This window comes from Stenotrophomonas sp. NPDC077421, assembly GCF_049545505.1.
In the GTDB taxonomy this organism is placed as follows: Bacteria; Pseudomonadota; Gammaproteobacteria; order Xanthomonadales; family Xanthomonadaceae; genus Stenotrophomonas; species Stenotrophomonas nematodicola.
The window spans coordinates 1-57,671 of the sequence record NZ_JBMWDP010000006.1 but is presented as its reverse complement, the minus strand read 5'-3'; the positions used below and the strand labels follow the sequence as shown (position 1 = coordinate 57,671).

Sequence of the window (57,671 nt, the reverse complement as noted above, 5' to 3'; positions counted from 1 at the left end):
TCGGCTTCCAGGAGAACCGGATCGATGGCGCACCTGTCCAGGAAGCGGTGCTGCACGTCGACCTCGACCACCCGCGCGTGAACGCGATGCAGGGTGAGCCGGTGTTCCTGCCGCAGGGGGGGAACAGCCCCTATCTTGACCATATCGCAGGCGTGCTGCGCGGCATCCACGATGGCCATGCCTTTGGCGCACACATGTTTTCCATGCTCGATACGAACGGACTCATCCAGCCGGTCTCGCTTGATGTGACGATCGACACCGGTCATCGGGTGGGCATCAACGGCCTGCATGCGATCGACCGTGACCGCCTGGCCCAGCTGGACGGTTCCGCGCTCGCCGACCTCAACCGCGCCGGGTATCTGGAAGGCGCGTACCTGATGCTGGCGTCTCTGCACAACATGCGGCGCCTGATCGCCGAGAAGCAGCGCCGCCTGCGCACGCAGGATGCCGCCGTGGCGGCGGGCAGGAACTGACCCATGCATGACGGCGTTGCCATGCGCGTTCTCGACGGTCTTGCGCCGGAAGCGCTGCCGCTGTCGGCACTGGCTGCCGTCGGCGAGCCGGTCGTGCTGCGCGGCATCGCGCGCGACTGGGGGCTGGTGCAGGCCGGGCGGCGTTCCACACACGAGGCGCTGGCCTATCTGCGCGGTTTCGATGCGGGCGTGCCTGTGCCGTATTCGTTCGGCGGGCCGGAGATTGAAGGGCGTCCGTTCTACAACGAGGACTTCACGCGGTTGAACGTCGAGGTCCGGCGCGGCCTGCTGACGCAGGTGCTGGACGAAATTGCCGAGACCTTCGAAGACCCCAGGCCGCCTACCTACTATGTTGCCGCGCTGCTGATCGAGCGGGCGCTCCCCGGGTTCGCGCAGGCCAACGATGCCGGCCTGGCGGGGCAGGGCATCGAGGCATCGGCCAGCATCTGGATTGGCAACCGCGTAACGGCGTCGTGCCATTTCGACACCCCGGACAACCTGGCGTGCTGCGCAGTGGGCCGGCGCCGCTTCACGCTCTTTCCGCCGGATCAGATCGAGAACCTGTATCCCGGGCCACTGGAACCCACGCCGGGAGGCCAGGTGGTCAGCGTGGTGGATTTCGAGCGCCCGGATTTCGCGCGCCATCCCCGCTTCCGTGATGCCCTGGCAAGCGCGCGGACTGCCGAGCTGGAGCCGGGTGATGCCATCTTCATTCCGAGCATGTGGTGGCACCACGTGCGCAGTCTGGCGCCATTCAACGTGCTGGTGAATTACTGGTGGCGCAGCACACCCGGCTTTCTTTCCTCCCCGCTGCCGGCGCTCCAGCATGCGATGTGGGCGCTGCGCGATCTGCCTGCACGTGAAAAGCAGGCCTGGTCGACGATCTTCGACTACTACGTCTTCGGTCCGGGCGAGCGCGCAGGGCAGCACCTGCCTGAAGCGGCCAGGGGCGAGCTGGCACCGTTCGACGAGACGCAGGCACGGCGCACGCGCGCACAGCTGCTGGCTCGACTCAACCGCTGATGGGAGCATCGCATTGAACGTTGCGAACACACCACACGCACGGGTCCGCAAGGTCGTCATCGCCGGTGGCGGCACGGCCGGCTGGCTGGCCGGCTGTGCGCTGTCCCACCAGTTCCGCGACCAGCTGGACATCACCCTGGTGGAGTCCGAGCAGATCGGTACGGTGGGCGTTGGCGAGTCGACCGTGCCGCCCATCCGTGCGTTCCACCGCTTTCTGCAGATCGACGAGCAGGAATTCCTGCGCGCGGTGGCCGGCACGTTCAAGCTCTCGATCTCGTTTGAGAACTGGCGTCGACCAGGGGACCGTTTCATCCATCCCTTCGGCACGATCGGGCAGGGAACGTGGGCTGCGCCGTTCCACCATTTCTGGCTGGACAGCCTGCGCCGCGGCATGCCGTCGGAGCTGGGCGATTTCTGCCTGGAGAGCGTCGCCTCGCGCGGCGACCGGTTCTCGCTGGACACCCGGCCGCAACTCAACTATGCGTATCACTTCGACGCCAGCCTCTATGCGAAGTTTCTTCGACGCAGGGCCGAAGCGCAGGGCCTGCGGCGGGTCGAGGGCAAGATCCGCAACGTGCAGCAACATGCCGATGACGGCTCCGTTGCGGCACTGGTGCTGGAGGACGGGCAGATCATCGAGGGCGATCTGTTCATCGACTGCACCGGCTTCCGCGGCCTGTTGACCGAGCAGACCCTGCATACCGGCTACGAGGACTGGCACGACTGGCTGCCCAGTGACCGCGCGGTGGCGGTGCAGACCGGCTCGGTCTCGCCGCCGGTTCCGTACACCCGCGCCATCGCACACGAGGCCGGCTGGCGGTGGCATATCGCGCTTCAGCATCGGGTCGGCTGCGGCCTGGTGTTTTCCAGCCGCCACATGTCCGACGACGAAGCGCACGCCAAGCTGCTGCGTGACGTCGAGGGCCCGCCCCTGCGCGATCCCTGGCTGGTGCCATTCCGTAGCGGGCGGCGGCTGAAGGCGTGGAACAGGAACGTGGTGGCGCTTGGGCTTGCGAGTGGCTTCATCGAGCCGCTGGAATCGACCAGCATCCACCTGACCATCAGTGCCGTAGTGCGTCTGATCCAGTTGTTCCCGTTTGACGGCATCAGCCCGGCGCTGATGACGCTGTACAACGATGTCAGCCGCCAGGAGATGGAGCATGTGCGCGACTTCATCATCCTGCACTACCACGCAAACCAGCGCGACGAGCCGATGTGGAAGGCGTGCCGCGAGATGCCATTGCCCGAGTCGCTCGCCATCCGGCTGCGTGCCTGGCGCGAGCGGGCCCATGCGTGGCAGGACCCCGGCGAGCTGTTCCGGGTCGATTCCTGGACCAGTGTGCTGATGGGGCAGGGGATCCAGCCGGGTCCGCCGCACCCGCTGGCACGTGCCATCGATGACGCGGACCTGCGGACGTTGCTGGCGCGGATCCGCCAGCCGGTGCAGCAGGCGGTTGCGACGATGCCGTCGCAGGCCGCCTTCATCGAGCGCTACTGCAGGGCAGGAGAGGACGTATGGCCGCGGGCGCCAGCCCTGACGTAACGCGGCAGCATGCTGTTGTCTGAAAATGGTAGCGCTAACTTCAATAACGGGCGGGAGTGCAGTACATGGAACTGGTGGCCGGAATCGACGCAGGGACGCAGAGCCTGAAGATCGTGGTGTACGACCCTGCCGGGCGTCGACTCGTTGCCAGCACCAGCTCGCCGCTGGACCTCACGTCCGGCGCCGATGGCAGCCGGGAGCAGCACCCGGCCGATTGGGTCGCCGCACTTCATGCCTGCTTCCATGCGATCGAACCCAAGGTTCGCTCGCGCATCACCGCGTTGGCGGTGTCGGGCCAGCAGCACGGGTTCGTAGCGGTCGACGCGGCAGGCGAGGTGCTGGCACCGGCCAAGCTGTGGTGCGACACCAGCACGTCGGCCGAGTGCGTGCAGATCATGGACGCGGTGGGCGGTGCAGCGCGCAGCATCGCGCTGGCGGGCAACCCTGTCCTCACCGGGTACACCGCCTCCAAGCTGCCCTGGACCAGGACCCATCGGCCCGAGGCCTACGCGCGGCTTGCCACGATCCTGCTGCCGCATGACTACCTCAATTTCGTGTTGACCGGCGAGCGCTTCTGCGAGTACGGCGATGCGTCGGGCACGGGCTGGCTGGACGTGCGCACCCGCACCTGGTCGAGCCCTCTGCTGCGCGCGACCGATCCCGAGCGCGACCTTGCCGCGTGCCTGCCGCGCATCGCCGCGCCCGAGGAGATGCTGGACATCGACCCGGCCATCGCGGCGGCACTGGGGCTGCGTGCGACCGTGAAAGTGGCCGTGGGCGGTGGCGACAACATGATGGCGGCGATCGGCACCGGCTGCGTCGTGCCCGGTCGCCTGGCGATGAGCCTGGGCACCTCGGGCACCCTGTTCGCCTACTCGGACACGCCCGTGGTCGACCCGGACGGGAAATGGGCCGCGTTCTGCTCGTCCACCGGCGGCTGGCTGCCGCTGATCTGCACGATGAACTGCACGGTCGTCACCGAGCAGGTCGCCGATGCGTTCGGGTTCAGCACCCGGTATGCCGACGGGCACCTGCGGGCGACGTCGCCCGGTGCAGACGGCCTGGTGATGCTGCCGTTCCTCAATGGCGAGCGCACGCCGGACCTGCCGCTGGGAAAAGGGGTACTGGCGGGCCTGGACACGGCCAACATGACCCCGGCGCACTTCTACCGTGCGGCCGTCGAAGGGGCGACGTACAGCCTGAAGTACGGCTACGACGCCTTTGTCCGCGCGGGCATGCGGTTCGAACGCATCGTGCTGACCGGCGGCGGCAGCAACAGCGCGCAGTGGCGGCAACTGGTGGCCGATGTGTTCGGCCTTCCGGTGGACGTGCCGACCCAGTCCGAAGGCGCGGCATTCGGTGCGGCATTGCAGGCCCTGTGGGCGCTGGGTCACGCGCGTGGAGAGGGCGCGTCCATCGCCGAGATCGCAGACCGGCACGTAACGCTCGACCCGCTGCAGTCCGCACAGCCCGATCCGGCGCGCACGGACGCCTATGCCACGGCGTATGCCCGATTCCTGCGCCATCTCGACGCCATCATGCCGCTGTATCGCGGCTGATCTCCCTCTTTCGCGACACCTCCCACACCAACAGGAAGACCCACCATGAGCAATCAGCCTTTCATCGGCGCCACGGAATACTTCCCCGGCATCGGCCGCATCCCCTTTGAGGGCCGGGGCTCGGACAACCCCCTCGCATTCAAGGTCTATGACGCGGACCGGGTCATCGGTGGCAAGACCATGCAGGAGCACCTGCGCTTCGCGGCCTGCTACTGGCACACGTTCTGCAACGCGGGGCATGATCCGTTTGGTCCAGGCACCCGCCGGTTCCCGTGGGAGGCCGGCTCGCCGATGGCCACCGCCGAAGCGAAGGTGGACGCCGCGTTCGAATTCTTCACCAAGCTTGGCGTGCCGTACTGGTGCTTCCATGACATCGACCTGGCACCGGACGCCGACGATGTCGCCCAGTACGAGAAGAACCTCAAGCACATGGTCGGCCTGGCCAAGGCGCGCCAGGAGGCGACCGGCATCAAGCTGCTGTGGGGAACAGCCAACCTCTTCTCGCATCCGCGCTATATGAACGGTGCATCCACCAATCCGGATTTCGGCGTGGTGGCGCGTGCAGCCGTACAGGTGAAGGCGGCGCTGGAAGCGACGGTTGAACTGGGCGGCGAACACTACGTGTTCTGGGGTGGCCGGGAAGGCTACGCCTCGCTGGTGAACACGCAGATGAAGCGCGAGCTCGACCATCTCGCGCGCTTCCTCACGATGGCGCGGGACTACGGCCGCAGCATCGGGTTGAAAGGGAACTTCCTGATCGAGCCCAAGCCGATGGAGCCGATGAACCACCAGTACGACTTCGACAGTGCGACCGTGGCGGGCTTCCTGAAAGCGCATGGCCTGGACAAGGACTTCAAGCTCAACATCGAGGCCAATCACGCCACACTCTCCGGACACACCTTCGAACACGATCTGCAGGTCGCGTCCGACCACGGCTTGCTGGGCAGCATCGACGCCAACCGTGGCAACGGGCAGAACGGCTGGGACACGGACCAGTTCCCGACCGACCTGTACGACACCGTCGGCGCGATGCTGGTCGTGCTGCGGCAGGGCGGGCTGGAGGGGGGGCTGAACTTCGATGCCAAGCTGCGCAGGGAGTCGACCGACCTGGAAGATCTGTTCATCGCCCACATCGGTGGCATGGACGCGTTCGCGCGCGGGCTGGAAGTGGCGCACGCCCTGCTGCACGACTCGCCGTGGGAGCAGTGGCGCGCCGAGCGGTATGCCAGCTTCGACAGCGGCGCGGGCAGGGACTTCGAAAACGGCACGCTTGGCCTGACCGACCTGGCGGCGATGGCCATCAAGCTCGGTGAGCCCGCGCAGGTCAGCGGCAAGCAGGAGCGCTACGAGAACCTCCTCAACCAGTATCTGCTGCGCTGACATCACACCGGGAGGGGAAGGGCAATGAACCAGGCAATGCGGAGTGGCGAGAACACGCGCCTGATCGTAGTGATCAGCGTGGTGGCGACAATTGGCGGATTCCTGTTCGGGTTCGACAGTGGCGTGATCAATGGCACGCAGGACGGCCTGCACCAGACGTTCAGGTCTGGCGAGTGGATGCAGGGGTTCGAGATCGCCTCGATGCTGCTGGGCTGCGCCATTGGTGCCTTCAGCGCCGGCCGTCTGGCCGACCGCCTGGGACGCCGCAACGTGCTGATCATCGCGGCGGTGCTGTTCCTGCTGTCGGCAATCGGTGCGGGGGCCGCGTCCTCGTCGATCATGTTCATCATCGCGCGGGTGATGGGCGGTTTCGCGGTGGGCGCGGCCAGTGTGATCTCGCCGGCGTATATCGCCGAGGTTGCACCGGCGCGCTATCGGGGCCGCCTCGCCACGGTCCAGCAGATCGCCATCATCAGCGGGCTCACCGTTGCCTTCCTGTCCAACTACCTGCTGGCGGCCTCGGCGGGTGCCTCGACCGAGGCGCTGTGGGGCGGCCACGCGGCGTGGCGCTGGATGTTCTGGATGCAGGCCGTGCCGTCGCTGCTGTTCCTGGCGCTGCTGTTGACCATCCCGGAAAGCCCGCGCTACCTGGTGGTGAAGCGCCGCAAGGACGAGGCGCTGCAGGTGCTCACGCGGCTGTTTGGCGGTGCCCAGGCGCAGGCCAAGCTTGCCGAGATCGACGCCTCGCTGTCCACCGACCATCACCGCCCGCGGCTGTCGGACCTGCGCAGCCGGGCCACCGGCAGGGTCCGGCCGATCGTGCTGGTGGGCATTGGCCTGGCCATCTTCCAGCAGCTGGTCGGCATCAACGTGGTGTTCTATTACGGCGCCGTGCTCTGGCAGGCGGTGGGCTTCTCCGAAAACGACGCGTTGCTGATCAATGTGCTGTCCGGTTCGCTCAGCATCGGCGCCTGCATCGTCACCGTGCTGCTGATCGACCGCATCGGCCGCAAGCCGCTGCTGTGGATTGGCTCGGCCGGCATGGCGGTGTCCTTGGCGCTGCTGGTGGCGGCGTTCGCCAGCGGCTCGCTGGTTGATGCCCACCTGCAGCTGCCCGGGCGCATGGGCACGCTGGCGCTGGTGGCAGCCAATGCCTACGTGGTGTTTTTCAACGTCTCGTGGGGTCCGGTGATGTGGGTGATGCTGGGCGAGATGTTCCCCAACCAGATACGCGGGTCGGCGCTGGCGGTGGCCGGTGCGGCGCAATGGACCGCGAACTTCGCCGTCACGGTGACGTTCCCCATTCTGCTGGCCGCCATCGGGCTGGCCGCGACGTACAGCCTCTACCTGGCGTCCGCGATCATCTCGGTCTTCTTCGTGCTGCGGTACGTGCACGAAACCAAGGGCAAGGAACTGGAGCAGATGGAAGGATGAACGCGATGACGACGCAACGGTTTGCGCGGGCCTGCAATGGGCTGCTGCCAGGTGTGCTGATCCTGGCGCTGGCGGCCTGCGGGAGCGGTGACAAGGCGGTTGGAGCTGCAGCGGTCGACCCCGGGCCGTGGCCACAGGTCGCGTGGCCATTACCCGAGGATCCCGCGCTGGAATCGCGCATCTCCGACCTGATGGCCACCATGACGGTGGAGGAAAAGGTGGGACAGCTGGTGCAGGGCGACATCGCCAGCATCACCCCGGCTGACCTCCGCAACTACCGGCTCGGCTCGATCCTCGCGGGCGGCAATTCCGACCCCGGCGGCCATTACGACGCCTCGCCCGCCGAATGGCTGGCGCTGGCCGATGCGTTCTACGACGCCTCGATGGATACGTCACAGGGCGGCAAGGCCATTCCGGTGCTGTTCGGCATCGATGCGGTGCATGGGCAGAGCAACATCATCGGCGCGACCCTGTTTCCGCACAACATTGGCCTGGGCGCAACGCGCAACCCGGCGCTGCTGCGGCGGATCGGCGAGATCACCGCGCTGGAAACCCGTGCGACCGGCATGGAGTGGGCATTCGCGCCCACCGTGGCCGTGCCGCAGGACGACCGTTGGGGGCGTACCTACGAGGGCTACTCTGAATCGCCCGACGTGGTGGCCAGCTACGCCGGGGCGATGGTGGAGGGACTGCAGGGCACGGTCGGCTCGCCCACGTTCCTTGATGGCCGCCATGTGATCGCGTCGGTAAAGCACTTCCTCGGCGACGGCGGAACGGTCGATGGCAGGGACCAGGGCGATACCCGGATCAGCGAGGCCGACCTGGTGCGCATCCACGCGGCCGGGTATCCGCCGGCGATCGCCGCGGGCGCGCAGACGGTCATGGCGTCCTTCAACAGCGTCAACGGCGAGAAGATGCACGGTCACCGGCCGTATCTGACGGATGCGCTGAAGGGGCGGATGAACTTTGGTGGCTTTGTGGTGGGCGACTGGAACGGCCACGGCCAGGTCAAGGGCTGCACAACGACCGATTGCCCGGCCACCATCAATGCCGGGCTGGACATGGCGATGGCGTCGGACAGCTGGAAGGGCTTCTACAACACCACACTGGCCGCCGTGAAGGACGGCACCATCCCCCAACAGCGCCTTGACGACGCGGTGCGACGGATACTGCGGGTCAAGATGCGACTGGGTCTGTTCGAGGCAGGCAGGCCGTCGTCGCGCGCGGTTGGTGGACAGTTCGCGCTCGTCGGCGCTCCCGATCATCGTGAGGTGGCACGCCAGGCGGTCCGCGAATCGCTGGTGCTGCTGAAGAACCAGGGCGGCGTGCTGCCGCTGTCACCGAAGCAGCGCATCCTTGTCGCCGGTGACGGTGCCAATGACGTGGGCAAGCAGGCCGGCGGCTGGACGCTGAACTGGCAGGGTACCGGCACGCGCCGCAAGGACTTCCCGAATGCGGACACGATCTTCGAAGGCATCGCGCAGCAGGCCAAGGCCGGCGGCGGTGAAGCGGTGCTGGCGGTGGATGGCAGATACGCGGTCAGGCCAGACGTTGCCGTGGTGGTGTTCGGCGAGAATCCCTACGCCGAATTCCAGGGCGACCTGGCGACCCTGGCGTACAAGGCGGGGGACGATTCGGATCTCGAGCTGATCAAGCGGCTGAAGGCTGACGGTATTCCGGTGGTCGCGGTGTTCCTGAGCGGGCGGCCGCTGTGGGTGAACCGCGAAATCAATGCCGCCGATGCATTCGTGGCCGCATGGCTTCCCGGTTCGGAGGGTGGTGGCATTGCCGACGTGCTGCTGCGCAGTCCCGACGGCAGCGTCCAGCACGACTTCAAGGGGAAGCTGAGTTTCAGCTGGCCGCGCACCGCGGTCCAGTACGCCAACAATGTGGGGCAGAAGGACTACGACCCGCAGTTCGCATTCGGCTTCGGGCTTACGTATGCCGACAACGGCGATCTCGCCGCGCTGCCGGAAGTATCGGGCGTGACCGGCAATGAAGGTGCGGCCGGTGTGTTCTTCGCGCGAGGTGACGCCGGGTCCGGCATCGCCTTGCGGCTGGAGAATGCCACGGGGCAGGGCGTGACCGTCACCAAGGTGCCGGAATCCCTCGACGGCGGCCTGCTGAAGGTCACCGGGGTGGATCATCTGGCGCAGGAAGACGGTCGCCGCTTTGCCTGGACGGGCAAGGGCGAGGCGATCGCCGCGCTGCAGTCGCATACGCCGCTGGACCTGCAGCGCGAGAGCAACGGCGACCTGATGCTGTTGACCACGCTGCGGGTCGAGGCCGCGCCCCGGGGCGACGCATGGCTGTCGGTGGGATGCGGCACGGGCTGCTCGGCACGCATTGCGCTCGGGCCAACGCTGGCAACGCTGCCGGTGGGGCAATGGACGCGCGTGGGCCTTCCCTTGAAGTGCCTGGCCGCGGCCGGCGCGGATGTGGGCAAGCTGGAGCGCCCCTGGTCCATCGGGACGGCCGATGCGATGACGCTCTCGGTGTCGCGCGTCGCCCTGGGGGCCTTGAACGAGGCGGAGACCACCATCGCATGTCCGGGCCGATGACCCCGCGACGTGCGCGGTCAGCGCGTGGGCGGGGGCGCGACCGAGTCGCGCACCACCAACCGGTGCGGCATGACGTGGTCGGTCAACACGCGCGCCTCGTCGTGCCTGCGGCGGATGGTGCGCAGCAGGATGTCGATGGCCGCATCGGCCATCGATGCGATCGGCTGGTGAATGGTGGTGAGCTCCGGCCAGACCGTCGTCGCGGCCGAGGTGTCATCGAAGCCCACGACCGACAGATCGCGGGGGACCTCCAGGCCGCGTCTGTGTGCGACAGAAATCGCTGCCGCGCCCATGTCGTCGTTGCTGGCGAAGATCGCGGTCGGGGGCCGGCGGTGGGAGAGCAGCCTCTCGGCGGCGGCAAGCCCAGAACGGTAGGTGTAGTCTCCCTGCTGGACGAGGGCGGGTTCGACCTGCAGCCCGGCCTCGCGCAGGGCGGTGACGAACCCGTCGTAGCGCCGCGCGCTCGCGCTGAGATCGTTGCGGCCGCGGATGAAGCCGATGCGGCTGTGACCCTGCCGGATCAGGTGTTCGGCCAGGTCCCTGCCAGCCTGGAGGTCGTCGATGCGCACGCAGGAAATGTGGTTGCCGAGGTGGCCCGGTGCGATCGCGACCACGGGGATGCCCGCCTTGACGAGTTCGGTGACGGCAGGCTGCGATTCGCACAGCGGTGGCGGCAGGATGACGCCATCCACCCGGCCGGCCAGGGCCCGCGCGGCCTTGCGCTCGGCGGCGGGGTCAAGATCGTCCCAATAGTCGACAACCAGCTGGATGGCAGCGTTGGATGCGACACGCAGCAAGCCGACCAGCAGCTCGCGCAGATAGGCACCGCTGGGATTGGTGTAGATCAGCGCGATGCGCGTGTGCTGTGCGGCCGCCAGCGAACTGGCCGCCAGGTTGGGCGTATAACCCAGTTCGCGCACCGCGCGCATCACGCGTTCGCGGGTGGCATCGCGCACCTTGCCCTGGTTGATCGCCCGCGACACGGTCATCGGCGACACCCCGGCCAGGGCCGCCACCTCGTCGATCGTCACGCCACTGGTTTTGCGGCGGACCGACTTCTTCGGCTTCTCCAATTCGCGCTCCCGTTCTTCTCTGTGACGCTGACGCCTCCAACGCACGTCCCGAGCTTACAAGGTTTGCTGTCCGCGCTGCGGGCGTGCTCGGGTGTCAAGCGGTGTCATCGGATGCTGGGTGCCGCGATGGTGTTATTCGCCTGTGCGGGCAACGCGCACGCGGAGGATGGATACGCCCTGTGGATGCGCTATGTGCCGCTTGAACCTGCGCTCGCGGCGGACTACCGCAGGCACCTGGCACAGGTGGTCGCCCCTGATCAGACGCCGGCCCAGCGTGCCGCGCGCGATGAGCTGGCGCGCGGGCTGACGGGCCTGCTTGGCAGCGCGCCACCCATGCAGGGCGCGGCGGCCGGCGGCGCGACCCTGGTGCTGGGTACGCCGGACTCCTCTGCCTTGATCGCGCCGCTCCGCCACGAGATCGACACACTGGGTGACGAAGGCTATCTGCTTCGGCATGCACGGATGGACGGACGCGACGTGCTGGTGGTGGCGGCCCGCCACGATACCGGGGTGCTGTACGGCGTGTTCCACCTGCTGCGACTGCTGCAGACAGGCGCGTCGCTGGACGTGATTGAGGTGCGCGAGTCGCCCCGGCTGCGGCTCCGCGTGCTCAATCACTGGGACAATCTGGATGGCCATGTCGAACGCGGCTATGCAGGCCGCTCGCTGTGGGACTGGCAGACGCTGCCGGAATGGCACGACCCACGCTACACAGACTACGCGCGCGCCAATGCCTCGCTCGGCATCAACGGCACGGTGCTGAACAACGTCAACGCGAGCGCGCAGAGCCTGGCGCCGGATTATCTGGCCAAGGCAGCCGCGCTCGCCGACACGTTCCGGCCGTACGGCATCCGCGTGTACCTGAGCGCGCGCTTCAGTGCCCCCGTCGAACTGGGTGGACTGCCCACCGCCGATCCGCTCGATCCCGGCGTACAACGCTGGTGGCGCGACAAAGTCGGCGAGATCTACGCGCGCATCCCGGATTTCGGTGGCTTCCTGGTCAAGGCCAATTCGGAAGGTCAGCCCGGCCCGCAGGATTACGGCCGAACGCATGCCGACGGTGCCAACCTGCTGGCCGGCGCGCTGGCGGCGCACGGCGGCGTGGTCATGTGGCGCGCCTTCGTCTATGCCCATGACGTGCCTGCGGACCGGGCCGCGCAGGCGTATACCGAATTTGCCGACCTGGACGGGGCGTTCCTGCCGAATGTGATTCTTCAGATCAAGAACGGGCCCATCGACTTCCAGCCGCGCGAGCCGTTCCACCCGCTGTTTGGGGCCATGCCGCGCACGCCGCTGATGATGGAAGTCCAGATCACCAAGGAGTACCTCGGCTTCGCCACCCATCTGGTGTATCTCGGCCCGCTGTACCAGGAAGCACTGCGGTCCGACCCTCGCATGCGCGGCCAGGGTGACACCGTGGCGCAGTCGCTGACCGGCATGGCGGGCGTGGCCAACATCGGCAACGACCGTACCTGGAGTGGCTCGCATTTCGACCCCGCCAACTGGTACGCGTTCGGCCGCCTGGCATGGAACCCGCATCAATCGGTCCGCGACATCGCGGCGGACTGGGCGACCATGACCTTCGCGCAGGATCCCGGCGTGGTGCAGCCCATCGTCGAGATGATGATGGGTTCGCGCGAGGCCGCAGTGAACTACATGACCCCCCTGGGCCTGCACCACCTGATGGCGCGCGGGCACCACTACGGGCCCGGCCCCTGGGTCGATGGCGGGCCGCGCGCGGACTGGACCTCGGTGTACTACCACCGGGCCGACCGCAATGGCATCGGCTTCGACCGGACCGCGCGTGGGAGCAATGCCGTAAGCCAATACGCACCAGAGGTGGCCGCCCACTATGGCGACCTGGCGCAGGTTCCGGAGCCGCTGCTGCTGTGGTTCCACCACGTCCCGTGGGACCACCGCATGGCCTCCGGGCGGCCGTTGTGGGATGAACTGGTCGGGCGCTATTCGCAGGGCGTGCGCCAGGTGCAGGCCATGCAGGCGCACTGGGCAACCCTGGGCCCTGGTGCGCCCGACACCAACGCGCGGGGCGCCGCTCCGCCGCCGCGCGGCGTGGACCCGCAACGGCACGAACAGATCGCGGCCTTCCTGCGCATCCAGTTGCGCGAGGCCCAGTGGTGGCGCGACGCCAGCGTGGCGTACTTCCAGTCGGTGAGTGGCAGGCCGTTGCCAGCCGGCGAAACCGCGCCGCCACACCCGCTGGCCTGGTACCAGGCCCTGCAGTTTCCCTCCGCACCCGGAGATGGGCGATGAACCCAGGAACGTGGTGGAACGGCATCGTGGCGGCCACGCTGGCGTGCTGCGCCACGCCGTCAATGGCACAGGATGCGGCAACCGCGTTGCTGCATCCGCTCTTCCAGGACCACGCCGTGCTGCAGCGGGACCAGCCGATCGCGGTCTGGGGCCGCGCCGCGCCCGGCACCGCCGTGTCCGTGGCGCTCGCCGGGGGCACCGTCACCACGCGCGCCGATCCCGGCGGCCGTTGGCACGCAACGCTGCCGCCCACTGCCGCTGGCGGGCCTTACGAGATGTCCGTGCGGGCAGGGCAGGTGACCCGGGTCGTGCGTGACGTGCAGATGGGCGACGTCTGGTTGTGTTCCGGGCAGTCGAACATGGAGCTTCCGGTATGGCGCACGCTCGATGCGGCCAGCGAGATCGCCGCCGCCACGCATCCGTCGATCCGTCTGTTCACCGTACCGAAGGCGGCAGCTGTCACCCCACAGCACGACGTCCAGGCACCCGCAGCGTGGCAGCCTGCGTCGCCGGACACGGTGCGCGAATTTTCCGCGGCGTGCTTCTACTTCGCGCGGGAACTGCAGCAGACCGTCAACGTGCCGATGGGCCTGATCCAGGCGGCGTGGGGCGGCTCGCGCATCGAGGCATGGACCAGCAGCACTGCGCTCCGCACGCAGGGCGGCATGGACCCGGCGCTGGATGCGCTTGCGCTGTACGCGCGCGATCCCGCTGCGGCGACCCGGCGATGGGGCCGGCACTGGCAGCAGTGGTGGACGACGCGCGAAGGTGCCATCGCCGGCGATGCGCCCTGGCAGCCTGACGCGGGCGGCACCGGTTGGCAGGACGCACCGTCCACGCTGGGCGCGTGGGAGCGGTGGGGCGTGCCGGCGCTGTCGGACTACAACGGCATGGTCTGGTACCGCACGCAGGTGACTCTGACCGCCGCGCAGGCGGCGCAGGGCGCGCGACTCGAGCTGGGGCCGGTTGACGAGACCGACATGACCTGGGTCAACGGCGTGGCGGTGGGCAGCCAGTACGGCCCAGGGCAGGCGCGCTCCTATCCCCTGCCAGCGGGCCTGTTGCACGTCGGCGCGAACAGGGTCGTGATCAACGTGCTGGACACCTATGGCGACGGGGGGCTGGCAGGCCCTGCGGATGCCCACGCAGTGCACCTGGACGATGGCACGCGCATCGTCCTGGACGCGCCCTGGCAGTACCGCGCAGCACCCGGTGCAGCAGCGCCGCCCCCTGCACCGTGGCAGGCCGCCGCAGGCCTGTCGACGCTCTACAACGGCATGATCGCGCCGCTGGGCAACTACGGAATGCGCGGCATGCTGTGGTATCAGGGCGAATCCAACACAGCGGATGGCCCGGCCTACGCGGCAAAGCTGCGCAGCCTGCGCGAGGACTGGCGCAGCCGGTTTGGCGCGCGGATGCCGTTGCTGGTGGTGCAGTTGGCCGGTTACGGCGCGCCGCCCGTGGCGCCGGCGGAGAGTGGATGGGCACAGGTCCGCGAGGCACAGCGACGGGTCGCCGCGGAAGATCCGCACAGTGGGCTGGCGCTGGCCATCGATATTGGCGACGCCTACGACATCCATCCGCCCAACAAACAGGTGCTGGGCCGTCGCCTGGCGAGGCTGGCGCGGCATGTGGTCTACGGCGACCGGACCGTCGACCCGTCCGGGCCCACCGCACGCAGGGCCTCGCGCCTGCAGGGCGCGGTGCGGATCGTGTTTGACGACGTCACCGGCACCCTGGTCACGACCGGCGCGAACGGTCCCATCGGCTTCGAGCTCTGCGATGCCGAGGCGCGGCACTGCACCTATGCCGACGCCGTCCTGGACGGGCGCGAGGTGGTCCTGCGCAGTCCGCAGGCAGCGCCAAGCGCGCGCGTCCGCTACTGCTGGGCCGACGGCCCGGTCTGCACGCTGCGCGACAGCCGTGGCGCCCCGGCAGGGCCCTTCGATCTTTCCCTCACCAACGCGGAGGACCGCTGATGCGTCTGCTGATGGCCACACTGTTCCTGCTGATGTCCACGACGGCGGCGCCACTGCGGGCCGCGCCTGCGCCACCGGTGTACTTCGAGTGGTTCGAATACGTTGGCCGCGATGCGGCCTTTGAAGCACCGCTGCCGGCCGGGTACTACCGCAACCCGATCTTGGCCGGATTCCACGCCGACCCGAGCATCGTTGGCGCGAAGGGCCGGTTCTACCTGGTCAATTCCAGCTTCACCTATTTCCCGGGCATCCCGGTGTTCGAGAGCGTTGACCTCGTGCACTGGACGCAGATCGGCAACGTGATCGACCGTCCGACCCAGGTGGACTTCGATGGCCTGAGTGTGTCGCGCGGCATTTTTGCCCCGGCCATCGCGTACCACGACGGTGTGTTCTATGTTGTTACCACGGCGGTCGACAGCGGCGGCAACTTCATCGCCACCGCGCGCGATCCCGCCGGGCCCTGGTCCAACCCGCACTGGCTGCCGGGCATCGGCGGCATCGACCCATCGCTGTTCTTCGACGAAGACGGCCGCGTTTACCTGCTCAACAATGACCTGCCGCCCGGCCCGCCGCGCTACGAGGGCCATCGTGCGATCTGGATGCAGCAGCTGGATCTGCCGTCGTTCGAGCCGGTGGGGCCGCGCCGGGTACTGATCGACGGCGGGGTGGACCCGGCCAGCAACCCGATCTGGATCGAGGGACCACACCTTTACAAACGCGAGGGCTGGTACTACCTCTCCGACGCCGAAGGAGGTACCGGGCCGCAGCATTCCCAGGTGGTCCTGCGCAGCCGCGACGTCTGGGGGCCGTACACCCCGTATGCGGGCAATCCGATTCTCACCCAGCGCGATCTGCCCGACGACCGGCCACGGCCGATCACCAATGCCGGGCATGCCGATCTGGTGGAAGGTCCGGACGGCGCGTGGTGGGCGGTGTTCCTTGCCAGTCGCAACTACCAGACACGCCACTACAACACGGGACGGGAGACCTTCCTGCTGCCGGTGCAATGGCGTGACGGCTGGCCCGTGATCCTGCCGGCTGGCCAGACCATCCCGTATGCGGTCAAAGCGCCGTCATGGATGCAGGGCGAGGCCAGGCAGGCACCCTCCACCGGCAACTTCATCGACCGCGACGACTTCGATGCCCCCACGCTTGGCCGCGGCTGGTTGCGCGTGCGCGTCCCCAGGCAGCCGTGGGCGGACCTGCGCGCGCGCCCGGGTGCCTTGGCCGTGCATCCCCTGGCGGAGAATCTGGATACGCTGCGCAATCCCGCCTTCCTCGGCCGCCGTCAGCAGCATCTGCGCTTCGAGGCCAGTACCGAGATGACGCACCCGGCGGCAGGCGTGGCGGCAGGCCTTGCCGCCTTCCAAAGCGAGGCCTACTGGTACTTCCTCGGGGTGCGCAGCCTTGGCGAAGACCGCGTGGCGGTCTTCCTTGAAGTGCGCGACGGGAACGGCGTACCGCGGACGCTGGCCAGCCGGACGTTGGACGCGACCGCATCGCTGCGCCTGAAGGTTGCCGGCAACGAGGGGCACTATGCGTTCGCGTTCGACACGGGCGATGGCCGGGGGTGGCAGACCCTCGCCGCTGACGTGGACGGAACGGTATTGAGTACGGATCGTGCAGGCGGCTTCGTTGGCGCGCTGCTGGGACCATTCGCACGCGACGAGCGTGCCTTGAGGAGCAGATGATGACGCGCAGGCTTTCCCTTTGCAGTGGCCTTCGCGGCCCCGTCTTCCGCACCGTGGTGCTGTCTGCCGCGCTCGGGCTGGTCACCGTCGGGCACGCCGCGTCGCCCCCGGCGTGGCTTGATCCCTCGGCCAGCTTTGAGGCCCGCGCCGCCGCGCTGGTGGCGCAGATGACCCTGGAGGAGAAGGCCGCGCAGATGCAGAACGCAGCACCCGCCATCGAACGTCTCGGCGTGCCCGCCTACGACTGGTGGAACGAAGGCCTTCACGGCGTCGCACGGGCAGGGCAGGCCACCGTGTTTCCGCAGGCCATCGGCCTGGCCGCCACGTTCGACGTGCCCTTGATGGGGCAGGTGGCGACCACCATCAGCGACGAAGCGCGCGCCAAGCACCACCAGTTTCTCCGGGAGGGCGCGCATGGGCGCTATCAGGGGCTGACCTTCTGGTCGCCGAACATCAACATCTTCCGCGACCCGCGATGGGGGCGGGGCCAGGAAACCTACGGCGAGGACCCATACCTCACCGCGCGCATGGGCGTGGCCTTCGTGCGGGGTCTGCAGGGCGACGACCCGGTGTACCGCAAGCTGGACGCCACGGCCAAGCACCTCGCCGTACACAGCGGCCCCGAGGCCGACCGTCACCACTTCGATGCGCGCCCCACCCGGCGCGACCTGTACGACACCTACCTGCCGGCATTCGAGGCGCTGGTGAAGGAAGGGCAGGTGGATGCCGTCATGGGTGCCTACAACCGCGTGTACGGCGAGTCCGCCAGCGCCAGCCGCTTCCTGCTGCGCGACGTACTGCGCCGCGACTGGGGCTTCAAGGGCTACGTCGTGTCGGACTGCTGGGCCATCGTCGATATCTGGAAGCATCACCACATCGTTCCCACCCGCGAGGCCGCCGCCGCACTGGCAGTGAAGAACGGTACCGAGCTGGAGTGTGGCCAGGAATACGCCACACTGCCGGCCGCGGTGCGCCAGGGCCTGATCGGCCAGGCAGAGATCGACGAAGCGGTGACGCGTCTGTTCACCGCCCGGATGCGGCTGGGCATGTTCGACCCGCCGGAGCGCGTGAGGTGGGCACGCATCCCCGCGTCGGTGAACCAGGCCCCCGCGCACGATGCGCTGGCCTTGAAGGCCGCACAGGAGTCGCTGGTGCTGCTGAAGAACGATGGCGTGCTGCCGCTGCCACGGACCCTGAAACGGATTGCCGTGGTCGGCCCGACCGCCGATGACACGATGGCGCTGCTCGGCAACTACTTTGGTACCCCCGCCGCACCGGTGACCATCCTGCAGGGGATACGTGACGCGGCGAAAGGCGTCGAGGTGCGCTATGCGCGTGGCGTGGACCTGGTCGAAGGGCGCGACGATCCCGCTGCGACCCCGCTGATCGAGGCCGCGTACCTGCGGCCCTCGGCCAGTTCACCGGAACGCGGCCTGCGCGGTGAGTACTTCCGCACCGCCGACCTGTCCGGAACACCGGCGCTGGTCCGCACCGATGCCCAGATCGGATTCCGCTGGGATCGGGGGTCACCCACCGACAACCTGCTGGCCCGCGGTGAAGCAGCGCCGGGGCAGGGCATTCCGAACGATGGCTTCAGCATCCGCTGGAGTGGACAGCTGCTGCCACCGGTGTCGGGTCGCTACCGCATTGAGGCCGCCGCCGACGACGGCTTCCGCCTCTACGTGGACGGCAGGCGCGTGCTGGACCACTGGAAGCAACGTGATCGCCTGCATGGCGATGGCGTGGAGCTGGACCTGCAGGCCGGCAAGGCCTACGACGTGACCCTTGAGTACTTCGACGCCGAGCGCGACGCAGCCGTGCGGCTGGGCTGGCGCATGCCCGGCGCGAAGCCGCCGTTCGAGGAGGCACTGGAGGCCGCCCGGAGCGCGGATGTGGTGGTGTTCGTCGGCGGACTGACCGGCGATGTCGAGGGCGAAGAGATGACGGTCAACTACCCGGGCTTCGCCGGCGGCGACCGCACCGACCTGCGCCTGCCCGCCACCCAGCGTGCGCTGCTGGAAGCGTTGCACGCCACCGGCAAGCCGGTGGTGGTGGTGCTGACCGGCGGATCGGCGCTGGCCGTCGAGTGGGCCCAGGAAAACCTGTCCGCGATTCTGATGGCCTGGTATCCAGGGCAACGCGGTGGCACGGCCGTGGGTGACGCGCTGTTCGGCGACGTCAATCCCGCTGGCCGGCTGCCGGTGACGTTCTATACGGCGGACCAGACGATGCCCGCGTTTGACGACTACACAATGGAAGGCCGCACATACCGCTATTTCCGCGGCACACCACTGTATCCGTTCGGTCACGGGCTGTCCTACACCCGGTTCGGCTACGGCACGCCCCGCCTCGACACGTCACGGATCGCCGCAGACGGGACGCTCAATGTGCAGGTGGAGGTGGCCAACATCGGCAAGCGCGCAGGCGATGAGGTGGTCCAACTGTACGTGCGGCGGCTGCAGGCCGCTCCGGGAGAGGCGCAGCAGGCACTGCGCGGCTTCCAGCGGATCCATCTGGCCCCCGGCGAACGGCGGACCGTGGCGTTCGTCCTGGATGCGCCCCAGGCGCTGCGCCACTACGACGACGCGCGCGGTGCATACGTCGTGACGCCCGGGGCGTACGAGGTGCGGATTGGCGGTTCGAGCGCCGATACCCGGGTGCAGGCCGGGTTCACCGTGGAGGCGGCCCGTGACTGAACCTCGCCGCGCGGAGCCCTCCAGCCACACGCTGTCGATCCTGGAAAAGCTGGGCTACAGCCTTGGCGACCTCGCTGCCAACCTGATCTTCCAGACCCTGATCACCTACCTGGCGTTCTTCTATACCGATGTATACCGGCTGCCGCCCGCCACCGCGGCCACGATCATTTTCGTGATCGGCCTGATGGGCGCCTTCGTGTTCACACCGCTGATCGGCATTGCCGCCGACCGCACGGTCAGTCGCTGGGGAAAGTTCCGGCCGTGGATCCTGTGGACAGCGATCCCGTTCGGCGCGCTGTCGCTGCTTGCCTTCAGTACGCCCGAACTGGGTGAGCGCGCCAAGGTCATCTACGCCGTGGTGACCTACGGGCTGCTGATGCTCGTGTACGCCGCCAACAACCTGCCGTACTCCGCGCTCAGCGGGGTGCTGACCGGCAGCATGGCCCAGCGCAACAGCCTGTCGGCCTACCGCTTCGTGGCGGTGATGATCGCGCAGTTCATCATCCAGGTCCTGCTGCTGCCGCTGGTGCTGATCCTTGGCGAGGGCGACCGCGTGCTCGGCTTCGAACGGGTGATGACCGTGTTCGCCGTGGTGGGAACGCTTTTCTTCCTGATCACCTTTGCCACCACGCGCGAGCGGATCGTGCCGGCCAAGGAGCAGACCGGTGGCGTGCTGCAGGATCTGGCCGACCTGGTGCGGAACCGGCCGTGGAAAGTGATGCTGGCCCTCACGGTGCTGGTCTTCATCAACCTGGCCCTGAAGGGCGGCACCTACGTCTATTACTTCCAGTACTACATGAGCGAGAGCGCCCTGGCGGGCTTCCTCGACAGCTCCGGCTTCAACCGCTTCATTGCAGGACTGAATGCGGTACTCAACGGATGGGGTCTGTCCGGTTTCACCTGGCCCACGGACCCGGCGACGTCGGCGTTCAGTCTGTTCAACGCCTGCGGCATCCTCTGCATGATCCTCGGGATCGGCATCTCCCGTCGCCTGGCCGACCGCTTCGGCAAACGCGATGTCTTTGGCGGTGCATTGCTGGTATCCACCGTGTTCCTGCTGGCGTTCTACTTCTTCCCGCCTACCGCCGTGGCCGTGGCCTTCGGCGCCTTCATGCTGCACGGCTTCTGCTACGGCATCACCATCCCGTTGCTGTGGGCGATGATCGCCGACGTCGCGGACTACTCCGAATGGAAGAACCATCGCCGCGCCACCGCGATCATCTTCTCCGCAATGCTGTGCGGACTGAAGATAGGGCTGAGCATCGGCGGCGCGCTGGTCGCCGGCATCCTCGCGCACCACGGTTACAGGGCCGGCGTCGAACAGCAGCCTCAGGCCGTGGTGGATGGCATCCGCCTGACCGTGAGCGTGTACTGTTCCCTGCCGTTCCTGGTGGCGGTTGCGCTGCTGTTTCTTTACAGGATCGACAAACGCATGGAGACCCGCATCGAGCAGGAGCTGCTGCAGCGCCGCCAAGGAACGACCCTTGACCATCTGGCGGCACATGCGATCTCCAAGCCACTGGTGACTCACATTTACACGGCCGACCCGTCGGCGCATGTGTTCGGCGGGCGCCTGTACATCTACCCGTCACACGACATCGACGGCGGCGCCCCGTTCGACGATGAGGGCGGTCACTTCGGTATGGAGGACTATCACGTATTCCGCATGGACACGCCCGAGGGCGAGGCAACCGACTGCGGCATGGCACTGCATCTGCGTGACGTGCCTTGGGCCGCAAAACAGATGTGGGCACCGGACGCGGCCACACGCGACGGCCGCTACTACCTGTACTTCCCGGCCAAGGACGGGCAGGGGACGTTCCGCATCGGCGTCGCGGTAGCTGATCGTCCGGAGGGGCCTTTCAAAGCCGAACCCGAGCCGATGGCGGGCACCTACTCGATCGACCCGGCGGTGTTTGAGGACGACGACGGTGCGCACTATCTCTACTTCGGCGGCATCTGGGGCGGGCAACTGCAGAAGTACCGCGACAACTGCCACGACGCGTCGCACGAGGAGCCCACCGGCGGTGCGGCAGCGCTGGGCCCGCGGGTTGGCCGGCTGGACGTGGGCATGACGCGGCTCGCGGAGCCCACGCGGGAAGTGATCGTTCTGGACGAGCACGGGCAGCCCCTGCGCGCCGATGACCACGCGCGTCGCTTCTTCGAGGGCGCGTGGATGCACAAGTACCAGGGCCGGTATTACCTCTCGTACTCCACAGGCGATACGCACCTGCTGTGCTACGCCGTCGGCGACAGCCCGTATGGACCGTTCACCTATCGCGGCGTGATCCTCACCCCCGTGGTCGGCTGGACCACGCACCACTCCATCTGCGCCTTCGAGGGGCAGTGGTATCTCTTCTACCACGACGCGCTCTTGTCCGGCGGCGTGACCCACCTGCGCTCAATCAAGGCCGCGCCGCTGCACATCGAGGCAGACGGCAGCATCCGGACCCTCGATCCCTATGGCGCCTGATACGCCCTCGCCGAAGGACGACGCGCGGGCCCCGCTGCCGGCTGGCCGGCTGCACGGGTTGCGGTCAGGCCTGCTGGAGGTCGTGCTTGCCCCGGACGCCGGCGGACGCATTGCCCAGCTACGCTACGACGGTGTGGCATGGCTGGTGGGCGAGCAAGCGGGTGGGGCGGGGACGCCAGCCATCGCCTGGGGGTGCTATCCGATGGTTCCGTGGGCGGGGCGCATCCGGCATGGGAGCTTCACCTTTGACGGCAGGCGCCGTTCGCTGCCCGCGAACTTCGATGCCCACGCGATTCATGGCGTCGGTTTTACCCGGCCGTGGCACATCGACAGCCTCGACGCGGACACCGCCAGGCTGTCGTTGGCACTGCCCGAGGATGACTATTGGCCATTCGGAGGCAGGGCAACCCAGACCCTTCACCTGCAGCCGGATCGCCTGCATCTCCACCTTTCCGTTGAGGCCGGCCATCAGGCAATGCCCGCCGTGATTGGCTGGCATCCGTGGTTTCGCAAGCCGGATCGCCTGCAGTTTGCCCCCGGCACGATGTATCCACGGGATCACGAGGGCATTGCCACCTTGCCGTGCGTGAGCCCGGCGCCCGGGCCGTGGGATGACTGTTTCATCAACCAGGCGGACGTGCTGCTCGCATCTGCTGGCCAGCAGCTACGGATTCGGGCCGATGCCGATCATTGGGTGATCTATGACGGCGCACCGCACGCGACCTGTGTCGAGCCGCAGACGGGCCCGCCTGATGGTTTTACGTTGGCGCCGAACCGACTGGAGCCGGGACAACGTCTGGAGATGGAGGTCGAACTCAAATGGGAGAATCGATGCGTGAGGTAGCATCGACGGTGCGTTTGGAGCTCTGGGGCTGGTGTCGGATTTCCTAATTGTTGTCATGCAGATTAGGTCAAGATAATCAGTGGGTTCGATGCGAAACTGCTCGTAACGCATACCAAAGTGGCGGAGAGCCGCCTGCCCAAGTCGAGGGTGGCCCAATTCGCGCGCTTCCAGGGCGTGGTACGGATGAAATAAAGCGTGATGGAGCTGGCCTAGCTGTTCGCTAGGCCAGCTGGCTGATCTGTCTGGGAGAAGGCGGCTCTGAGTCCTAATCTCTTGATGCCTGCTTCTGCCCGGAAGCAGGAATCGGCGGGGCAGGGGATTAGGGAGATTTATCAGGGGTAGGGCAGCCCTGCCTGCGACAGCAGATGAGCTTCATCATCAGCACTAGCGCCCTTATCAGTGGTCAACAAACCTAGAATCCGAACAGCGTCAACCGGCCGGTTGACCGCTGCGGCTTGCCCATGAAGGCTAATGAATGAGCTCTATGATGGCCGACGGGGCGGGGCACGTAATTAACCACCCACCCGAGCCTTCCGAGCACTATAGGAAGCCCCAAATCTCGTTAGATAAGACGCTCGTGCCTCACAATTGAGCCCCGGGTCCGTGAACACCCAATTTCGTGGCGATGCCGCACCGGGGAGGCGCGCCGTCTTTGAGGGGAACGGAATGACAGCAGCGCATACCGCAGATCTCGAACAGCTCAAGGCGCTGGTGCAGGCTGTCGATCCGCCAACGCGGCTGGAGCACCTAACTGCCGCGCTAATTGGCGAACTGATCGGGGTCTCGGTCGCGGTGGCCAAGTCGGGCTTCCAGCACGGCGCGGATGCCGGAACCGCCGGACGCCAGGAACGGTTCCTGCGCATCGAATGCAAGCGCTACAGGGATGATACGTCGCTCAATGACCGCCTCCTGCTGGGCGAGATCGATCAAGCGATCGACGCGGATCCGGCGCTGGAGGCCTGGATCCTGGCCGCGACGCGCGAGGTTGACGAACAACTCGAGCGCCAGCTTTATAAGCACGGCAACGGGTGCGGAATTGCCGTCCTGATTATCGATTGGAAGTCGCACGACGAGCCATCCCTGGCCGCGCTGCTGGCATCCAATCCCGCGCTTGTGTCGAAGTTGCTCAATCCGGCAGCCGGTGCGGTCGCAGCCCGGCTGCGGGCCTCCATGGCCGCGGCGATCGAGCGCCTACTCCGCGACCTGGCCGCATGGCATATAGGCACGGCCATCGTTCGCCGCCAGTCGATCAAACGGTTGCGCTCGATCTGGACCAATCCCCGGCAATCGCAATCGCACTTCGGCCAGGTAGTGTCTGGGGGCGCCAAGCGGCACATCCACCGGGCCCACGTGCTGCGCCAGCTTGACGAATGGTGGGTCACGCAGGCCGGAACCGCCTCGCCGGCCTGCGTGACCGGCCTGTTCGGCGTGGGCAAGACCTGGGCGGTCACCGATTGGTTGATTGAACGCGCCGACCAGTTTCCGATCACGTTGCTCGTCCCGGCCTCCGCGGTGGGTGGGCGAGATCTGGGTTCGACATATGAGGTCAAGTCCTTCCTGGCCGAGCGCTTGCTCGAAGTGATGCAGGTGCGCGATGCGGCACATTGGCGCGCTCGCCTGGAACGCATGCTACTGCGTCCACCGACCGAGGGGCCGTTGCTGCTGGTCGTGCTCGACGGCATGAGCCAGCAACCGCAGGCCAACTGGGAAGGCCTGCTCAAGGTCTTGCAGGGCGCGGAATTCGTTGGACGGGTGCGCACGATCACGACCACGCGCACGCTGCATTTCGAGGTCAAGCTACGGCGTCTGGCGTCGCTAGTGGATCGTGCCGTGCCTATCGAGGTCGAGGGCTACGACCTCAAGCCCAACGGCGAGTTCGACCAGATGCTCGCGTTGAACGGCTTGCGCCGCGAGGACTTGCACCTGGACCTGTACACGACGGCGCGCATACCCCGGCTGTTCGACTTAGTGATCCGCTTCCGTGAACGGCTCGTCGACGCTGGCGCGGTGACTTTGCATCGACTGTTGTGGGAGTACGGGCGCGATGTCGCCGGTGCGTCGACCAACAAAGCGTTCTCCGCGCAGGAATGGGCCGAGTGGCTGCGTACGGCGGCCGGGGGCATCCAAGACGGAATCCGCTCCTATTCGCTCAGAGCGCTGAGTGAGTCCGCCGCGCGCTCAGACCTAGAGCCGGGAGAGGTTTACCAACGCCTGAGCGAGCTCGCTGATTCCACCTTTTTCACCCGGCTGGAGGATGGCACGCTTCAATTAACCCCGTCGCTGGTGAACCACGCCTTGGGTGCCACCGCCGTGCAGTTACTGTCCGCCGATCCCAACGCCACGCGCGAGGCGCTAGAGTCCGCGCTCGAGCAATGGCTCGATCCCATCAGTGGCATGGATCAGCGCCCGGAAATCCTGCGCGCCGCCGTGTCCATTGCCCTCGAATCGGGTCCTCCCCGGCCCCTGCTCGGAGTCCTCGCGGCGGCGTGGCTGCAAACGCAAAACCTGGCCGAGAATCACCAGGTCGAGGTGCAAGCGCTCGCGGCCGAAATGCCCGACGCCTTGCTCGATGCCATCGAGTTGTCGCATCGCTACAACCATGCGGCCAGCCGGCACACCGCAGTCGAGGCGTTGCGCGGTATTGAGCGCAGCAACACAACAGTGCGTGCGCGTATCTTCGCCCGCGCCGCCGAGTGGCTGCGCCGCATCTCGCGCGATCTGGAGCTGCGAACCAAGTCGGAGCCGGAGCCAGAGGCGGAGGCGCATCGGCACAAGCGTTGGATCGAGCGCATCGGCGTCGATGCCTCGGGTCCGCGCACGCTACTGGGCGAACAGATGGTGCTGGTCGATCGCGACGACGGCCAGTGGACGGACCACGTGCCAGCTCTGGTGGAAGGCTATGCGCTGATCGAAGCGTTGCCTGCGCTGCGCCTGGCCGCCATCGCTGCGGCCGTTGGCTCCTCCAGCCACCGGGCTTGGGATCAGCTGCGCTGGGTGTACCTGTTCAATCCGGTCGATCCCGATCCCGTCGCCGCTAGCGTGCGGGCCGCCGCGGCGGACATGGCCGCCCGTGTGCCCGAAGCTGGTTTACATCCGCAACTGGCGCGGCGGGTGGCCGAGCTGCTGCTGTACGTTTCGGGCCGCGAAGGCGACAACGAGGCAGCGGCGGCACTGAACGTGGTCATGGGCCGGCCGTTCACCTACGAAGAGCACTACTTGGCCGATCCAGGCCGCAGCTTCTTCCGGCTGGAGCGCCGACATGTGCAGGCGGTGCTGGTCGACGAAACCCTGCCGCTGCACGTTCGACTAAAGAAGTGCGATGACTTGTGGTTCGACCCGAGTTTCGAGGCGCCAGCCGCCTTTTGCCAGGCCGTCGCTGACTCGGTTCGCGACTTTCCGCTGGACAAGATGCGCACCGGCCGTTACGCCACCAGCGAAGACCACAGCTTCGACGAACTGCAGGCGGTGCTGGCGCGCTGCGCGCCGGAGGTGCTTGCGGACCTGCATAGAAAGCTGGCGTCCCGGGCGCCGACCACTATAGAGGCACGCGCCGCACACGCATGGCACCAGAACGATGCGCTCCTCCTGCACGGACCCGAGCAGGTCAAGGCGGCTCGCACGTTGCGAACGGTCGAGCGCGACCCTCGCGAAGGTGAGGAGACCCATGCTGCGACGCAACTGCTGCTCACTGAACTGACAGATCTCGACGCCTTGGCGCAGGCCTTGCTGGTTGTGGAGGCCGACCTTCCGGGCATTTTGACCACGATCAGTGATGACCTACGCCCGATGAGCAGCACCCAAGTCGACAAATTGATCGAGCGATATCGATTCGGCTCACCCAAGCAACAGCAGCAGGTCTTGGTGCTGCTAATCACCGAGCCGCCGGCGTTGAGCGATACGGCCTGGGGCTGGCTGGTGGAGAAGTCGAGCTCGACAGACGAGATCGACGTGCGTCTGGCATTCATGGCGATGGCTGCCTCGGATCCCCGTCGCTTGGGTACGCACCTGGACCAGGCGGGCTGGCACTTTACCCCGGACGCAGACACGTTCGCGACACATGCCGCGTCGGGCGCGCTTATCGAGGCCAGTCGCGGCCAGCCGTTCGAGCAGATCGCCGGGCGCCTGGCGCCGTGGCGCTTGTTGGAGGCCGTGCGAATGCGCGGGAACGACGCCTCGGAAGCGCGCGTTGCCTTGGAGCGGCTGGATGCCATCCTCGCCGGCGGTCCGCGAGAGGCGCCCGACCCTGGCGCACAGATATTCGTCGAGCGAACGGACGCGTCGAACCGACCGCCGTGGTACTCCGCTCGCCCGATGCCCCCCGAGAACCCGAACTCGGCCGAGGCCCTCCAGCACGCGTTCGATGAAAAGGCGCAGCAGGAAGCGCACAAGCGTGCGGTCGAAACGGCATGCGTGCGGATCGCCAAGGCACGCAAGGAAGGCGCCAGCTTGTATCTGGAGTTCGTCACGCGCGAGGACGGGCAAGCCATCCTTCAGCACGGGCCCGAACTGCTCACGCGTTGGATCGACGGTCACGAAACTTTGAGCGTGGAGTTCGTGCGGCGCGTGCAGTTGGCCGAGGGGCTTTTCCTGGCGATCGCTGAAGCGCTGCTCGTCGAGCGGCCGGCTCTTGGCGTGAGCGTGTGGCGCGCCCTGGGCAGCGCCATGCTTACCCGTGTGATGGGCGCCGCGAAGCTGCCGGAGCTTTGGCATATGCTGTTCCGGGTGCCGGACTCGTCCGAGGTCATCGCCGCACGCGATGGGTTGCTCGAACTGGAGCGCACGCACACTGACGCGCAGCTATATGAACTGGCACTCGCGGCACAACTTAACGGCTGCAACGCATGGCTAGAGACGGTGATCGTGCGCGATTTGGCATCGCAGGTGCCCTGGCGACAGCAGCGTGCCGAGCTCCTGCGCGGCTTCCTAGTTGGGAACGTGCTGCCGGTGGTCGACGCATGGCCAGAGGGCCAGTCGAACTCCTGGGCCGAGGAGATTCGGCGGGGCGCGGCGCGTTTACGATACATGGAAGCCTGCGCCCGCCATTGGTGGCGCGAGTACTGGCAACGCGACGACCCGGAAGAAGCCTTCGCTGCCTGGGTCTTGTTCGAACAATGCGCTGATCGGCGCGCCGCGTGTTGGATGCGGCAGGAAGCGGAAGCAGCCACGCTGGATGAAGCGCAGCGGGCACGAAAGCACCGGCATTGGGCAGTGAATCGGCCTCGCTTGGAGCACGGCGCCGACAAGTCCAGCCTATCCCTGCAGCGAACCTTCTTGCGGCGGCATACGGACGACATGGTTTGGCCATGGCGCGAGTAGCTGTCGATCCCGTTTCCTCGGGCCACGCACGTTGTGAGGTGCGAGTCGGATCGGGGTAGGGGAACGACGGCCATGTCGCCGGCCTGGGCACATTTTCGCTAACGCCAATGCGACCGGATGAGATTTTCATCAGCGTCCGGCACTACTGGGCGCTGCTGGAAGGCGAATGGTTCGCACTGTTGGTCGATCTCGAGCCTGTTGCCGCCGAGGACGAGAAAGAAGATTGGTAGTGTGGGAATTATGGATTTATCTTGGCTGGGGGCCAGAACGCGGACGCATGTCACGCAGGCTCACGAGGTATCTGATCTGTCGTTCTTGGGGGGCTCGCAATCCGGAGACGGGGTTTTCCGGTCGCTTTCTGGGGAGGGCTACCCCAAGAGCATGCCCGGTTGCTGCGCCTCATGGAGACGCTATCTACATCTATAGCTGTCTTCTTATGCGTTCTTGGAGCGCAAGGGCGGTTGGGATGTTCTTGGCTGCAAGGGCGGCGGCTATCTCGACAAGTGCCTGCCGCGCCTGAGCGTCTTGGGACAGGGCTTGCGTGTCGGAGCTCAACGCCGCCGCCACCAGCTCCACCAACGCGTTGCCCGTATCCTCGCGGTACCAGCGACCGGAAGGCTCGCGTTGCATGGTGGCGAGCCAGCGAAGTCCGTCAAGGCGAATCGGGGCTCCGAAGTTCGTCGTCAGGAAGTGGCAGAAGCGCGTGACGCATTCTTCGTGGTGACCCAAGTGCGTGGCGGCCCAGCGCTCGTAGATATCTTTCATCCGCAGAGCCGCGCCCGGGTTCAGCCTGGACAACGCATCCTCATTGCCGAAGCCGAGTAAGTCGCAAATTAAGCGCTCGCCGTAGAACCAGAGGCCGGGCTGAGACCAATCGCCGGCAAGGCTGTACTCCGCAGTTGCACGCCAGACGCGTTCGAATGCCACCGGGTCGTCACCTTTCCCGAGACGTAGAAACAAACCGTGAATGAAGTGTTGCAGCGCGTAGTGCGCGGCCGGGCCGTGTGAGAGAACAGGCTCCCATATCGCGCGCGCTTCCCCTTCGGGCGCCGCGATCGACAGGACTCCGAGCTTCAGGAGGATATTGTAGCCAAGTTTCTGGCTCGGCAAGTCGTACTCGCCGTCTTCCTTCTTTTCGCGCGCTTTGGCGCGAGTGGCGTCGTAGTCCCAGATGCGCAGCGCCAAGCGTGTGTCGAGTTCGCGGTCGCCAGTGCCAACGCCATCGATGAGCCAGTTAAACAGGACTTCGAGGAAGTGACCGTCTAGCAAACCGCCCCGTTCGCGCTCCGGCTTTCCGCGCCAAGTCTGGTCGCCTGCACTATAGAGACGCATCCGACGCTGGAAATCCAACCGTGCTTGGCCCGCGGCCACACGCTTGAAGTCGAGGTCATCCGGCGTCGCGTTAGGCGTACGTAGCGGAAAGCGCCGCAGCCGCGCGAGCCACACCTTCCAGACGCGCTCCGCGACGTCGCCATCGCCCTGGTGTGGGGCGAGCAGGATGAGGCCCGACCAGAACAGCCCGGCGCGGAGAAGCCGCCACCACGCGGTGTCAAGCTGCTCTCGATTCGCGTAGGAGACATCGGCCACAACGGCGGCCGCTCGCGTGTCGCCACTTGTCAGAAGGCGCAGGACGCCGGCCTCCCATTCCTGAATACCATCTCCATCGGCGATCCACAGGTGCATGACCGCGTAGGCGACGAACTTCAGCTCGTCGCGGAGGCTCCCCATGAGCCGCCCGCGAATCTGCTCTCCTGTGGACGCAATCGCAGCCACACCGGCACGTACCACTTCGAGCGCGCGCTTCTGCGCTTCGGGGTTCTGGGCGAGCCAAGCGCTTCCCAATGCGACGAGCGTACCGGCCGCCGCGGAACGGCACTTCGATTTCGTGTCCTCATCTTCGCCTTCCGCTCCGGCCTCACACTCTTGGAGCAGATTGAAGAGGTATGCGGCCTCGTCGTCGGCGAGCGGTTGGCCGCCCCGAAGCCGCTGCTCGCACTGGCCGAGGGTCGGCAGGGATTCGTGTAAAAACGGGCCGAAAGTGAGCTAACTGCCTGTCGCAGCTGGCTTTATTGGCCGCTCCAGAAAATCGAGGGTTGGGCAGCACTCTCCCGCCGGCACTTGGGCGCACCGCGCTATTTTCTGTTCGAGATCCCTCTCCAGCTGTCGCAGCTCGCGGATTCGTAGACGGACATCGACGAGCTTTCGCTCGGTCAGCTGACGGGTCTGCTCGCAAGAACCTTCGCCTGTGATCTCTAGCAGGCCAGCGATCTCGTCGAGGCTGAATCCCATCATCTGAGCGCGCCGGATGAACTGAAGCCGATTGACATCGTTTTCGTCGTAACGACGCACGCCTCCTATGGGTCGCTCGGGTTGACGCAGCAGCCTACGCCGCTGGTAGTAGCGCACGGTTTCGACGTGCACATCGGCCGCCGCCGCCAGCCGGCTGATCGTAAACGTGTTCGGACGCACGGCTTGACTCCGTACCTAGGTACAGAGGCTAGTATGCTCTGATGCAAACAACCCCGGCCAAATCGTCTGTTCCAGCCATCGTTGGCGCGAGCATCGCCGCCATTGGCGCATCGGTCTGCTGCGTCGTGCCGCTGGTGCTGGTCCTGCTGGGCATCAGTGGCGCCTGGATCGGCACCCTGACAGCTCTCGATCCCTTGAGGCCCTGGTTCAGCGCCGCCGCCGTACTGTCCTTGGCCGTGGCGTTTTGGATGCTGTATCGACCGGCGGCACGGTGCGGTGTGGATGGCAGTTGCATCGCCCCGGACGCTCTGCGACGCAGGCGACGTTGGCTCTGGTTGGCGACAGCCCTCATCGTCCTGTTGCTGCTGTTTCCCTATTACATCGTCTGGATTCTGTAGGAGGCGCGATGCACAAGTGGATACTGGCCCTGGTGGCTGCTCTGTCGGTCGGTGCCGCTCTTGCGACGCCCGCAACCGTAGTGATGCTCGATGCTGAGAACATGACCTGTCCCGCCTGCGGCATCACCATCAGGAAGGCGCTGGAGAAGGTGCCGGGCGTGGCCGATGTGAAGGTGGACACCCGGGCTGAAACAGTCACGGTGACGTTCGAATCGAGCCAGACGGATGCAGCCGGAATCGCGCGTGCAGTCACGGAAGCAGGCTTCCCGGCCAAGGTGCGGACTGGCGGTGAGTGACGTCAAGCTGGAAAGCATCTTGACCTGCCCGGAGTGCGGCCATCGGGCGACCGAGACAATGCCCATCACAGCGTGTCAATTCTTCTATGAGTGCACGGGCTGTGGAGCGGTTTTGCGTCCGCATCAAGGCGACTGCTGTGTGTTCTGCTCGTTCGGAACAGTGCCATGTCCACCGATCCAACAGAACAATCCCTGTTGTGGTTGAACCGCGGACTCCGATAATAGTTGGACAGACAGGCTGCGAGATCGACTGTGCCACCCTGGAAAGCGCGCCGCTCAACCAGCGGTGTGCATGCGAAGTGGTCGACATCCTCCGTCTGCACGAGTCGATCCGGGGTGCCTTTCCGGAGTTCACGACTGATCCCGCCGTACACGCGCACTTATTTTCACCCTATGCCTTGTTCGTTGATCGGCCCGCGTTGGAGGCCATGGGACGAGTCGCGGCGGCGGTCTTCGACGTCGCAGGAAACCCGGGATATAGCCAACGGGTCCTGCAATGGGCCCCTGACATTGCAACCCATGATCCGGGTTCGGCGGGGGGCGTCCTGGGTCTGGACTTTCACCTGACGGTCGATGGCCCGCGGCTGATCGAGGTCAACACCAATCCAGGCGGTCTGCTCCTCAATGCCTTGTTGCTCGATGCCGTGCGGTCTTGCGCGCCGCCAGCATGGGCCACCTGGACCAACGCGGCCCAAGCGCGTGATGCGGCCGTCACGGCCTGGATGGAGGATGCTCGGCAGCAATCCGGGCGCACGCCGTCGCGCCTGGCCATCGTGGACAGCACTCCGCGAGCGCAGTTCCTTTACCCCGAGTTTGTGCTGTACGCGAACGCGTTTCGGGACCATGGCGTGGACTGCGTGATCAGCGCTCCCGAGGATTTGTCGTTTGGTTCGGACGGGCTTGAGGATGCCCACGGTCGAATCGACACTGTCTACAACCGGTTGACCGATTTCGCGCTCGAGGATGCCTCGCATGCAGACATTCGTGAGGCTTACCTGGCAGGGGACGTCGCGCTGATGCCGCATCCCCGAGCACACGCGCTGTTTGCCGACAAGCGCAACCTTGCGGTGCTCGGGGACCCGGCTCTGCTCGGCGGGTTCGGGGTCGATGCGGGTTCGACGGCACTGCTGGGCCAGGTGATCCCGCCCACGGTCGAACTCGTGCCCGCGAACCGGGATGCGTTGTGGGCAGTGCGCAACGGATATTTCTTCAAGCCTGCAGCAGGGTTTGGCAGCCGTGGGAGTTATCGGGGCGACAAGTTGACCCGGCGGACTTGGGCGTCTATGGCGTCGGCGACCTACATCGCACAGGCCTTCGCGCCACCGAGCATGCGGATCGTGCATGGGGGCCAGTCCCTCAAGGCGGATGTGCGCTGCTTCGCGTCCGAGGCGGGTGTCCTGTTGTTCGCGGCCAGGCTGTACCAGGGCCAGACCACGAACATGCGCACCCCCGGTGGTGGATTCGCAGCGGTGCTCACGTCGTCACGGATCGAGGAGTGATTCCCCACCGGAGCCGACCCTTGGGGCGTGTCGTGGCTACAGCCAGGCGAGTGCCGATTCAGCCAGTTCGCGCTCCTCATCGATCGCGACGTTCCATATGCTCGGCCCGCCCCCGCGGTCGATCCGCGTGGCTCCAGCATCGTTGACGTCAGGTGCCAGCGCCAGGCCGAGCCAGGCCAGTCGCGCGACGATGCGAGCCCGCAAAACCGGCGCGCGATGGCCGATGCCGCCGGAAAAGACGACATGGTCGAGACCGCCAATTGCCGTGGCCATGGCCGCGATGGACTGCGCAATCCGGACTGCAAAGAGCTCCACGGCAAGCTGGGCCTGCGGGCCGGGATCCGTCAGCAACACGCGCATGTCGCCATGGCCGGCGATTCCGGCAAGGCCTGCACTGCGGTACAGGCCGTTTTCAAGCGCCTGCGCATCCAGGCGTTCATGCCTCAGCAGATACAGCAACGCGCCGGGATCGAGATCTCCGGAGCGGGTAGGGCTCGGGATTCCACCCAGCGGAGTGAGCGCCATGGTGGTGTCGCGGCTGCGGCCGCCCTCGACGGCGCAGACGCTGCAGCCACCCCCCAGATGCGCGAAGACAGCGCGGCCCTTCAGGATTCCAGCGTCGTGGCTGGCCACTATGCGGAGCGCGGAGGCAAAGGCGAGTCCATGGAAACCGTAGCGGCGGATGCCCAGCGCATCCCATGCTTCAGGGACAGGCAAGCGCCGGCTCCAGGGCGCGAGCGACGCGTGGAAGTCGGTGTCGAAGGCCACGCCTTGGCGCGCGTGCGGCCAACGCATGCGCGCGGCACGCGCGAAAGCGAGGGCTACCGGCTGGTGCAAGGGTGCGAACGGCACCAATGCATCCAGTTTCGCGAGCACGGTTTCGTCGAGCTCGCGGGCGTCGTGCAGGTCACCGCCATGTACGATTCGGTGCACCACCACGTCGGGGCTGGGCCACGGCTCCGACAATGCCTCGAGCAGGGTGGCAAGGCGCTCCTGCGCATCCACGCCGACTGGAATTTCGGCCCGGGAGCGCTCGAGCAGACGAGACTGCGCGCCGTGTCCCTCAGTGTTGAACAGATAGGACGCGCCCTTGAGGGTGGACGAGCCAACGTTGAGTGCAAGAAGCCGGCGCGTGGTCACAGGTGTCCCCGAATCATGTTCATGGGGACCGCACCGCCCGGCGCAACAACTGCGCATTGATTGCCACAACGACGGTGCTCAGCGACATGAGCACTGCCCCAAGCGCAGGTTGCAGCAGGATCCCCCATGCGGCGAGAACGCCAGCGGCGAGAGGGATGGCGACGATGTTGTAGCCGGCGGCCCACCACAGGTTCTGGATCATCTTGCGATAGGTGGCCTTGCTCAATTCGATGATCGCTGGCACGTCGCGCGGGTCGCTGCGCACGAGTACGACGTCGCCGGCCTCGACCGCGACGTCCGTCCCTGTGCCGATGGCGATGCCGACGTCGGACGTGAGCAGCGCCGGAGCGTCATTGACACCGTCACCCACCATCGCGACGCGCTTGCCCTGGGCCTGCAGCTCCTCGATCTTTGCCACCTTGTCCTCGGGCAATACCTCGGCGAAGACGGTGTCGATGTTGAGTTCCTTCGCGACCGCGTTTGCGACCGCCGTGGAATCACCCGTCAGCAGGACAACCTCCAGTCCTTCGTCGTGCAGCCGCTTGACCGCGTCGAACGATTCGGGACGGATGGCATCCGCGATCGCAAATACGGCGAGCACCCGGTCGCCTTCCACCAGGTAGGTTGCAGATTGACCATCGGCTGCCGCTGATTCGGCAGCCCGCCGAAGCGTCTCCGGCGGTTCGACCGCGAGCATTCTCAACAGACCCGGCCCGCCAACGTGAAGCGAGCGCTCCTCGACGACTGCGCGCACGCCGCGTCCCGGCATGGACTCGAAGTCCTGCGACATCGGAACGTCGATGCCATGTTCCTTGGCGCTGGTCATCAGCGCCTGCGCGATCGGATGTTCAGCGTCGCGCTGGACCGACGCGGCCACGCGAAGCACCTCGTCGTCGGTGAGTCCATCGGCGGCAGTGGTCTTCACGACGCGGTGCGAACCGAGCGTGAGCGTGCCTGTCTTGTCGAACACGACCGTGTTCAGCAAACGGGCCTCTTCCAGGCCGCGTCGATCGCGCACGAGCAGGCCGTTCCGTGCGCCAATCGTGGTCGAGATGGCGGTCACCAGCGGGATGGCCAAACCCAGCGCATGGGGACAGGCGATCACGAGCACGGTCACTACGCGCTCGATCGTGAAGCTCCACGGTCGACCGAGGAGTGGCCAGACAATGGCGGTAACCGCGGCGGAGACGATGGCGATGATCGTGAGGTAGAACGCCGCCCGGTCCGCCAGGGCCTGGGCGCGCGAGCGCGACGTCTGGGCCTGCTCGACGAGCCGCATGATACCCGCGAGCGCGGTCTCGTCGCCGGTTCCCGTCACCTCGACACGCAACGAGCCCTGTCCGTTGACGGTGCCGGCGATCACCCGGTCGCCCGTCGACTTGTCCATCGGCTTGGACTCGCCGGTGATCATCGCTTCGTTGACGGCGCTGGTCCCTTCCTTCACGACGCCGTCGGCGGGAATGCTCGCGCCGGGCCTGATGAGCAGCAGGTCGCCGCGCTTCAGTTCCGCGACAGGGACTTCCTTCGCGGTACCGGCCTCATCCAACCGCACCGCCATATCAGGCAGCAGCTTCGCGAGTTCCTTGAGAGCGCCCTGTGCCTGGTTGATCGAACGCATCTCGATCCAGTGGCCGAGCAACATGATCGCCACCAGCGTCGCCAGCTCCCACCACAGGTCCAAGCCCTCGACAACGCCGAGCGTGACCAACGCGCTGTAAAGGAAGGCGACGGTGATCGCAAGCGAGATCAGCGTCATCATGCCCGGCAGGCGATTTCTCAGCTCGTGGTATCCGCCGCGGAGGAACGGCGAGCCGCCGTAGAAGTACACGATCGTGCCGAACACCGCCGGGATGTACGCCGACCCCGGGAACTGTGGTGCGGTGTAGTCGAACCAATGCTGGATCATCCCGCTCCAGATCAGAGTGGGGATGGTCAGCAGCAGCGTGAGCCAGAACTTGTCGCGGAAGCTCGCCACGCTGTGGCCGGCATGCTTGTCGTGCCCGGCATGGACGTCACCTTCAGCACCCGTGCGGGGATGCGGCGGTTGCTCGCCGTGCGCCTGATGATCTTGATGATGATGATTGTGTTGCGTCATGGGTCTGCCTTCCTGGATGCACTGATGCGCCGGGCACCAGCGGGGAGATAGATCAGTGTTCTGTTACAAGTGTCCCGATCTGGCGATGGCCATCACCAGCCGCAGTGAGAGCAATCCCGCAGCAGCGAAAGCCACCATAGCCAGGAAAGGCATGTGACCGAACACTTGCGGGCCGTCGGAATGCAGGCTCAACAGCGCACCGCTTACGTACAGGCCCAAGGTGACCAGGGCCAACGCCAGCCGGTTGCCCGTGCGCGCGATTGCCTCCTGCGTGGAACTCAGGCCATGGTGGTGTACGGAGAAGGCGGGTCGTCCGTCGCTCAGTTGCGCCTGCCGCAACAGGTCGGTGGCGATCTGTGGCAGTTGGCGCGCAGTGCGGGCCAGCCGCATGGCAAGCGGCCTGTTGCCGCTGGGGCGGCTGGCTTCGGCAATGTCGGCGATCGCGGCCGCCTGCGCGGACAGCGTCCCCAGCAGGTCCAGATTCGGATCCAGCGCCCGCAGCGTGTTCTCGACCAGGAACAGCGTCCGGATCAGGGACAGCAGGTGGGCCGGAAGCCGGAAGCCAGCGCCCTGCCCAATGCGTGCCACGCGCCAGATTGCCTCGGCAATGGACCACTGCGCCAGCGGACGGCTGGCCATCTCGGCCAGGATCAGGTGGATCTCGCGCACATGCGAGCGGCGGTCGACCTGCGACGGGAAGAAGCCCATGGCGATCGCTGCATCCAGCACGCCCTCGGCGTCGTCGGCCGCAATGGCCTCGACCATGCCGCCGAGCGCGAGCCGGGATGCAGGGTCGAGCACGCCGATCGATCCAAAGTCATGCAGGCACAGGCGACCGTCGTCAAAGAAGAACAGATTCCCCGGGTGCGGGTCGGCATGGAAGACGCCGGCGCCGAAGAGCTGATGCACGTAGGCACCGAGCAGCGCCCTTGCCAGTGCGGGAGCGGCCGCTGTGCCGTACGCGGCCTCCAGACGGGTCCCGTGGCTTCGATCCTGCACAAGCACGTTGCGGGTGGCATACGGCTCGACGACGTGCGGCTGGGTGATGCCGGGCAGGGCATCCAGCACCTTGGCCATGCGCCGCATGTTCTGCGCCTCGTGACGCATGTCGATCTCGTCACGCAGGAATGCGCCTAGTTCGTCCACCAGTTCGAGCGGCCGGTGGCGTTTCAGTGGCGGCCAGATCCACTGGGCGACGCGCATCGTGCGCCGCAGGAGCAGCAGATCCGCCTGCACCTGGGCATGGATCCCGGGGCGGGTGATCTTGACGACCACATCGCGACCATCATGCATGCGCGCTGGATGGATCTGGGCCACTGAAGCCGCGGCCAGGGGCTTGTCATCGAAGCTGGCGAAAAGTTCGCCGACCGGCGCGCCAAACGCCTGTTCGACGATACGCATGGCCTCCTCCGCCGGGAAGGGGGGCACATCGCTGTGCAATCGCGACAGCGCCTCGCGATAGGGCGCCGGCAGCAGGTCCCAGCGCAGGCTCAAGCCCTGGCCCAGCTTGACGAAGGTGGTGCCCAACCCCACCAGTGTGGTGCTGACGTATGCCGGAAGCAGGTCGGGTGCACGTCGGCGCAGGCGCAGCACGGCGACGCCGAGCTTGAGTCCCGCCCAGGCAATCTGGCCTCCGCGCCGCACCGTGCCCGCCATCAACGCGCGCTCCCGGTTGGACAACTCATGGCGTCGACCCACTTGCAGGACGCAGGATCGTGGCCGGATCGCCCCGACCATCCACTGCCGCCAGCTCCGCTTCCGACAACAGGCCGCCCCGGGACTGGCCGAGGACGCCCGCGGCCGCATCGACCACGTGCGCCCAGGTGCTGCGGTTGGCGAACAGCAGTCCCGGCACGTCCAGCGTGCCGCCGCGGTTGACGAAGCCGAGCGCCGCGGTCGTGGCCGGGCCAGTGTCGAGCCGGCGCAGCGCGCCCAGGAAGGGCTCGGGCCGCGTATGCGTGACGAATATGCGCGGCCGTTCCGCCGGGAACAGTGCATGGACCTCGCTGTCGGAGTGCACGTACCGCGCCTCGTCCGGATCGCGCGGCGTGCGGAACCGGCCGGGCTCGCCGAGATAGACGATCGCGGCCGACACGCCACGTTCAACGAGGCGCACCTGCGCGTGGCGCACTTCCTGCAATTGGTAAGCACCGGTGGCGACCAGCAGGATCGCCGCTGTCGCCGGGTTGCCGGCCAGGCACAGCGCACCTTGGGTGGCCAGCGCCTGCGCCTGCGTCGGTGTCAGCTCGTGCGGCACCGGTCGCTTGGGGACGACCAGGGTGGTGACCGTGCCGCGTTGCGCGTAGGCGTGGGCGAGGGCCGCGGCGGCGCCGTTGGCGTCCGGGGGAAACACCACGCGCGATATGTCGGCCATTTCGCCCAGGAGCGCCTCGGCCATGGTCGGATCCTGATGGGACTGCTCGTTCTTCGCGTTCTCCCACGTGTGCGAGGTCAGCACGAGAGGCACGCCCAGCCAGCCGGGCGGTCGCCCCGCCTGTGCCTGGTGACGCGCGAAGATCAATTCCTGGCGCACGGCGCCAAGCATCTTCGGTGCGAACGCCTCGTAGGTGACCACCAGGTTCAGCCCGCCCTTGTTGCCGAGCGCGGCGCATACCACGGCTTCCTCATTAAGCGCGGTGATGACCGCGCCAGTGGTCGATTCCGCGACACCGGGCTCGGGCTCGTGCACCCGGTGCTTCATTGCGTCCAGGGTGCGATCGAGCTTGTTGCTGCGCAGCTCGTCAGGATTGCCCACGCGCACGCGCAGCCCCGGGTTCGCTTCGGCGATGGCGACGAACTGCTCGTCGAGCGCGGTCATCGGCGAGCTCTCGCCGCCGGCGCCGCGGTCGGCGATCGCCGGGACGCGGGGCGGTTCCACCTGGCGATCGGCCAGCGCATGGTCGCGCTCGCGCACGCGCTGCTGGAGGTCGTGGCTGTTGAGTGCGGCAACAGCCTCCTCGAGCTCGGACGCGGCCACGAACAGCGCCGCGGCGCCTTGATTGAAGAGCGCGCGTGCCTCGGCCTCCTTCGACGGATTCCCGGGCAGGGGCAGGTTGTGCGAGGCGTTGGTCCCGGCGCCGGGGAATCCGAAGCCCTTCACGGTTTCGGCAATGCCATAGGGCAGCCGCACGTCGGCATCGGGAACGGCGGCGCCCGCTTGCAGGCGCGACTCCATCACATGGATACCCCACGCGATGCTGGCCGGATCGCGCCCGTCCAGCGCGATCGGATCAAAGCCGTTCAATCGCAGGTGCCGGTCCAGCCACCGCTCGCCGCCCTGCTGGGCGATCTGGCTGCGCTGTTCGATGCGCCGCCCGTTGAGGATGATGATCGGGCTGACCAGCCCGCTGTCCTCGGCACGCCACCAGCGCGGCGCCCAGTCGCTGCCGCGCTGTTCCTCGAACGCACCGTCGCTGAGGAACGCCACCAGGCGTTCGTCCTTGAGCGGTGCATGCACGTACTGCAGTTCGGCAAAGCCGAGATAGCCGCCTTCCATCACGCCCCCGGCGGTGTGCGCATTGACGTGGGAGCCCAGGGGCGACGCCGGTGTTCCGTCCGGATTGAGGGTGTAGGCATAGAAGTCGCCGACGAACCGGCTCAGCCCCGCGTCGGAGCGGTCGTAACGTTCGGCGTGCCGGGCGGTCATGTTGCCAACCAGCACGTTCAGCGCGTCGATGGCGGCCACGCAGTGCCCCTGGCCCATCATCCATGCGCGGGTGACGCCATCCAGGGCGTCCATCAGCAGGTAGCCGGCGTAGGCCGGCACCATGTTGAGGGACCCGCCAGTGTGGCCTTCGGGCGTGGCCTTGAAGTCATCGGCCTCGAGGGCCGCGCCGTCGGTGCGGACCCGCTGGCTGTAGGTCATGTGGGCCACCAGCCACATGCCGGCGCTGGTGACGCGATCGGCCGCGGCGAGCCGCTGCCAGGCGGTGCCGGCATCGGGCGTGCGGCCCAAGGCCACCAGCTCGTGCACCATCTGGCGGACCCGGAGCTGGGTGAGCGGGTCATGTCGGATCACGCCGTAGCCGGCCGCCCAATGGTCAAACGCGGGATCGGCCCGCCGGTGGGCGTCGGCGAGTTCAAGGGTCCGCTGGCGCTCGGCGGCCGACAGCTGGTCGGCGGTGCAGCAGTTGAGATGCAGGTTCATGGGTCCTCCGGGGAGTCGGCCGAAGCGGACATCAGGGTCGATGCCGCGTCAGCGAGGTCCGCGCCGAGCGCGATCGCGTTCGACGGGTGGGCAATGGTGTCGGTACTGACGATGCGGGCCAGACCTGCTTCCTGCAGGCGGGCATAGGCATCGCCGGCGAACACCGGATGGATGGCGACCAGCAGTGGCGGCGGCAACGACAACCGGCGCAGGTGTGCGAGGGTCTCCAGGATGGTGTGGCCGGACGACACGATGTCGTCGATCAGGACCGGGGTCCGGCCCGCCACGGCCTGCGGGTCGGGCAGGCTGACGCGCACGTCGTAGTCGCCGTGCCGCTCCTTGGCCAGCACCTGGTAGGGCATGCCGGACAGGGCGGCGATGTCCGCTACCCACTGCTCGCTCTCGCTGTCAGGGCCGATCAGCACAGCGTCGGGGACGGTCTCAGCGATCCAGCGGGCCACGGCCGGCGTCGCCGATACGTGGACCGTCGGAATGCGGTAGAGCGACTGCAGGCGCTCGACGCGGTGCAGGTGCGGGTCCACGGTCACCAGCCAGTCGAAAGCCTCTTCGAGGAATTGCGCAAACAGCGGTGTACTGACCGCCTCGCCGCGATGGAAGCGGGTGTCCTGGCGCATATACCCCAGGTAGGGTGCGATGAGGCCGACCGAACGAGCCCCGAACTCGCGCGCGGTCCGGGCGGCGAAGCGCAGCGGGAGGGCCAGGGCATCGGCGTTGCGCAGGCTGGCCAGGATCGCCACATCGGCGCCGTCCAGTGCGTCGTCCAGGGTGACCAGCGACTCGCCATCGGGGAAGTGCCGCCAGGCCACGGGTGCAATGCGCGCCTGCAGGGGCTGGTTGATGGTGCCGGCCAACACTGCATCGGCCGGGAAGGGCATCAGCACACGGGTCATGGAACCTCTCCAAGCACAAAGGGTTGCAGCGTCGCGGCGTGCTCCAGGGCGTAGGCCAGTTCTCCCGGCGACTCCGCATGCAGGGTCATCATGGGCTGTCCGCGCTCGACCGTATCGCCGATCCGCAGACCGGTTTCGAGGCCGGCGGTGGGGGATGTCGGGGCGCCGGCCAGCTTGGCCAGTTTGGCCAGCCTGCGGTTGTCGATCGCCGCGATGCGGCCCGATGCAGGCGCCGGGACGTCGGCGGTGAACGCCGCCCGTGGCGGTTCGCGGAAGCCTCCCTGGGCCTCGCAGATCGCCAGGAACTTGGCCAGCGCCGCCCCGGAATCCAGCACGCCGCGCGCGCGCTCCAGTCCGGTGCCGGCGTTGCTGCCCGCTGCCATGTCCAGCAGCGCCGCGGACAGCGCAAGTGCGCGTTCGCGAAGGTCGGCGGGTGCATCGGCCGCGTTGCGCAGCACCTTGAGCACGTCGTGCGCCTCGAGCGCCGGGCCGATTCCCCGACCCACCGGCTGGGTGCCGTCGGAGCGATGGATGCCCAACTGCAATCCCAGCGCGCCCGCGGTGTGGGCAAGCCGCGTGCCGAGGCTGTGGGCCGCGGCCTCACCTCGCACCTTGGCCGTCGGACCCACCGGCATGTCGATCAGGACGTGGGTGGAGCCCGCGGCTATCTTCTTCGACAGCACGCTGGCGACCAGTTGGCCGTCGCTGTCGAAATCCAGCGGGCGCTGGACCCGGATCAGGATGTCGTCGGCCGGGCTCAGGCGCACGTTGCCACCCCACACGATGCAGCCGCCCTCGCGCTCCACCACCCGGCGCATCGCCGCCAGGTCGAGCGCCACCGGCGCCATCACTTCCATGGTGTCGGCGGTGCCCGCGGGCGACGTGATCGCGCGCGACGAGGTCTTCGGGATGCGGTAGCCCAGCGCAGCCACGATGGCCACCACGATCGGGGTGGTGCGATTGCCCGGCAGGCCACCTACGCAGTGTTTGTCCAGCACCGGCCCTTCGCCCCAGTCCAGGCGCTGGCCCACGGAGATCATGGCTCGCGTCAGCGCGGTCGTCTCCGCATGGTCCAGGCGGTCACCCGCGCTGGCAGTGACGAAAGCTGCAAGCTCCAGGTCCGACAACCTGCTTTCCATCACGTCCTGCACCAGGGCGAAGTACTGCGCGTCGTCCAACCGGGCGCCGAACACCTTGGCACGGAGCGCGCCCGCCGACGCCGCGGGTTCCGCGTGCCTGACGCCGGCGAGGGCGTCGGGCGCGGGATCGAGGAGCGTCCACGCGGCCTCCGACAACGCCACCTCGTCCAGGCCGAGCCGATCGTCGATGACCACGTTCAGCGTCGCCACCAGCGTGCGGGCGTCCACGTCCAGCCTGACGCGCGTCATCGCGGCAAAGCCTTCCGAGCGACAGACCTCGCAGTCGCGGTGCATATAGACCACCGGCTGCTGGTAGGTGTCGATGCCGGCACGGGTGACGCGCAGGCGGGTGTGGCCCGGGGCCTGCGTGGTCATCTCGCATCCTCCAATCCGACTTGCTCCAGGTGCCCCGGCACGCGCGCACGCCAGCCCAGTTCACGCTGCACGCGCCCGCGCAGCGTGTCTGCAGCGTCGGGCTCGCCGTGGGTGAGGTAGACCATGCGCGGCGCGGACGGCGCGGTGCGCATCCAGTCCAGCAGCTCCCCGGCGTCGGCGTGGCCGGAGAAGCCCTCCAGCTGCACCACCTCGGCGCGGATGGGGACCTCGCGGCCGAACATGCGCAACGTGCGCTTGCCTGCCGCCAGCGCGGCACCGCGTGTTCCTCCGGCCTGGTAGCCCGCGAGCAGGATCGCGTTGCGGTCATCGGGGCCGAACGCCTCGATGTGGTGCAGCACGCGCCCGCCGGTGATCATGCCGCTGGCCGAGATGATGATCATCGGCCCGCGCTGGCGGTTGAGTGCCTTCGACTCTTCTACAGTGTTGACGAAGGTGGCCACGTCGAACATCCGCTGGCAGTCCTCGTCGGACACGTGGTGCTCGGAGTGGTGGTCGTGGTAGTGCCGGGTCGCGTTGATCGCCATCGGGCTGTTGAGGTAGACCGGCACGCGAGGGATGTCCTTGCGCTCACGCAGCCGGGCGATATGCAGCATGAGCGCCTGGGCGCGGCCGATGGCAAAGGCGGGAATGACGATCACGCCCCCGCGGGCGGCAACGCGGCGGATGATCGGTGCCAGCTCGGCTTCTTGGTCGATCGGAATGTGTTCCCGATTGCCATATGTGGATTCGCAGACCAGGACGTCACAGGCGGGCAGGGGCGTCGGCGGATTCATCAGCGACTCCTGCTGCCGTCCCAGGTCGCCACTGAAGTGCAGGCGCTGGCCCTGGACGTCAAGGCTGACATGGGCAGCGCCCAGGATGTGGCCGGCAGGATGGAAGCGGATCGTGACGCCTGATGCGACCTCGATGTCGCGACCATAGTCATGCCCCTTGAGCTGCTTCAGGCTGCGGCGGGCGTCATCCTCGGTATAAAGCGGCCGTGGTTCCTTGTGCTTGGAGTACCCCTTGCGGGCCGCGTACTTGGCCTCCTCTTCGAGCAGGTGTCCGCTGTCGGGAAGCAGCAGGCCGCACAGGGCCACGCTGCCATGGGTGCAGTGGATCCGGCCGCGGAACCCTTGTTTGACCAGTGCGGGCAAGTAGCCCGAATGGTCCAGGTGGGCGTGGGTCAGGACCACCGCGTCGATTGATGACGCCTCGACGGGAAACGGAGCCCAGTTGCGCTCGCGCAATTGCTTGTAGCCCTGGAACAGGCCGCAGTCCACGAGCACGCGCTGACCGTTGGCCTCGACCAGGTAGCGCGAGCCGGTCACGGTGCCCGCGGCACCGAGGAATTGCAGGGTGGGGTTGGAAGACGCTGTCATGGTGTGGCTCCTGTCCTGGAAGGGAAGTGATTGCGGAGGGCATGGCGAGGGCCGAGGCGCATCTGCATCGCCCGCGCGCCTGTCAGGGGCGGATCAGCTCCACTGTGTCGTTGACCTTGGGGCTCCCGGAGATCACTTCAGCCTCCGCGTAGTGGCTGTCGAACAGTTCGACGATGCGCACTTGGCCAACGTTCTCGCGGCGGTAGCGTGGACCGCCGGCCCGCGAATGCCGGATACGGCGCTTGTGCCGGATCACGTCCAGCACCTGCCCGACCTGGGCACCGTCGGCCTGCCCGACACAGACCACAAGCGTTCCGTCCTGCTTTTCCAGCACCTGGCCGCGCATCAACACGTTGTGGCGGAACCCACCCTCGTTCGCGGAGACGACCCCCGGCAATGCGAACGCGAGCGCGAGGGCCAGTGCGGCGACCCAATGGCTGCGATTGGTACCTCGGGGTCTGGAATGGGCGACGTGTGTGACCGTATTCATGGTGTGGACTCCTTAGATGGGCTGCGAGGGGTGGCGGCATCCGCCAGTGGAAGGCGTTTGAGCAGCAACGCGTTGAGGGCGACGATCACCGAACTGCCCGACATCGACAGCGCGGCGATTTCTGGCGACAGCACGAACGGATAGAGCACACCGGCCGCCAGCGGAAAGGCCAGCACGTTGTAGCCCACGGCCCAGCCCAGATTCTGATGCATCTTGCGCAGAGTGGCGTGGGCGATGGTGGTCGCGCGAACGACGTCATAAGGGTCGCTGTGCATGAGCACGATGTCGGCACTCTCGATGGCGACGTCGGTGCCGGCGCCGATCGCGAACCCAACGTCGGCTTGGGTGAGCGCCGGTGCGTCGTTGATGCCGTCGCCCACCATGCCGACCTTGAGGCCCTGCGACTGCAGCTTGATGACCTCATCGGCCTTGCCGCCCGGCAGCACGTCGGCCAGCACGATGTCGATTCCCAGGTCCTGTGCCACGCGCTCGGCCGTGGGGCGGTTGTCGCCGGTGATCATCGCCACCTTGATGTTGCGCCGGTGCAATTCGTCGATGGCCGCGCGCGAGGTCTCCCGGATCGCGTCGGCAATCGCGAAGAAGCCTGCGAGCCGGTCACCCACCCCGGCATAGATCACCGTGCGACCGGCACCGGTGAGGCGCGCAGCCTCCGCTTCCAATACCGAGAGGTCGATGCCGTGCTCGACCATCAGGATCCGGTTGCCCAGCACCACCTGCACCCCGTCAACCACGCCGGTAGCGCCCTGGCCATCGATGTTGGTGAACGCGGTAGCGCGCTCGGCTACCGGACCGGCACGCTTCAGGATGGCCTGCGCCAGCGGGTGCTCGGAGTGCGCCTCGACCGCGGCGGCCGCGGCCAGCAACCGCTCCTGCGTCCAGCCCGGCGCGACCGCCATGTCGACCACCTCGGGGGCGCCGACCGTCAGGGTGCCGGTCTTGTCGAAGATCACCACGTCCAGGCGTGCGCTCTTCTCAATCGATTCGGCATGCTTGAAGAGGATGCCGTGTCGTGCCCCCAGGCCAGTGCCGATCATGATCGCCATCGGCGTGGCCAAACCGAGTGCATCGGGGCAGGCGATGACGAAGACGGTGATCGTCAGCGTGAGCGCGAACAGCAGCGGCTGTCCCAGCCACCAGAACCAGACCGCGAAGGTCAGCAGCCCGATCACGATCGCAGCCAGCACCAGCCATTGCGAGGCGCGGTCGGCGAGCAGCTGCGCGGGCGCCTTGGAGTTCTGCGCGGTCTGGACCAGCTTGATGATCTGCGCCAGTGCCGTGTCGCTGCCGATCTTGGTGGCGGTGTAGGCGAATGCGCCGCTCTTGTTGATCGATCCGCCGACGACGGACTCTCCGGGATCCTTGCGCACCGGCATCGACTCGCCGGTCAGCATGGATTCGTCGACCTGAGAGCTGCCTTCCGTCACGATGCCATCGACCGGGATCTTCGCCCCGGGCCGCACGATCACGGTCTCGCCGACCAGCACTTCAGCGGTGGGAATGTCGAGCTCCTGCCCCTCGCGCCGGACGACCGCGCGGGGTGGGGACAGCTTCAGCAGCGCTTTCATGGCGTCCGAGGCGCCGGCGCGAGCCCGCATCTCGAGCCAGTGGCCAAGCAGGACGAAGGTCAGCAGGACGGCCGAGGCCTCGTAGAAGTTCGGCCCGTCGAAGAAGAACGTCGACGCGATGCTGAAACCGTAACCTGTGCCCACGCTCAGGAGCACCAGGACCGCCATGTCCAGCACACCCCGTCGCAGGGACCGGATCGCGGCGCTGAAGAATGGCCAGCCCGGATACAGCACGGCGCCGGTCGCCAGCAGGAACAACCAGACGTTCTCGCGCAGTCCGAACGGCACCGGCGGCGGCTCTATCAGCCCGCCCATGGGCGACCACACGAATACCGGGATCGCGAAGGCGAGGGCGACCAGGAAGCGGCGGCCCATGTCGCGCGCCGCGGCGTGCAGATCGCTGCCGTGGTTCATGCCCGCATGGGCGTCGTGGCCCCCGGCATCCGTGGCGTCATCGCCGTGGCCGGCGTGGGCGTCAGCGGGGCGCTCTGCGGCCAATTCCTGTCCGTGCCCGGCATGCGCAGCATGGGCGTGCGCGCCTGCGGCGGGGTCGGCATCGGGCATCGGCGCGTTGCATTGGAAGCCGCAGTCGCGGATCGCGGTGGCGACCGCGCCCGCCGACAGGCGGGCCGGGTCGTAGGACACCTGCAGGGTCGCGGTAGCGAAATTCGCGCTGGTGGCGTTGACTCCAGGCAGCGCGGCCACGGCCTTCTCCAGCGTGCGCGCGCAGCCGGCACTCACCATGTCGCCGATGGGCCAGGTGCGCGTGCGCACAGTGGGTTTGTGGACGTGCGTCATCGGGTTTCTCCTTGGGATGGAGCGGGGCCGCGCCGGCGTCGCGGGATGAAGGCCGGCACTTCCTGCATGTAGCGGACGTAGTCGTCGCCGAAGCGGCTCAAGCAGTCTTTTTCCTCACGACGCGCCAGGCGGGCATAGGCCCACACGAGCACTGGATAGCTGGCGAGCGTGAGCAGCGTGGGCCACTGCAGCAGGAAACCGGTCAGCACGAGCAGGAAGGCGACGTACTGCGGGTGACGCATGCGCGCATACACGCCCTCGCGGGCGAGCCGGCCTTCACGCTGTGCCCGATACAGCACCGGCCAGGCGGCCGACAGCAGCCAGAAGCCGCCGCCGATCAGGACGAAGCTTGCGATGTGGAATGGGCCGAAATGCGGGTTGGCGCGCCAGCCGAACCACATCTCGAGCAGATGGCCCGCGTCATGGCTCAGCCAGTCCACCTGCGGATAGTTGGCGCTGAGCCAGCCGCCCAGGACGTACAGCGTCAGCGGGAAGCCATACATTTCCGCGAACAGGGCCACGACGAAGGCGGAGAACATACCGAACCCACGCCAGTCCCAACGGGTCAGCGGTTTGTAGAAGCTCCAGGCGAAGAAGATGAAGAACGCGGCGTTGATGGCGGCGAGGAGCCAAAGACCGTAGCCGGAGTCGGGTGCCTGCATGTCAGTGCCCTCCGTTCGAGGTGTCGGACGTTTCGTCGTTCAGTGCCCGCTTGCTACGGCTCTCATGCTGGCCATGGGGTGTGTCGTCGGCATTGCCGTCGCGCCCATGACTTCCGGAACCTCCATGACCGCCATGCCCCTTGTGCATGAACACATGCATCAAGGGACATAGCAGCAGGATGGCCAGGGGCAACCAGCGAAGCGTCCCCCCAAGGTGGGCGCCGTGCTCGACGGCGAGATAGAACACGGCCAGCGCCAGGAAGATCCAGAAGACCCAGCGTCGGGAGCCTGAGGGGGCAGGACTGGAGGCTGTCATGGCAAATTCTCCTCTGTGGGGCGGCGTCCAAGAAGTCGCCGGGGGGTGGACTTGACGAACCCGCCGCCTTCAGCAGCGGCAACAGATTCGATCAATGCGCAGACGTCATCGCCAGTCGGAATGGAGTCCGGAAGCTCCGCCCAGGCGTGGATGGCACGCTCCATTCGTCCGTGCATGGCGAGCAGCCTGTCCAGTTGTTGGCGGGTGTCGTCGAGCCTGCGCCGAATGATGTCCCGCACAAGCGGACAGGGACTATGTCGCAGCAGGCTGTGGTGGATGATTTCCTCGATTTCCCCCAGCGTGAAGCCAAGGTGTTGCGCCGTGCGAATGAAGTGCAGGCGAAGGAGCTCCGAGGTGGAGAACAACTGGTAGCCGCCCTCGGTATGCGTGGCCGCTTGCAACAGACCGCGCCGCAGGTAGTTGCGCACCACATGCACCGTGACATCGCCCTGCCGTGCCAGCTGGCGGACCGTCATCAGCGGCAGCGTCACTTCTTCCTTGGTCGTCATCGGCTTGCTCCCGGCGAGGTGTTGATCAGGCTAGACCTGTGTCTCGCACACAGGTCAACCGGCCTTGCGGTGGGCGAAGCCAGTAACGCGCGAATTGGCCGTGGACGGACGGATGTTCGCGGCCACAGTTGCATGAGCCGTCGGTCCCTGCCTGCGTTGAACGGCCCCATCACTACTTCTCCTTGGGTAGTGCGGAGGAGGGGTGCGGCTTCCTGGCCAGCTGCCGCTGCTTGATCAGCGAGTACAGCGCCGGGATCACGACCAGGGTGAGGATGGTCGAAGACACCATGCCACCTACCATCGGCGCAGCGATTCGGCGCATGACTTCCGAGCCAGTACCGCTGCTCCACATGATGGGCAGCAGGCCCGCCATGATCGCGACCACGGTCATCATCTTCGGGCGCACGCGGTCGACCGCGCCTTCGATGATGGCCTCGCGCAGGTCCCGTGAATCCAGTGCCCGGCCTTCGGCCTGCCTCTGCGCGGCACGCGCTTCAAGTGCGTGGTCGAGGTAGATCAGCATCACCACGCCGGTTTCCGCGGCGACGCCGGCCAGCGCGATGAAGCCCACGATCACCGCGACGCTGGTGTTGTAGTCGAGCATCCACATCAGCCAGATGCCACCGACCAGTGCGAAGGGCACCGACAGCATCACGATCAGCGACTCGGTGACACGGCGGAAGTTGAGGTACAGCAGCAGGAAAATCAGCGCCAGCGTCACCGGAACGACGACACGCATCTTCTCCGCGGCACGTTGCATGTATTCGTACTGTCCACTCCAGGTCACGTAGTAGCCAGGCGGGAACTGCACCTGCTCGGTGACCGCTTCCTGCGCAGCCTTCACGTAGCGGCCGAGATCGCTCTCTCGGGTGTCGACGTAGATGTACGCCGCCAGCATCGCGTTCTCGGTGCGGATGCTCGGCGCACCCTTCCTGACCTCAATCCGCGCCAGTTCGCCCAGCGGCACCTGGGCGCCGCCGGGCACCGGCACAAGGACTTGGCTGCCTATCCGGTGCGGATCGTCGCGGAGTTCGCGGGGATAGCGCACGATCGCGCTGAAGCGTTCGCGGCCCTGGAGGATGGTGGTGACGATCTCGCCGCCCAGCGCGGCGGCCACCACGTTCTGCACCTCGCCCAGGGTGACGCCGTACTGGGCCAGGCTGCCAAGGTCGGGGGTGATGTCGAGGTAGTAGGCGCCGGTCAGGCGTTCGGCGAACGCGCTGGTCGTGCCCGGCACTTCGCGCACCACGGCTTCGATCTCGGTGGCCAGCGCGTCGAGTTGCTCAAGGTCCGTGCCGAAGAGTTTGATGCCCACGGGCGTGCGGATGCCGGTGGCCAGCATGTCGGTGCGCGCCTTGATCGGCATCGTCCAGGAGTTGGCGACGCCCGGGAACTTCAGCGCCGCGTCCATCTCGGCGATGAGCTTGTCGGTGGTCATGCCGTCCCGCCATTCGTCCTCGGGCTTGAGGTTGATGACGGTCTCGAACATCTCCAGCGGTGCGGGATCGGTGGCCGTCAGGGCACGGCCCGCCTTGCCGAACACCGACTCCACTTCCGGGAAGCCCTTGATGATCCGGTCCTGCTGCTGCAGCAGCTCCGAGGCCTTGGTCACCGACATGCCCGGAAGCGACGCGGGCATGTACAGCAGCGTGCCTTCGTTGAGGGTTGGCATGAACTCGCTGCCCAGCCGCGATGCAGGCCACAGGCTTGCAAACAGGGCGGCCAACGCAAACATGATTGTGGCCATGCGATGCCGCAGAACGACGTTGATCACCGGCCGATAGGCCGCAACCAGGAACCGGTTCACCGGATTCTTGTGCTCGGGCACGATCTTGCCGCGCACGAACAGCAGCATGAGTACCGGTACCAGCGTGATCGACAACAGCGCGCCACCGGCCATCGCGAAGGTCTTGGTGAAGGCCAGCGGCTTGAACAGGCGACCTTCCTGAGCCTCCAGGGCGAACACGGGCAGGAACGAGACGGTGATGATCATCAGGCTGAAGAACAGCGCCGGCCCGACCTCGCGACAGGCATCGATGATCAGCTGGGTCCGGCTGCGGGAGCCGTCGGAGCGCTCGATGTGCTTGTGCGCGTTCTCGATCATCACGATCGCCGCGTCGACCATCACGCCAATCGAGATCGCGATGCCGCCCAGGCTCATGATGTTGGAGTTCATGCCCAGCATGCGCATCGCGATCACCGCGATCAGCACGCCGACGGGCAGCATGACGATCGCGACCAGCGCGCTGCGCGCATGGAACAGGAATACCAGGCACACCAGTGCGACGATCAGGCTCTCCTCGAGCAGCGTCGTGCGTAGCGTCTTGATCGCGCGCACGATGAGATCGGAGCGGTCGTAGACCGCCTGGACGCTGACGCCCTCGGGGAGTCCACTCGCAAGCTGGGCGATCTTGTCCTTCACCCCCCCGATCACGGCCAGGGCGTTTTCGCCGAAGCGCGCAATGACGATCCCGCCCACAACGTCGCCTTCGCCGTCCAGGTCGACGATGCCACGGCGCTCATCGGGTACCAGTTCGACCCGGGCGACGTCGCCGATCAGCACCGGTGCGCCCCCTTCGGCGCGCAGAACCAGGCTCTCGATATCCTCGATACCGCGCAGGTAGCCGCGGCCCCGCACCATGTACTCGGTCTCGGCCATCTCGATCACGCGGCCGCCGACGTCGCGGTTGCTCTCGGCGATCACCTCGGACACGCGTGAAATCGGGATGTCGAACTCGCGCAGCCGGACCGGATCGACGGTGATCGAGTACTGGCGCACGAAGCCGCCGACGCTGGCGACCTCGGCCACGCCGGGCGCGGTGGTGAGCTGGTAACGCAGGTACCAGTCCTGCATCGCGCGCAGCTCGTCCAGCGAGTGGCGGTCGCTCTGCAGCACGTACTGGTAGACCCAGCCCACGCCGGACGCGTCGGGTCCCAGTGCCGGTGCCACGCCAGCCGGCAGGTTTTTCGACGCGACGTTGAGGTTCTCGAGCACGCGCGAGCGCGCCCAGTACAGGTCCGTGCCTTCTTCGAAGATGACGTAGATGAAGGAGGCGCCGAAGAACGAGAAGCCGCGGACGTCCTTCGACTTCGGCGTCGCGAGCAGGGCGCTGGTCAGCGGATAGGTGACCTGGTCCTCGACCACCTGGGGCGCCTGCCCCGGGTACTCCGTGAACACGATCACCTGCACGTCCGACAGATCCGGTTGTGCGTCCAGCGGCGTGTTCATCAGTGCGTAGATGCCACCGGCGACAATCGCCAGCGCCATCAGCAGCACCAGGAAGACGTTGCGCACCGACCATTCAACGAGACGGCCAAGCATGTCAGTGCCCCTCGTGGCCGGTGGGGGCGGGCGGAGTCTCTTCCGGGGTAGCCGGCATGGAATGACCGGCGTGCGGATCAGAGGCCTCGTCACCATGACCTGCGTGCGGGTCGGCGGCGTCCTCGCCGTGCCCGGCGTGTGGATCCTCAGCGGTGCCCGAAGGCGCGCCGTGTCCTGTGTGACCCTCAAGACCCTGGAGTGCCGACTGCAGGTTGCTTTCGGCGTCGATCAGGAAGTTGGCGGAGACCACGACCTGCTCGCCCTCGGTCAGGCCGTCGAGGATCTCGATGCGATCGCCGCCGCGCCGCCCCAGGCTGACATCGCGCGGTGCGAAGCGGCCAGGGCCGGTCTCGACCAGCACCACCTGGCGCGTGCCGCTGTCGAGCACGGCCGAGCGCGGAACGGTCAGGACCGGTCCAGCCCCCGGCTCCTCCAGCACCACCGTCCCATACAGCCCGGGCCGCAGGTCGCCAGCGGGGTTGGGCAGGGCGATGCGCACATCCACGGTGCGCGTCATCGCATCGATGACGGGCTGCACGAAGGTGACCTCGCCCTCGGCCACCTGGCCCGGCAGGGCCACGGTTTCAAAGCGGGCCGTTTGGCCGGGCTGGATACCCGCGGCCTGCGCCGCCGGCACCTTGGCGATCACCCACACCTTCGACAGGTCCGCCAGGCGCAGGATGGTTTCGCCGGGCTCGAAACGCGCGCCCTGGACCACCGGCTTCTCGATCACGACCGCGTCCGCGGGCGCGGTGAGCACCAGGCCCGTCTTGCCCATCTGCGCGTCACTGATTTCCCAGTTGCGCAGGCGGGTGCGGGCGGCATCGCGCAGGCGGACCATCGACGCCGCGCTCGCGGGATCGGACCCGGCCAGCCTGCGGGCGGTCTCGTCGGCCAGCCGGTATTCCTGCTGCGCCGCGGCCAGCTGCGGGCTGTAGACGGAGAGCAGCGGCTGCCCGGCGCTGACCCGCATGCCGGTCTGGTTCGCGTACAGCCGCTCCACCCAGCCTTCGAAGCGCGGGGCGATCGCGTACTGCCGGGTCTCGTCGACCTCGACCGTGCCGCTGGTGCGCACGGTAGCGGACAGGGCTCCGCGCTTGACCGCTTCGGTGCGCACGCCCAGCGCCTGCACCTTGTCCGGCGGCAGCACCACCGTGCCCGGTGCCGCCGGCGGTGCGTCGTCGGCATAGACCGGGACGTAGTCCATACCCATCGAATCCTTCTTCGGCACCGGCGACGTGTCCGCCAAGCCCATGGGATTGCGGTAATAGAGCACCTTGCGTTCTGCGGCCGGGCCGTCGATCGACGTGCCCGCGGTCGGGGAGTCGTTCGTGGCGCGGCCGGCAATCCAGCCGACGGCGAGGGCGGCGAGTGCAACGCCGATGGCGAGCGACAGGGTCTGGACACGGGTCATCGGATCTCTCCTTCGATGGCGCGCACGGCGGCGGCGCCCAACAGTTCGTCACGCAGTGCATCGACCCGTGCGAGGTCGGCGCCCTGCCATTCATTGAGTGCTTCCAGCAGCGTCCCGAAGTCGACTTCACCGACCTGGTAGCTGGCCAGGGCGGACTGCCAGGTGGCGTCGGCCTGCGGCAGCAGCGTGTTCTCGATCAGTCCGCGACGCTCGCGCGCGTTGGTCCACTGCGACCAGGCGGAAGCGCCGCGTTCCTCGACGGCCCGCAGCGTGGCGTCCCTGCGGGCAAGCGCTGCGTCTTCGAGCAGGCGCGATTCGCGCTCGCGCTCGCGGCGGGCACGCTGCTGGAACGGGATCTCGACCTCGAACATCAGCTCGGTGCTCTCGATGCCGTTGCCGAACTGCATCGCACCCACGCCCAGGGTGATGTCGGGAAAGCGGTTGCGACGCTGCAGTACCACGTTCGTGCGCGCCGCCTCGGCGCGAGCCTGCTGCGAGCGCACCGCGGGATGCGCATCGGCGTCATCCAGTGCCTCGGCAAGCGAGGCGCTGTGGACGGCGAGGCGCGGCGCCTCGTCGGGAGTCGCCAGCGGTGCATCGGACCGGCGCCCCAGCACCGCGTTCAAGGTGGCGGCCGCCTCCTGCTTGGTCGCGAGGCGTTCGATCCGCTCGCGCTGGAGGCTGGTCTGCTCGACCTGGGCGCGGATGGCATCCTGCTGCGCCGCGCGACCCAGGGCGTAGCGCACGCCGGCCATCTCTTCCACCTGGCGGAGCAGGGCGATGCGGCGATCAAGCACGGCCACGGCCTGGTCGGCATGCCAGTAGCGTGCGTAGGCCGCCTCGGCGTCGGCCAGCAAGTCGCGCGCAGTGGTGAGGCGATCGAGTCCGACCGCGACCGCGTCCTGGCTGGCCGCGGTCCGCGCCAGGGCGCGCTTGCCCCAAAGCGGGAGGCGCTGGCGCAGCGCGTAGTTGACCTCGCGCTCGGCACCGGCGGAGCGCCAGGGCTTGTCCGGATCGAGGCCGCGGAATCCAAGGGAAGCCGTCGGGTCGGGTAGGGCGCCCGCTGGCTGGATCCGTGCTTCGGCGGCCTGGGCCTCGAAGTCCATGGCCCGCAATTCCGGGTTGTGTTCCAGAACCCAGGCGCGGATCGACTCGAGGCTGTGCCCCGGGACGGGTTCGGTGGCGGTCACCGGCAGCGCCAGGGCCCACAAGGCGCCGGCAAGCACGCCGGCAAGAAGGTGCCGGAGCGGTGGCAGACGGCGGGACAGAGGGCGAGGGTGCAGGCGCCTGGCCGGCAGTCGGTCGAACGGGGATGCCATATCAGTGTCCTTGGGCCGACGCGACGCAGGTCGCTCGGACGAGGGCAGGAACACATGCCGTGACGCAGCCACGGCGCGAACGCACAGGACTGCGCCGCACAGACGTGCGGAGCAGTCAGCGTCCAGGCATCAGATCAGCAGGAGTGCCGCTGGATGGGCGGTAGGTCGGTGCCAGGCGGGTCTGGGCGGCGAATCCACCCATGTAGCCGTGACACCTGGCGCAGCATCCGCAATCGCGGCGATCGCAAGCCAGGAGAACCAGGCTTCGGCCAGCAGCGGCGGAATCGAAGGGATGCGCCCACTGTCCGCCGAGATGTCACCCTCGGTGCAGTGCGCGTCGCACACTGCCTTGCTCGCTGAGGGGAGCTCGGCATCGCAGCCGTGGCCATGGTCGTGTCGGGTGTCGGTGGCGGCAGCGACAAACGCCGCCGGCGTGACTGGGAGATCCAGGCAATCGCCATGGCCTGCGAGCGCGAACTGGGACCAGAGCAGGGCCACCATCGCGAGGAGGGCGGTGCGCTGGAACAAGTTCCGATGGCGGATGTGGACCATGGCGTGAGCTTACCTCTTACTGGAACCGATGCAATTGATCCAAGTCAATCCTTGGCCAGGCCCAGGGGCTGGCGCGGCACAGATGTGGTCGGCGAGGACGGTACGGCGGCCGACTTGGCAAGGCGAAGGGCGTTGGCCACCACCGACACCGAGCTCAAGCTCATCGCAAGCGCCGCGACCATCGGGCTCAGCAAGATCCCGAATGCGGGGTAGAGCACCCCGGCCGCGACCGGCACCCCCAGCGCGTTGTAGAGGAACGCGAAGGTGAGGTTCTGCTTCATGTTGGCCACGGTGGCCTGGGAGATCTTCCGGGCGCGCAGGATGCCCCGCAGGTCGCCCTTGACCAGGGTGATCTGGGCACTGGACATCGCGACGTCGGTGCCCGTGCCCATGGCGATGCCGACGTCGGCCGCGGCGAGCGCCGGGGCGTCGTTGATGCCGTCGCCCGCCATCGCCACCCGCCGGCCTTCGCGCTTGAGGCGCTGCACCAGCTCGGCCTTGTCCTCGGGGCGGACTTCGCCATGCACCTCGTCCAGGCCCAGCTCGGTGGCCACGGCCCGTGCGGTGGTGAGCCCGTCGCCGGTGGCCATGATGATGCGCAGCCCGGCGGCGTGGAGCTCGTTGATGGCCGCCGCGGCCGACGCCTTGATCGGGTCGGCAACCGCGACCAGCCCCGCCAGGCGCCCGTCCACGGCCAGGAACATGGCGCTCGCGCCCTCGCGGCGCATCCGCTCGGCCACGTCGACGTGCGCAGCGGGATTGGCGCCCAGGTCGTCCATGAGCGCGGTATTGCCCAGCGCAAGCGCATGGCCGGCCACGGACCCGCGCACACCCATGCCGGTCACCGAGTCGAAGTCCTCCACGCGGTCGAACTCGAAGTTCCGGCGTCGAGCCTCGGCGACGATGGCGTCGGCCAGCGGGTGCTCGCTGCCCTGGTCCAGGCTGGCGGCCAGGTGCAAGACCCGGTCGGCGTCGAAGCCCTCGAAGGCCACGACTTCCTTGAAGGCGGGGCGCCCCTCGGTGAGGGTGCCGGTCTTGTCGACGATCAGGGTGTCGATGCGGCGCATGTGCTCGATGGCCTCGGCGTCGCGGAACAGCACGCCCACCTGCGCCGCCTTGCCCGTGGCGACCATGATCGACATCGGCGTCGCCAGGCCCAGCGCGCAGGGGCAGGCGATGATCAGTACCGAGACCGCGTTGAGCACCGCAAAGGTCCAGGCCGGCTCCGGACCGAAGGAGCCCCAGATAAAGAAGGTGGCCACCGCGATCGCCAGCACCGCGAGCACGAACCAGTAGGCCGCGATATCGGCCATCCGCTGCATCGGCGCGCGGGAGCGCTGCGCCTGCGCGACCAGCTGCACGATCTGCGACAGCACGGTGTCGGAGCCCACCTTGGCGGCGCGGATCACCAGCGCGCCGGTGCCGTTCTGGGTCGCGCCGATGACCTGGTCGCCTGCGGTCTTCTCGACCGGAATCGGTTCACCCGTGAGCATCGACTCGTCGACGCTGGAGCGGCCTTCCACCACTTCGCCATCCACCGGCACCTTCTCGCCGGGACGCACGCGCAGGTGGTCGCCGACGTGGACGTGGGTCAGCGGGATGTCTTCCTCGGTGCCGTCGGCGTTGACCCGCCGGGCTTCCTTCGGCGCCAGGCCAAGCAGGCCCTTGATCGCCGCGGACGTTTTCGAGCGCGCCCGCAGTTCCAGCATCTGGCCGAGCAGGGTCAGCGAAACGATCACCGCCGCCGCCTCGTAGTACACCCCGACGCGCCCATGTTCGGTAAACGACGGTGGGAACAAGCCGGGTGCCAGCGTGGCGACCAGGCTGTAGCCAAAGGCGGCCGCAACGCCAATCCCGATGAGGGTGAACATGTTCGGGCTGCGGTTGCGGATCGACTGCACGCAGCGCTCGAAGAACGGCCAGCCGGCCCACAGCACGACTGGTGTGGTCAAGACCAGCTCGACCCAGGTCTGCACGTCGATCGACAACGGCAGGATCTGCACGTCGCCCAGCACGACACGCGGGAGGTACTGGCCGAACATGGCCAGCACGAGCGTCACCACAGTCAGCGGAAGCGTCCACCAGAACCGGCGCGAGAAGTCGCGAAGTTCCGGATTGTCATCGTCCTCCAGGCTCGGCATTTCCGGCTCCAGCGCCATGCCGCAGAAGGGACAGTTGCCTGGACCTTGTTGCCGGACTTCCGGGTGCATCGGGCAGGTGTAGATGGCGCCGGGCTGTGCCACCTCGGGTTCGTCCTGGGGCGTCAGATAGCGCTCCGGATCGGCCACGAACTTCGCGCGGCATCGCTCCGAGCAGAAGTGGAAAGGTGTGTCGGCGTGGGTCGCATGATGCTGCGTCGTGGCGGGATCGACCTGCATGCCACAGACCGGATCGGTGACCCGTCCATCCGCAGCCTCGACAGGGGCTGCGCCTGCAGAATGGTGATGGTCATGGGACGACGGTGAGTTCATGCCGATGCTCGCTTTAGTGGGGATGGACTGCCAAGGCAGTGTGCCATTGCGGGTTACACAGCTAT

At 67.2% G+C, this 57,671-nt stretch carries 39 protein-coding genes and 1 pseudogene (1 of these 40 running past the window's edge); 20 read left to right on the top strand and 20 right to left on the bottom strand.

Going from position 1 to position 57,671, the window contains the following annotated elements; translation table 11 throughout:
- The 7 genes from ACPEH1_RS04930 to ACPEH1_RS04900 form a co-directional block, all read left to right on the top strand.
- Positions 1–473, top strand: the 3' portion of a protein-coding gene (locus ACPEH1_RS04930) for a SapC family protein (RefSeq protein ID WP_208020029.1). 286 nt of this gene lie to the left of the window's left edge; the window shows 473 of its 759 coding nt (coding positions 287–759); its start codon lies off the left edge, out of view; its stop codon occupies positions 471–473.
- 3 nt (positions 474–476) lie between these two features.
- On the top strand, positions 477–1,496 hold the full coding sequence (locus tag ACPEH1_RS04925; RefSeq protein ID WP_136007033.1) for a cupin-like domain-containing protein: 1,020 nt from the start codon (positions 477–479) through the stop codon (positions 1,494–1,496).
- A gap of 13 nt (positions 1,497–1,509) precedes the next feature.
- Positions 1,510–3,039 (top strand): tryptophan halogenase family protein, encoded by a 1,530-nt coding sequence (locus tag ACPEH1_RS04920; protein ID WP_136007035.1) that lies wholly within the window; start codon positions 1,510–1,512, stop codon positions 3,037–3,039.
- Between the two features lie 65 nt (positions 3,040–3,104).
- Positions 3,105–4,598, top strand: a complete 1,494-nt coding sequence (gene xylB / locus ACPEH1_RS04915) for a xylulokinase (RefSeq protein WP_423715353.1) — start codon at positions 3,105–3,107, stop codon at positions 4,596–4,598.
- 45 nt (positions 4,599–4,643) lie between these two features.
- On the top strand, positions 4,644–5,978 hold the full coding sequence (gene xylA, locus ACPEH1_RS04910; RefSeq protein ID WP_313242417.1) for a xylose isomerase: 1,335 nt from the start codon (positions 4,644–4,646) through the stop codon (positions 5,976–5,978).
- 24 nt (positions 5,979–6,002) lie between these two features.
- Positions 6,003–7,412: a sugar porter family MFS transporter gene (locus ACPEH1_RS04905; protein WP_017355987.1), complete on the top strand. Its 1,410-nt coding sequence runs from the start codon at positions 6,003–6,005 to the stop codon at positions 7,410–7,412.
- Positions 7,409–9,973 (top strand): glycoside hydrolase family 3 protein, encoded by a 2,565-nt coding sequence (locus ACPEH1_RS04900; protein WP_166473666.1) that lies wholly within the window; start codon positions 7,409–7,411, stop codon positions 9,971–9,973. The genes ACPEH1_RS04905 and ACPEH1_RS04900 overlap by 4 nt, the downstream gene beginning before the upstream one ends.
- Before the next feature lie 17 nt (positions 9,974–9,990).
- Here ACPEH1_RS04900 and ACPEH1_RS04895 read toward each other — a convergent pair whose 3' ends face one another.
- A complete protein-coding gene (locus ACPEH1_RS04895; RefSeq protein WP_136007045.1) occupies positions 9,991–11,046 on the bottom strand; it encodes a LacI family DNA-binding transcriptional regulator in 1,056 nt (351 codons plus the stop codon).
- Positions 11,047–11,157: 111 nt separating this feature from the next.
- Between ACPEH1_RS04895 and ACPEH1_RS04890 the strand changes: the two genes are divergently transcribed.
- The 8 genes and pseudogenes from ACPEH1_RS04890 to ACPEH1_RS04855 all read left to right on the top strand — a co-directional run bounded on the left by ACPEH1_RS04890 (position 11,158) and on the right by ACPEH1_RS04855 (position 28,316).
- Entirely contained in the window at positions 11,158–13,317 is a 2,160-nt protein-coding gene (locus ACPEH1_RS04890; protein WP_313242412.1) for an alpha-glucuronidase family glycosyl hydrolase, read from the top strand.
- Positions 13,314–15,296: a sialate O-acetylesterase gene (locus ACPEH1_RS04885; RefSeq protein ID WP_423715351.1), complete on the top strand. Its 1,983-nt coding sequence runs from the start codon at positions 13,314–13,316 to the stop codon at positions 15,294–15,296. Before ACPEH1_RS04890 ends, ACPEH1_RS04885 begins: the two co-directional genes overlap by 4 nt.
- Positions 15,296–16,987, top strand: coding sequence for a glycoside hydrolase family 43 protein (locus ACPEH1_RS04880; RefSeq protein ID WP_423715349.1), 1,692 nt, complete (start codon positions 15,296–15,298; stop codon positions 16,985–16,987). Before ACPEH1_RS04885 ends, ACPEH1_RS04880 begins: the two co-directional genes overlap by 1 nt.
- Entirely contained in the window at positions 16,987–19,683 is a 2,697-nt protein-coding gene (locus ACPEH1_RS04875; RefSeq protein ID WP_423715347.1) for a glycoside hydrolase family 3 C-terminal domain-containing protein, read from the top strand. The genes ACPEH1_RS04880 and ACPEH1_RS04875 overlap by 1 nt, the downstream gene beginning before the upstream one ends.
- A pseudogene (locus ACPEH1_RS04870) lies at positions 19,676–21,157 on the top strand (MFS transporter); the annotation flags it as partial. The gene ACPEH1_RS04875 and the pseudogene ACPEH1_RS04870, both read left to right, overlap by 8 nt.
- Positions 21,140–22,156 (top strand): glycoside hydrolase family 43 protein, encoded by a 1,017-nt coding sequence (locus tag ACPEH1_RS04865; protein ID WP_423715382.1) that lies wholly within the window; start codon positions 21,140–21,142, stop codon positions 22,154–22,156. The pseudogene ACPEH1_RS04870 and the gene ACPEH1_RS04865, both read left to right, overlap by 18 nt.
- Entirely contained in the window at positions 22,146–23,000 is an 855-nt protein-coding gene (locus ACPEH1_RS04860) for an aldose epimerase (RefSeq protein ID WP_136007055.1), read from the top strand. Before ACPEH1_RS04865 ends, ACPEH1_RS04860 begins: the two co-directional genes overlap by 11 nt.
- A gap of 603 nt (positions 23,001–23,603) precedes the next feature.
- Complete coding sequence (locus ACPEH1_RS04855; RefSeq protein WP_423715345.1) at positions 23,604–28,316, top strand: hypothetical protein; 4,713 nt, start codon at positions 23,604–23,606, stop codon at positions 28,314–28,316.
- Between the two features lie 420 nt (positions 28,317–28,736).
- Here ACPEH1_RS04855 and ACPEH1_RS04850 read toward each other — a convergent pair whose 3' ends face one another.
- On the bottom strand, positions 28,737–29,999 hold the full coding sequence (locus ACPEH1_RS04850) for a hypothetical protein (RefSeq protein WP_423715344.1): 1,263 nt from the start codon (positions 29,997–29,999) through the stop codon (positions 28,737–28,739).
- Here ACPEH1_RS04850 and ACPEH1_RS04845 point away from each other — a divergent pair.
- A complete protein-coding gene (locus tag ACPEH1_RS04845; RefSeq protein WP_423715342.1) occupies positions 29,994–30,341 on the top strand; it encodes a hypothetical protein in 348 nt (115 codons plus the stop codon). The two genes, ACPEH1_RS04850 and ACPEH1_RS04845, sit on opposite strands and share 6 nt — an antisense overlap.
- A gap of 18 nt (positions 30,342–30,359) precedes the next feature.
- On the opposite strand, the gene ACPEH1_RS04840 is transcribed toward ACPEH1_RS04845, so the two are convergent.
- The gene (locus ACPEH1_RS04840) at positions 30,360–30,785 is read right to left on the bottom strand and encodes a MerR family transcriptional regulator (RefSeq protein WP_017355167.1); all 426 of its coding nucleotides are present in this window, start codon (positions 30,783–30,785) and stop codon (positions 30,360–30,362) included.
- A gap of 41 nt (positions 30,786–30,826) precedes the next feature.
- On the opposite strand from ACPEH1_RS04840, the gene ACPEH1_RS04835 reads away from it, so the two are divergent.
- The 4 genes from ACPEH1_RS04835 to ACPEH1_RS04820 all read left to right on the top strand — a co-directional run bounded on the left by ACPEH1_RS04835 (position 30,827) and on the right by ACPEH1_RS04820 (position 32,978).
- Positions 30,827–31,183 carry a mercuric transporter MerT family protein gene (locus ACPEH1_RS04835; protein WP_017355168.1) on the top strand — a complete coding sequence of 119 codons (357 nt, stop codon included), beginning with the start codon at positions 30,827–30,829 and terminating at the stop codon, positions 31,181–31,183.
- An 8-nt stretch (positions 31,184–31,191) separates the two neighbouring features.
- Positions 31,192–31,479: a heavy-metal-associated domain-containing protein gene (locus ACPEH1_RS04830; protein WP_017355169.1), complete on the top strand. Its 288-nt coding sequence runs from the start codon at positions 31,192–31,194 to the stop codon at positions 31,477–31,479.
- The gene (locus ACPEH1_RS04825; RefSeq protein ID WP_080354540.1) at positions 31,472–31,684 is read left to right on the top strand and encodes a GDCCVxC domain-containing (seleno)protein; all 213 of its coding nucleotides are present in this window, start codon (positions 31,472–31,474) and stop codon (positions 31,682–31,684) included. The genes ACPEH1_RS04830 and ACPEH1_RS04825 overlap by 8 nt, the downstream gene beginning before the upstream one ends.
- A 94-nt stretch (positions 31,685–31,778) precedes the next feature.
- Complete coding sequence (locus ACPEH1_RS04820; RefSeq protein WP_017355170.1) at positions 31,779–32,978, top strand: hypothetical protein; 1,200 nt, start codon at positions 31,779–31,781, stop codon at positions 32,976–32,978.
- Between the two features lie 36 nt (positions 32,979–33,014).
- Here the strand turns inward: ACPEH1_RS04820 and ACPEH1_RS04815 are convergent, their stop codons facing one another.
- The 17 genes from ACPEH1_RS04815 to ACPEH1_RS04735 all read right to left on the bottom strand — a co-directional run bounded on the left by ACPEH1_RS04815 (position 33,015) and on the right by ACPEH1_RS04735 (position 57,606).
- Positions 33,015–34,118, bottom strand: coding sequence for an acetate/propionate family kinase (locus tag ACPEH1_RS04815; RefSeq protein WP_036196077.1), 1,104 nt, complete (start codon positions 34,116–34,118; stop codon positions 33,015–33,017).
- Between the two features lie 19 nt (positions 34,119–34,137).
- A complete protein-coding gene (locus ACPEH1_RS04810; protein WP_082316348.1) occupies positions 34,138–36,213 on the bottom strand; it encodes a heavy metal translocating P-type ATPase in 2,076 nt (691 codons plus the stop codon).
- A gap of 63 nt (positions 36,214–36,276) precedes the next feature.
- A complete protein-coding gene (locus tag ACPEH1_RS04805) occupies positions 36,277–37,869 on the bottom strand; it encodes an ABC1 kinase family protein (protein WP_017355174.1) in 1,593 nt (530 codons plus the stop codon).
- Between the two features lie 25 nt (positions 37,870–37,894).
- Positions 37,895–40,360: a hypothetical protein gene (locus ACPEH1_RS04800; protein WP_017355175.1), complete on the bottom strand. Its 2,466-nt coding sequence runs from the start codon at positions 40,358–40,360 to the stop codon at positions 37,895–37,897.
- Entirely contained in the window at positions 40,357–41,271 is a 915-nt protein-coding gene (locus ACPEH1_RS04795) for a ribose-phosphate diphosphokinase (protein WP_017355176.1), read from the bottom strand. The genes ACPEH1_RS04800 and ACPEH1_RS04795 overlap by 4 nt, the downstream gene beginning before the upstream one ends.
- Positions 41,268–42,785: a thymidine phosphorylase family protein gene (locus ACPEH1_RS04790; RefSeq protein ID WP_049404647.1), complete on the bottom strand. Its 1,518-nt coding sequence runs from the start codon at positions 42,783–42,785 to the stop codon at positions 41,268–41,270. The genes ACPEH1_RS04795 and ACPEH1_RS04790 overlap by 4 nt, the downstream gene beginning before the upstream one ends.
- Complete coding sequence (locus ACPEH1_RS04785; RefSeq protein WP_017357192.1) at positions 42,782–44,167, bottom strand: MBL fold metallo-hydrolase RNA specificity domain-containing protein; 1,386 nt, start codon at positions 44,165–44,167, stop codon at positions 42,782–42,784. The genes ACPEH1_RS04790 and ACPEH1_RS04785 overlap by 4 nt, the downstream gene beginning before the upstream one ends.
- Positions 44,168–44,249: 82 nt before the next feature.
- Positions 44,250–44,657 carry a hypothetical protein gene (locus tag ACPEH1_RS04780; RefSeq protein WP_049436410.1) on the bottom strand — a complete coding sequence of 136 codons (408 nt, stop codon included), beginning with the start codon at positions 44,655–44,657 and terminating at the stop codon, positions 44,250–44,252.
- Positions 44,654–47,041 carry a heavy metal translocating P-type ATPase gene (locus tag ACPEH1_RS04775; protein ID WP_049404642.1) on the bottom strand — a complete coding sequence of 796 codons (2,388 nt, stop codon included), beginning with the start codon at positions 47,039–47,041 and terminating at the stop codon, positions 44,654–44,656. The genes ACPEH1_RS04780 and ACPEH1_RS04775 overlap by 4 nt, the downstream gene beginning before the upstream one ends.
- A complete protein-coding gene (locus ACPEH1_RS04770; RefSeq protein WP_017357195.1) occupies positions 47,038–47,703 on the bottom strand; it encodes a methyltransferase family protein in 666 nt (221 codons plus the stop codon). The genes ACPEH1_RS04775 and ACPEH1_RS04770 overlap by 4 nt, the downstream gene beginning before the upstream one ends.
- Position 47,704: 1 nt before the next feature.
- Entirely contained in the window at positions 47,705–48,019 is a 315-nt protein-coding gene (locus ACPEH1_RS04765) for a DUF2933 domain-containing protein (RefSeq protein WP_088434186.1), read from the bottom strand.
- Positions 48,016–48,528, bottom strand: a complete 513-nt coding sequence (locus ACPEH1_RS04760) for a MerR family transcriptional regulator (RefSeq protein ID WP_017357196.1) — start codon at positions 48,526–48,528, stop codon at positions 48,016–48,018. The genes ACPEH1_RS04765 and ACPEH1_RS04760 overlap by 4 nt, the downstream gene beginning before the upstream one ends.
- Before the next feature lie 172 nt (positions 48,529–48,700).
- The gene (locus tag ACPEH1_RS04755) at positions 48,701–51,850 is read right to left on the bottom strand and encodes an efflux RND transporter permease subunit (protein WP_049404640.1); all 3,150 of its coding nucleotides are present in this window, start codon (positions 51,848–51,850) and stop codon (positions 48,701–48,703) included.
- Position 51,851: 1 nt separating this feature from the next.
- A complete protein-coding gene (locus tag ACPEH1_RS04750; RefSeq protein ID WP_017357198.1) occupies positions 51,852–53,264 on the bottom strand; it encodes an efflux RND transporter periplasmic adaptor subunit in 1,413 nt (470 codons plus the stop codon).
- Entirely contained in the window at positions 53,261–54,583 is a 1,323-nt protein-coding gene (locus ACPEH1_RS04745; RefSeq protein WP_239503521.1) for a TolC family protein, read from the bottom strand. The genes ACPEH1_RS04750 and ACPEH1_RS04745 overlap by 4 nt, the downstream gene beginning before the upstream one ends.
- Positions 54,584–54,712: 129 nt before the next feature.
- Complete coding sequence (locus tag ACPEH1_RS04740; protein ID WP_017357200.1) at positions 54,713–55,135, bottom strand: hypothetical protein; 423 nt, start codon at positions 55,133–55,135, stop codon at positions 54,713–54,715.
- 44 nt (positions 55,136–55,179) lie between these two features.
- Entirely contained in the window at positions 55,180–57,606 is a 2,427-nt protein-coding gene (locus ACPEH1_RS04735) for a heavy metal translocating P-type ATPase (RefSeq protein WP_080354477.1), read from the bottom strand.
- Positions 57,607–57,671 lie beyond the last annotated feature (65 nt).

Coding starts and splice junctions, on each gene's coding strand:
- ACPEH1_RS04885 (WP_423715351.1), top strand. CDS start 13,314: ATGAACCCAGGAACGTGGTGGAACGGCATCGTGGCGGCCACGCTGGCG.
- ACPEH1_RS04795 (WP_017355176.1), bottom strand. CDS start 41,271: ATGACCCGTGTGCTGATGCCCTTCCCGGCCGATGCAGTGTTGGCCGGC.
- ACPEH1_RS04745 (WP_239503521.1), bottom strand. CDS start 54,583: ATGGCATCCCCGTTCGACCGACTGCCGGCCAGGCGCCTGCACCCTCGC.
- ACPEH1_RS04800 (WP_017355175.1), bottom strand. CDS start 40,360: ATGAACCTGCATCTCAACTGCTGCACCGCCGACCAGCTGTCGGCCGCC.
- ACPEH1_RS04760 (WP_017357196.1), bottom strand. CDS start 48,528: ATGACGACCAAGGAAGAAGTGACGCTGCCGCTGATGACGGTCCGCCAG.
- ACPEH1_RS04755 (WP_049404640.1), bottom strand. CDS start 51,850: ATGCTTGGCCGTCTCGTTGAATGGTCGGTGCGCAACGTCTTCCTGGTG.
- ACPEH1_RS04740 (WP_017357200.1), bottom strand. CDS start 55,135: ATGGTCCACATCCGCCATCGGAACTTGTTCCAGCGCACCGCCCTCCTC.
- xylA (WP_313242417.1), top strand. CDS start 4,644: ATGAGCAATCAGCCTTTCATCGGCGCCACGGAATACTTCCCCGGCATC.
- ACPEH1_RS04735 (WP_080354477.1), bottom strand. CDS start 57,606: ATGAACTCACCGTCGTCCCATGACCATCACCATTCTGCAGGCGCAGCC.
- ACPEH1_RS04860 (WP_136007055.1), top strand. CDS start 22,146: ATGGCGCCTGATACGCCCTCGCCGAAGGACGACGCGCGGGCCCCGCTG.
- ACPEH1_RS04875 (WP_423715347.1), top strand. CDS start 16,987: ATGACGCGCAGGCTTTCCCTTTGCAGTGGCCTTCGCGGCCCCGTCTTC.
- ACPEH1_RS04770 (WP_017357195.1), bottom strand. CDS start 47,703: ATGCAGGCACCCGACTCCGGCTACGGTCTTTGGCTCCTCGCCGCCATC.
- ACPEH1_RS04925 (WP_136007033.1), top strand. CDS start 477: ATGCATGACGGCGTTGCCATGCGCGTTCTCGACGGTCTTGCGCCGGAA.
- ACPEH1_RS04880 (WP_423715349.1), top strand. CDS start 15,296: ATGCGTCTGCTGATGGCCACACTGTTCCTGCTGATGTCCACGACGGCG.
- ACPEH1_RS04775 (WP_049404642.1), bottom strand. CDS start 47,041: ATGACGCACGTCCACAAACCCACTGTGCGCACGCGCACCTGGCCCATC.
- ACPEH1_RS04805 (WP_017355174.1), bottom strand. CDS start 37,869: ATGGCGGGCACGGTGCGGCGCGGAGGCCAGATTGCCTGGGCGGGACTC.
- ACPEH1_RS04780 (WP_049436410.1), bottom strand. CDS start 44,657: ATGAATACGGTCACACACGTCGCCCATTCCAGACCCCGAGGTACCAAT.
- xylB (WP_423715353.1), top strand. CDS start 3,105: ATGGAACTGGTGGCCGGAATCGACGCAGGGACGCAGAGCCTGAAGATC.
- ACPEH1_RS04785 (WP_017357192.1), bottom strand. CDS start 44,167: ATGACAGCGTCTTCCAACCCCACCCTGCAATTCCTCGGTGCCGCGGGC.
- ACPEH1_RS04810 (WP_082316348.1), bottom strand. CDS start 36,213: ATGACGCAACACAATCATCATCATCAAGATCATCAGGCGCACGGCGAG.
- ACPEH1_RS04830 (WP_017355169.1), top strand. CDS start 31,192: ATGCACAAGTGGATACTGGCCCTGGTGGCTGCTCTGTCGGTCGGTGCC.
- ACPEH1_RS04790 (WP_049404647.1), bottom strand. CDS start 42,785: ATGACCACGCAGGCCCCGGGCCACACCCGCCTGCGCGTCACCCGTGCC.
- ACPEH1_RS04850 (WP_423715344.1), bottom strand. CDS start 29,999: ATGCACCTGTGGATCGCCGATGGAGATGGTATTCAGGAATGGGAGGCC.
- ACPEH1_RS04750 (WP_017357198.1), bottom strand. CDS start 53,264: ATGACCCGTGTCCAGACCCTGTCGCTCGCCATCGGCGTTGCACTCGCC.
- ACPEH1_RS04905 (WP_017355987.1), top strand. CDS start 6,003: ATGAACCAGGCAATGCGGAGTGGCGAGAACACGCGCCTGATCGTAGTG.
- ACPEH1_RS04900 (WP_166473666.1), top strand. CDS start 7,409: ATGAACGCGATGACGACGCAACGGTTTGCGCGGGCCTGCAATGGGCTG.
- ACPEH1_RS04835 (WP_017355168.1), top strand. CDS start 30,827: ATGCAAACAACCCCGGCCAAATCGTCTGTTCCAGCCATCGTTGGCGCG.
- ACPEH1_RS04765 (WP_088434186.1), bottom strand. CDS start 48,019: ATGACAGCCTCCAGTCCTGCCCCCTCAGGCTCCCGACGCTGGGTCTTC.
- ACPEH1_RS04890 (WP_313242412.1), top strand. CDS start 11,158: ATGCTGGGTGCCGCGATGGTGTTATTCGCCTGTGCGGGCAACGCGCAC.